This is a genomic window from Flavobacterium aestivum, assembly GCF_026870175.2.
GTDB classification, from domain to species: Bacteria; Bacteroidota; Bacteroidia; order Flavobacteriales; family Flavobacteriaceae; genus Flavobacterium; species Flavobacterium aestivum.
The window spans coordinates 1,556,637-1,614,307 of record NZ_CP113977.2 but is presented as its reverse complement, the minus strand read 5'-3'; the positions used below and the strand labels follow the sequence as shown (position 1 = coordinate 1,614,307).

Genomic DNA, 57,671 nt, shown 5'->3' with positions numbered 1-57,671 from the left:
GTTGGTATAAGCAACTTTAGGCAAAAGTTTGTAAGCATCAGCATCAGCTTTAGTTAATCCCCAATCAGTGAAAGAAGCTTCAATACCAGCATTGTAATAAACCTGAGCTTGAGCAGTACCACCTGGAACTAAATTTTTCTCTGCAGCTTCTGCCAACAAGAATTGTAATTCAGCAAAATCAAATAAAGTACCTGGGAAAACAGGGTTATTCAATGTAGTAGTGATGTGAGAATAAGTAGCAAAAACGTTAGCTTCTCCATAAGTACCTCCTATGTAAGTTCTTCCTGGAGGAAGAACTGGAGCTGGAGATGTTGCATTTGTGAAGAACTTCGCCATTCTCTTATCTCCTCCCATAGCATCCATAGCAGCTACAAATGGTTCAGCAGGAATAAAGTCATCTCTTTTACTTGTTACTAAATCAGCATATAATGCATTTTGGTTCCCAGCAGTTGTCAAATAAACTAATTTTGCGTTATCTGCATTACTAGCTAATGCTCCAGATGCAACAGCAGCTTGTACTTGAGTAGCAGCGTAAGCAGCATCTACATCAGACATATTTACTGCAAGTCTAATAATCATAGAGTTAGCAAACTTAGCCCATTTAGCGTTACTTGCTTTATCTCCACCATAGATAATATCTGCAGATCCAAAATTAGGATCAGTAGTATTAGCTTTCAATACAGCAGCATCTGCAGCTAATCTTGCAATAAGGTCTTTGTAGATTGTTTGAGCATCATCATAAGCTGGCAAAGGATATTTTTTGATATCTAATGACTCAGAATAAGGAACATTTCCAAAAGTATCTACTAATACGCTATATGTATAACACATAAACACATCAATCAAAGCTAACTTACTTTCTTTTGTAGCAACATCAGCAGGTGTTGCAGGAGTTTCAGTAGCAATTAAGTCCTTAGCTGCTTTTAAATCCATCAATACATCTCTGTATAACACTAGGAAATGTTGATCTGGAATTTTTCTTCCTGTGATGTCATATTGACTTTCATTAGGATAAGTAGTTTCTGTCCATTGTTGAGCAAATAATCTGAAAACATTATTATTCACAGAAGTACTCACCATTTGATCAGTAACCTTTTTCTGAGCATTTGTAAACAAGTATTCAGCCTTGGTAGTCGTTGGTCTTTTTGGATCAACGTTCATATCTGTAATATCACTACATGACGATGCAATTGTGATAAAAGATATTAAAAAAAGTATTTTTTTCATGATTTAGAATTTTAATGTTAGGTTACAACCAATGTTTCTTGTTGTTGGTAGAGAACCACTTGAATAACCTGCAGACAAGTTACCTGAGCTAAGTCCACTTTCTGGATCAGCATCTGGAAGATTTTTGTCGATAATCCATAAATTTGAACCTACAAGAGAAACACGTAAATCAGTTAAACTCATTTTAGAAACTAGTTTTGTTGGGAAAGTATAAGTAATGTTAACCTCTCTCAATTTTATGAAACCTGCATCATAAACAAAAGCTTTTTGTGGGTTTTTAGTGTATCCATAGATACTTCCTGCAACCTCTGGATGTGTTGTTCTGATAGTATTTGGTAAACCAGTAGTTTGGTCAATACCTGGAAGGATAACTCCACCACCATTAGCGATAGTATTTCTTACTGGGTTTCCTAACTCATTATTTCCAGCAGTAGATTTGTATAAACCTGAATCTTGTCCGTAATATTGGTCAAGAGAGAAGATATCTCCACCTTTTTGCATGTCAATTAAGAATCCTAATGAAACTTGTTTGTAAGTAAACTTGTTACGTAAACCACCGATCCAGTCTGGAGTAACGTTACCAATAACATTTGTAGTTGTAGTAGTCATTACATAAGAACCGTTGTTTGTCATTCTTTGTCCATCAGCAGTATAAACATAATCTTTTCCGATGATGTCACCATAAGGACGCCCTTCTTTAGCAATGATACTTACGTTTCCTTGGAAAGTACCTAATGTAAGAGTTTCGATTCCTGGAGCTAAAGCAACAACTTCGTTCTTATTTTTAGACCAGTTTACAAAAACATCCCATTGGAAATCGCTAGTTTTTATTGGAGTAGCATTGAATTGTACCTCAATTCCTTTGTTTTCTACAGATCCAGCATTGATGTATCTTTGAGAAAGTCCAGTTGAAGTAGAATAATCTACTGGGAATATTTGATCAGAACTTAAACTTCTATAAACACTTACATCAAATCCTACTCTTCTGTCGAAAAGTTGCATTTCTAAACCAACCTCTTCTGAAGCAGTTTTTACAGGACGTAAACCTGGATTAGCTCCTACGTTTGGAATAGAGTAAAGTTGAGCTGAACCAAATGGGTTAAATTTGGTAAATACACTTTGTAAAGAATACAAATCGATGTTTCCTTGTGGGTTTTCAGCATAACTTGCTCTCAATTTACCGAAAGATAACCATGGTTGGTCAACATGTTTTGTGAAAACATAACTTGCAGATGTAGAGAATGTATTTACTGAATTATCTCCTTTTGGTAAAGTAGAGAAAGCGTCATGACGGAAAGTTCCATCTAAATATAAAAAGTCTTTGTATCCTAAAGATGCAGATGCATATCCACTGTTTACACCAGAATTGTTTTCAACTTCAACTGGGAATGGGTTTGGAGACATTGAGTTAGACAATGAATAAATACCTGGGATAATAAGTCCACCCTCTGTAGATGAAAGAGTAGAAACACGTCTTGTTCTTAAAGCGTTAACTCCTAATAATCCAGTCAAAGAGAAATCCTCAGTAATGTTTTTCTTGAAGTTTAAAGTAAATTGATAGTTTTGCTCAGAGAACATTCCATCATACTTTTGGTATCCAGAAGGAACAGCTAATCTGTTGATTCCAAACACAGAGTTTAGAGATCCAGCAGCTTTTCTTTCTTCACGTAATTCTGCATAACTATCTGTACTAATTTTTCCAGAAGCAGATAACCAGTTGTTTACTTTATAATCTAATTGAGCATAACCAATAAAACGGTTTCTCTCATCAGATTGGTAGTTTTTGTATCTTGTAAAATATGGGTTATCCCAGTATTTAGCACTTGTGTTACCATTAGCTGGATCAGCCATGTTCCAAGAGATGTTTTGCCCTCCTGATCTTTCGAAAGCTTCTTGTTGTTCTTTTATATCAACATTAGTAGCCCACCATTGACGGAATTGTCCCATAATGTTATCTCCACCGTATCCAGTTGTATTTCTACCTACAGTTTTTTGAGCAGAGTAATTTGCAAATGCACTAGCTGATAACTTATCAGTAAATTTGTGGTTAAATTTAAGACTTACATTGTTCTTTTTCAATTCACTGTTTGGTAAAATACCATTTTCTTTGAAATTGTTGAAGTTCAATACAAAATTAGTCTTATCTGTACCATCTTCTAAAGAGACAGAATTGTTGAAAGTTTGAGCTGTTTGAAAGAACTTAATTGGTCCATTCTTTGCAGCTTGCCAAGTAGTTTTTTTACCATAGTTGTCAGTAAAAGGTGTATAAGCATTCCATTGGAAAACAGAAAGGTTCGGATCAAAAGCAACACCGTAAGAAGCGTCATCAACAGTAGTAGCTACTTGATTTCCGTTTTTATCGATTGTAAAGAATGCTCCTGTTGGTCCTACCGGAGTACCTTTTGGATTTCCTGCAGCATCATACGTTGGACCATATCCTTGTCCGTATTTATCTTGATATTCAGGGAAAGTTGATTTATCAACAGTACCAATAGTCATCTCACTAGAAATAGTAACTCCCATTCCTTTTTTAGATTTTCCTTTTTTGGTAGTAATCATGATTACACCATTACCAGCTTGCCATCCGTATAATGCAGATGCAGCAGCACCTTTCAAGATGTTTAAAGACTCGATATCATCAGGGTTAATATCCATACCGGCATTACCGTAATCATAAGTATTACGTGCACCTTGTGTTTGGCTACCTTGGCTTGAGTTAGTGTTAGTGTTATTAATTGGCATACCATCAATAACGATAAGCATTTGGTTATCACCAGTAAGGTTTTTAACACCTCTTGAAACTACGTTTGTAGATCCACCAAAGTTGGTATTTTTTCTGATGTTAACACCAGCAGCTTTACCTGAAAGTTCGTTCAGGAAGTTTGCACTTGAAGCTCCTGCTGACAAATCAGCTCCAGTAACTTCCTGCGTAGAATAACCAAGAGATTTTTTCTCTCTCTTAATACCTAATGCAGTTGTTACAACTACACTTTCAAGTTCTGTAGTACCACTAGATAATTTTACCTTAAGTGTAGTAGAACTTGCTGATACTTCTTGGGGTTTCATCCCCACGTAGCTAAAAACCAAGACTTCGTTTGGGTTAGCCTTGATAGAAAATTTTCCATCAAAATCTGATTGAGTTCCAGTTTTTGTTCCTTTCACTAATACACTTACACCTGGTAAAGGCATACCTGCATTATCAGAAACAATTCCTGAAACAGATCTCTCTTGCGCAAAAGTTAGTTGCGTCACTAGCACCACAAGTAGTGCTAAGAATCCATTGAACTTTAATCTCATTATTTAAACTTTTTGAAAATTAATATAAAGCAAACTTTAAAATTATTTCTTGCAGCAAAAAATGGGATACAAATTCTAAGCGTGTTTTTTTTGGCAAAAAAATAACATTCCATTTTTTTAAACTTAAAATTTTATAAAATTTATCACATTTTAACACAAAAACAATAATTTTTATCACACAATAACCCAATGAATAATTAAATTTTTAAAAATTAAAAAAAATAAAATATTATTCAACAAATAAGAAAAAAGAGACGAAAAGCACTTTTGAAAAATACATTTTTCAAAATTCCGTATTAAATTTTTATTAAATTTTTATTAAATTTAACAAAACATAAATCACAAAATAAGCTCACAATTAGTAGTTTCCTACAGCAAGACACCGCCCATTACCCCAGTAAATCCATATGGTTTAATCGATTTTAAACCAAAAAGTAAGCACTCTGAAATTTTATGATTAGCTGGGATAAGTTTAAAATATTGTTAAAATAAAAATTACCTTACAAACACAAATAACTGTTACAAACAAAAAAAGCTACCCTCAGGTAGCTTTCTGCTCTTGTTATAAAAAAGTGCACATACTAATTCAATATCATTAAAAATAACAAGAAATATAGATTCTAATTCTATTGCTAGGAATTATGATTTATTTGGGGTCAATACTAAAATTACCAACTTAGTTCTCTAGACACGCTTTTAGCTTTTTTATCCTCTTCGATAATCGCATTAAAAGCACCACTTTTTATAGATGTAATATAAGAATCACGCATCTCCTTCTCCTCAAACAACTCGCTTATAGCGATGACCTTTCCGTTAGATGACTTAATGTTAAAGTAAAACATGTTTCCGTTAGGCGATTTCTTCTTATTAAACTTCACACTGTCCTGCGAATTATATTTTACTGAGCATATCCCTTTTACACACATTGTTTTTCTTGTATAACACCCACTATAAAAGATTGTCCTTCCTTGTCTGTCTTTATAACTAAATTGAAACATACCATCTGCATTCCTAGTAATTACAAATCTTTCCATTTACAAAATGATTTTTTATTTTTAGATTATTTATTGGAGGTTACAAAATAAGAATTCTACAGTTTTACACTACTGCTTTAGACCTTGCCTCTACTCTATCTAATATTCAATTATTCATACCCATTTCACACTCTCCCTACTCGACTTTCTTTTATAATTGCATATAAGTTGATAGAATTATTCTTTTGAAAAACAATCCTCAGATTCCAGCTTAAATTTACAAGCCCAATTCTATCTGATAAAGGCAACACAACGCTTTTTGAAAGCAAAAAAAAACACAATATTAACTTTTTATTATACTAAAATTGCACGAAACAAAAATAACATTAAAAGATGATGTATTTATTGTTTCTATTTTTTTAACATTCAGTTTATAAATGCGAATGAAATAAAACAAAATCAAATAAACTAATAAAAAGTAAATTTAACAGACAAAATGCATGTTTTTGCGGTATTAAAAAGAATACTCCTATTTTTGATAGTCAGATAATAACTAATATTGGTTTTTTGTTATATCACTAACAAATATTTGCGCAAGAAGTTTTGGGGCATAATTAGCATACAGATTCAAAAGTAATCCATAAGAAAAATACTTATCGTATTTATCTAATTTCAAGCATTTTGAACAAAAAAAGAAAGCTTTACTGGTAAAAAAATTGAATCAATAACTGGTTGGAAATAACTCAGTTTTTATAAAATTGAAACAGATAAAAACAATCTATTTATGATTACTCAATAAAGAATGAATAGAAAATTGCTCAACTTTTCAAACAAGTTGGTGATGTAAAAATAAAACACCCATCAAACTTATTACAAACATTAACTCTTCATTAAAACACTTTGGGGTAGCTTTAAAAGAAAGTAAAAAATATCTTTTTGGATTTTTAAGACAATCACACAATCGTCTCAAAAAGGGATACTTATTAAGATTATACCAAACACACACAATCTCATATCGGTGCTATTTATTACAACAATAGGATTGCAATATCCTTTACATTAATATTGGTAGTTAGAATTTTTGCATTATGAAGCAATCTTAAGGTATTGTTTTGTGCTTCATTTTTAAATCCCAATCTATTTAGCTTCATTTTTATTGAGCCTAAGATCAATCAGCTTCTTTATTTTCTCAACAGCGGTTTCTCTGTCCAAATACTTTAAGAAAGCTTCATAACCAGGATCAATATTTCCATAAATCGGATTAGGTTCTTTTAAAGCATCAACCTCATTAGGGTTGATCTCAACATCACCCTTACCGGTTAATACCCAATTCACGTTTAAATTAGGGCAAGATTCCATAATCTTCTTTAAGATATTTATTCCTAGAGGTCTGGAATTCATCAATATCGGATGCAATGAAGTGTACAAAATATCATTATCCAAACAAAACTTCCTAATACTATCCCCCTTACTTTCAATGTAATATCTCAATCTTTCTCCCTCTGTTTGCATTTTTTTAAAATTTTTATATTATTTTTGATACAACATATTAATAAATGATATATCTTTGAGATGCAAGAAAAATAGCACCGCCGTAGTAAAGTTAAAATAAATATGTCACAAAAAACAGTACTTACCTATGATAACAATTACTGAGAGAAAAAAAATGAAGAAAGTCTTTAAAAACAGCTATTCAAAAGACGTACAAGCCATATTGAAAAGCAAAGGAATAGTTAGAAAAAACGGTATTCCTTACGGACAGTCCTATATAAATCATGTTTTTAACGGCAGAAACTCTAATGAAGATATTGAAGACGCACTCTTTGAATTATATCAAAAAAGATTATACGAAACCTCAAAAAAACATTTGCAACGCAAAGCTATTTTAAACAAAAAATAAACCGAAGCTGGAACTCCGGTTCATAAACAAATTTATTAACCTTAAAACAGATTAATGTTATGCACGACAAATCTACAATTAAAAGCATCAACCACCAAAAACCCTCAAAACCTGATTTAATGAGTAAAGCGTTTCACCAAAAAAACAATCTATAATGAAACTATTTAACTCAAAACACACGCTCTTAATTATTGATGTACTCATTGTAATTTGTGGGGCTGGTGTCCTTATTACTTTATTTCTTTTAATCACAAATATTTATCATTATGATTATTGAAATCCTACCCTAACAAAGCAAAAGGTTTGGACTTATAAAAATTGTCGCGAATAGCTACACATAATGAGAAACTATTTTCATCATAATCACAGCACCGTTCTATGATTAAAAAAAGTTTTATCTATACTGCCCACAAAAAAAAATCACTTTTAGGGGCAGTATAGAAATCTCATCAATAACATTCGGATTTTTTTTCAAATACATATTATCTATCAAACAGTTACATTTCAATTTCATAAAAACATCTTGCCCAAAGCATACCAAAAGCTCTCCAATACATAAATATTAAATTGAATGTATCTTTTTAAGGAGTAAGTAAAGTTTTTGTAATTTATAATTTACTGTAAGAAAAGTTGTTAGAGACTCCAAATCATTGAAAAAAATTAAAAATATCACTAAATGTGGGTATTGTATATGCCAATAATAGGGCATATCCTTGCGCCAAATTACAAACACCTAACCTTAGTGCGAAAAACAGCACTTTTTTTATAGTAATACCACTCAAAAATGAAGAAAAAATACTTATTACCCCTACTTTTTTTCCCCCTACTGATACACTCTCAGGACATACTTTGGGAAAAATCATATGGAGGCAAACATGCCGATTATCTTTTTGATGCACAACCCACAGCCGATTATGGTTTTATACTCGCTGGAAGCTCTCTCTCTGACAAAAGCGGAAATAAAACAGATAACAATCACGGAGATCTTGATTACTGGATTTGGAAAATGGATGAAAAAGGCGAACTCGACTGGCAAAAAAGCATCGGGGGCAGCGGATTCGATTTATTACAAAGCATAAAAAACACCACAGATGGTGGCTTTATTCTTGCTGGTACTTCCAGTTCATCAAAAGATTTTCAGAAAAAAGACTCTTGTAGAGGCGTAACGGATTTTTGGGTAGTTAAGCTTAATGCCAAAGGCGAAGAGCAATGGCAAAGAACCATAGGCGGCAGCAGTCAGGATGAACTGGTATGCGCTTTTCAGACCAAAGATGGCGGTTATATGCTAGGAGGTTCCTCCAGCTCAAGTCCGGCAGAAGAAAAAAATGCTCTTCATGCAGTACCATTAGACGCTAAACCTGATTTGTGTGCCAAATCCGAAAAAAGTCGTGGCAACATGGACTATTGGATTGTTAAACTCGACAAATCAGGAGTTGTTGAGTGGCAAAAAACGTATGGAGGTGAGTATGCCGATTTACTTAGAAGCATGGAACAAACCCAAGATAACGGATATATTATAGGAGGATATTCAAACTCAACTCGATCCGGAGACAAAACCGAGCCTAATAAAGGAATAGGAGATTATTGGGTTATAAAAATTGATAATGCCGGAATTATAGAGTGGCAAAAAACATACGGTAGTAATGGAGACGACCAATTGTATGCTATTCATCAGACTCAGGATAACGGTTATATACTGGGAGGAAATTCTAACAGTACACAACCACTTACCACTTTGGGAGGCAACGTAGGAAATGGAACCGATTACTGGGTACTCAAACTGGATGAAAAAGGCGAAGTTCTCTGGAGCAAAACCTACGATTTTGGGAAAGTCGATATTTTAACCTCATTGGTCGAGAATAAAGACCATACCTATCTCATTGGCGGATACGCCCAAAGCGAAAACAAACAACCTAGAGAAGGTCTGGTTGGAAAAGCAACTAATCTCATCAATAAAGACAGAGAAGGAATTAATGACTACATCGCCTTAAAAATAGATGAAAAAGGCGAAGAAACCTGGAAGAAAACAGTAGGAAGCGGCGGAGAAGACATACTACGCAAACTAATAGAAACAAGAGATGGCGGCTATCTTATGGCTGGAACCTCAAACTCTAACGCCTCTAAGGATAAAAACGGAAATATAGGCGGAAATGATTTTTGGGTAGTAAAACTCAAAGACAAAACCAAACTAGAAAAAGTAAAAACAAGCGTAGAGGCCATTCCTAATCCCGCACAGGCATTTACCAACATTATTATAGGCTATGATTTTGAAGACGGAACAGCTACAGTAGTAGATATAGCAGGTCGTATATTACAACGATTCCCTGTCAAAGAGCGAACCGTACCAATAGATTTAAGTCAATATCCCGAAGGAATATATGTGGTGAACATAAAAACCAATGTACAGAGTGATGGAGTGAAAATAATAAAAAAAGGAAAAAATTAAAAAACACAATGAGTACTATATATACTACCAACAACAGGAGTCAATATGTCTTTTTCCTGTTGTTCATTTTTGCATGTCTAAATGCAGTTGCGCAAGATACAGGTAAATTCCTTCCCAACATAACCCCACCCTCTCCTACTGCGGGAGAATTGGGCAAATATGGCAATGTCCCTGTCGGTACGTTTACAGGAGCAGCAAATATTTCGGTTCCGCTGATTACTTTTAAGACTAAAGATTTAGAATCACCTCTATCGCTTTTTTATGGTTCTAACGGAATAAAGGTAGATGAAGTTGCCTCGAATGTAGGATTGGGTTGGAACCTTAATTTTGGAGGGGTTATCACCAGAACGGTAAGGGATAAATCCGATGATACCCAAACTGGGGTTTATCCGCCTGATAATTTATCAACCGCAACCGATGCAGAAAAATTACAATTTTACAAAGCTGCTGGACAGGATAATGCCGATACGGAAAGGGATATCTATTCTTTTAATTTTAATGGCAATTCGGGGAAATTTGTATATGATAAAAACAATGTACCGGTTTTAGTAAACCATCAAAAAATAAAAATAGCGCGATGCGGAACGGATAATGCCGATTTTCTACTGACAACCACCAATGGCGTTAAATATTATTTTACGGAAAAAGAAATGACCACTTTTAGGAATATGGGTGCAGGACATTCAGTAATAAGTGGTTCCAACACAGCATGGTATTTAAGTAAAATAGTGCATCCCAACGGCTCGGAAATATATCTTAGCTATGAGGATGCCAATATGGATTACATCGCATCCAATTCCCAAACATTAAGTATGTCGTATCCTCAAATACAAAATGGTTGTGATGGGAGTACGTATACTAATGCTCCAACTCTTAGTGCCATTGTTTCTTTTAATATGAATGTTATCGGCAAAAGAGTGAATAAGATATACAGTAATAATAACAGTGATGGGTATGTTACTTTCGATTATACAGCTTCGGGAGTTAATGAAGAAGTCAATGGCAATAGCAAAATTAATACTATCACCCAATTCAACGCTAATGGCCTTGTGATTGAAAAAATAAACTTCAATTATTTAAAAACGCCCAATGCGCGTGTGTTTTTGCAAGACATTACATGTATTGACCCGACTAAAAAATATGCTTTTGAGTACATCAATCCGAACGGTTTTCCCAAGAGACTTGCAACAAGCCAAGATCATTGGGGATATTACAATGGGAAAAACAGTAATACCAATTTAGTACCCAAAAACATAAGGGAGTATGGTTTAAATGATATCGATTATAACGGAGCGGATAAAGAACCCAATGCCAATTTTGCCAAGATTGGTTTGCTCAGTAAAATCATTTATCCTACTAAAGGATTTACCGAATTTGATTATGAGAGTAATACCTACTGGGGGGAAAAAACAACTTATCCTGCAAAAACAGTAGAAAAAATTGATCTTCCCTTTGTAGATGAAGATAATGATGGTATAGATGATACTCCAAAAAAAGGTACCTTTACTTTTACCTCGCCTATTAATCAGAGAATTGAATTTTCGGGCTATGTTTATTATTCAAACGAAGAGGAGCCCAAATATGATGACAATGGTGTTCTAATTCCAGATCCGCGTGATACGGGACATTACAGTGCTTCCATGCAAATAAAGGATGAAAATTCTGGAAATTTTTTGGATTTCTATCAAATCTCTCAGTTTGGCACTCCCTATTATTATAAAGGCGCTTATACCGTTATAAAAAAAGTCACCAATACTGTTTATTTTGATGCTGAAGCAGGTAAATTGTATACAGTTAGTCTACTTAAAAGCGGACTTCGCGCTTCAGCATGGGTTGAGATGACCTATTATAAAACAGCACCAGAAAAGATATCTACAAATTTAGAAACGGGTGGTGTACGCATTAAATCAACCAAAGATTTTGCAGAGGCATCAGCTAGAGCGAACTATAAGCGCTATTATTATGCCTCAAAAAGTGATCTCACCCATTCATCTGGAGATAAAGGAAAAGCGCCTCTTTATATTGATATAGAACTTCTAAGAAGATTGTGCCAAAGTGGTCCTGGTAGCACTTTTATGTCAGATAACAGTAATCTTGTGGTTAGTTCCAGTAGTATAATTTCCTTGTTTGATACAGGAAGCAGTAATTGCTTTTATAAGTATGTAACGGTTAGTGAAGGTGGAGATGCTTTTGAGAATGGTGGAGAAATGAAAGAATTTATTGTGCACAGAGATAATTGGGAAGATGATTTGGATGCTAACGGTCAAAACAATGGCAGTAGTAGAATTTTAGGGACAGTTGATATTAAAAGTGCTCCGTTAACCAATTTTGGTTGGGATAATGGTCTGGAGATAAAATCACAGGTATTTCAGAAAAAAAATGGTACTGCTTCAATAGTGGTTGTAGCCGAGAATGAAAACAATTATAAGCTGGATCCTTCTTATAGCAAGGAAGTTAAGGACTATAATGTTCGAAAACATTTTAGTGATCTCTTCGCAGTTGTAGATGCTATCGATTATTTGAGTATAGTAGAATATGCAACAAAATCATATTGGTTTTATCTGCAATCGTCAGTATCCAAAAAATACGATCTTAACGGATTAAATCCCGTAGAAACAACAACAACCTACGGGTATACTAATCCATCGCATCTACAAATGACATCGCAAAGCACCAAATCCTCCTTAAAGGAAACATTAGAAACCAAATATTATTATCCTCTCGATTTAGCTATGGCATCAGAACCTTTTGTACTGGATATGAAAGAGAGTAATAGAATTGATACTCCATTAAAAACAGAAACTTACAGAGGAGGTGTCAAACTATCCGAGCAAAAAACAGAATTTGCAAAGGATGCCACGACAGCTAATTTGCTATTGCCAAAGTTTATTTATGCTGCCAAATTTCCTAATTCGTTGCCAACGGCAAATTCTCTGGAAAGAAAAATTACATACGACAAATACGATGACGTGGGTAATATTCTCCAATATACCTTAGAGAGCGGCACACCAGTGGCCATTATCTGGGGATACAATAAAACCAAGCCAATTGCCAAAGTTGAAAATGCAACTTACGATCAGGCGATCGCAGCATATGCGACTAATGAGGAAACATTTAGAAATAATTTACCAAACGCAATGATAACCACCTTTACCTATATACCATTAGTGGGAATAAGTACAGTAACTGATCCTAAAGGCCTAACAACATATTATGAATATGACCCATTTAATCGCCTGAAAGTGGTAAAAGACAGTCAGGGAAAAATTGTAACTGAGAACCAATACCATTATAAAAACTAAAAACAGAATTATGAAAAAAATTACATTTATCTTCTTTTTGCTGTTTTTAGCTACAATAGGATATTCCCAAAACAATCAAAAAGTATTAGCTGCGCCTATGCCAATGGCAGCACCACCTCCTGGTGGAGGAGGTGATCGTCCTGTTACATGGTATAGGGATAGTGATAAAGATGGATTTGGAGATCCCATAAGAACCAGACTGAGTGCAACCAAAATTGATGGGTATGTAGCTGAGGGGGATGATTTGGATGATACCAATAAATATATTACCAATGTAGCCCCTACCCAATATTTTTACCACGATTCAGATGGGGATACTTTTGGTAATCCCAACGTAAGGGTATTTTATAGTATAGCACCTCCTAACTATGTTACCAATAATTTAGATTGTAATGATAATAATGCAGCTATAAAACCAACTACTGTTTGGTATCGTGATGGGGATCACGATGGTTATGGGAATCGTTCAATTACTATAATCGGTTGTATACAACCTGCTGATTATGTAATAAATCCATGGGATTACGATGATGCCAATGGAGCGATTACTAATATTACTCCACAAACTTTTTACAGGGATTATGATACCGATACTTTTGGGAGTCCAACTGTAACGGTATACTGTAGTGTAAAACCTGATGGTTATGTAACTAATAATTTAGATTGTAATGACGGAAATGTCGCTATAAACCCCAATACAGTTTGGTACAGAGATGTAGATGGCGATAATTTCGGAGTTCGTGAGATAACAGTCTTAAGCTGTACCAGACCCGCAGGATATACAGACAATGGTGATGACTGTAATGATTCTGATTACGACTTAAATCCCAATACAGTTTGGTATATTGATAGCGATCATGATACTTTTGGTGCAGGTGCAGGTTCTCGTTTTGGATGCGCTCCTCCACTTAACCATGACTATGTTCTCAAGGGTGGGGATTGTAATGACAGTAATGTTAATGTGCATCCAGATGTAATGTGGTATCGCGATGTTGATGGCGATGGTTTTGGTGTAACCAACAATTTTGTTAAAAGTTGTACACAACCGGTAGGTTACGCTCGCGAGTCTGGAGATTGCGATGACGGAAATAGGTTCATAAAACCAAATACTATATGGTATTTTGATAATGATGGCGACGGACATGGAGCTGCATCACAAACTAAACAAAGCTGTACAAAACCTGATAGGTATGTAGATACAGCGGATGATTGTAATGACTACGATGTAACGGTATACACCGTTAGGGTATGGTATTATGATAATGATGGTGATACTTTTGGTGATCCGGCTGTCACAGTTTCAAGTTGTAACAAACCTTACAAATATGTACTCAATAATGCTGATTATGATGACAGAACGGGAAATATTACCAATATTCCCCCTCGAACTTTCTATGAGGATTATGATAAAGACACTTTTGGGAATCCCAACGTAAGTGTATACTATAGCAATCAGCCTACGGGCTATGTAACCAATGCCAGTGATTATGACGACAGAACGGGAAATATCATCAACATTCAACCCCGAAATTTTTATGAGGATTATGACAAAGATACTTTTGGGAATCCAAACGTGAGTTTGTACTATAGTCTTCAACCAACGGGCTATGTGACCAATGCCAGTGATTATAATGATAGAAATGAGTTTATTACCAATATCCCACCACAAACTTTTTATAAGGATTTTGATAAAGATACATTTGGGAATCCTAACATAACTCTTTACTATAGCATTCAACCTACGGGTTATGTGGCTAATAATACCGATTGTGATGATTCGAACGGCGATCTTAATCCTAATACCAAATGGTATGCAGACAATGAACAGGACGGACTGGGTGACCCATCAAATTTTGTACAACAATGTACACCACCAGCCGGAAAGTATGTTGCCAATTACTCGGATAATTGTCCAACAATAGCAGGAACAAGCCCAGATTGCAGTAGTTTGGCTTCCCCTTCATCAGACTACAATTATATTATAACGACTACTTATAAAGAGCCTACAAATACTATTTTACAGGGACCAACTCCTGAAAAAGCGCTAGTGAATATTACGTATTTCGACGGACTGGGAAGACCCGTGCAACAAATTGCCAATAAGCAATCTACAGCAGGAAAGGATATAATAACCTCTACCGGTTACGATGATTTTGGCAGACCAACCAAGGAATACCTGCCATATGCAGCAAATTCCAGTAATATGGCTTATGACGCAAATGCAGCAGAAAATGCCATTACTTTTTACAGTGCAGAGAAATATGAAAATACAGCCAATCCTTTTTCTGAAAAGAAATTAGAATTATCACCTCTAGGCAGAGTCATAAAACAAGCGGCTCCGGGTAATGATTGGGCTATGGATGGTGGTCACGAAATCAAGATGGATTATCAGACCAATACGGATACCGAAGTAAAACTCTATCGCGCTGCCGCAAACTGGAATGCCGGATCTGGATTGTTTGATATTGCCTTGTCTGAAGATGGAAATTATGCTGCCAGTGAACTAATCAAAACGGTTACGTATGATGAGAACAGTTCTGCCAATCCTACCGAAAACGGAGGAAGTACAGTTGAGTTTAAAAACAAAGAGGGCAAGGTAATCCTAAAGAGAACCTACGAATCCGGAACCAAACACGATACGCATTATGTATATGACACTTATGGCAATTTAACCTATGTAATTCCGCCAAAGGCTGACGGAACCATAAATCAGGAAGTACTAGACGGATTGTGTTACCAGTACAAATACGATTATCGCAACCGTTTGGTCGAGAAAAAAATACCGGGCAAACAATGGGAATTTATTGTATACGATAAACTGGACAGACCCGTTGCCACAGGTCCTGCAAATTCACCATTTAAGGATGATACTGCGGTGGGTTGGCTCATTACTAAATATGATGCTTTTGGCAGACCCGTTTACACTGGTTGGTCAAATTCTACTGCGGATGCTTTGAGCCGAACTACCCTGCAGAATGCTCAAAATAATGCCACAGTTTTGTTTGAGACCAAACAAACTTCGGGTGCTATAGATGGGATTCAGGCGTATTATAGCAATACTGTTGCCCCTACGAGCATTAAACTACTTACGGTTAATTATTATGACAATTACACATTCCCTAATGTACCCACTATTCCTACTACTATAGAAGGGCAAACGGTTTTGGCTAATGCCAAAGGTCTTGCAACTGGTAGTTGGACAAGGGTATTAACCACTGCTTCAACATCTTTAGGAGAAACCTCTACTACGTTCTATGATGCTAAGGCAAGACCTATACGCAGCTATGTCCAAAACTATTTAGATGGATATACTAGTACTGATAGCAAACTGGATTTTTCAGGGCAATTGCTGTACACTATAGCCAAGCATAAACGAACTACTGGCGATGTTGAACTTGTCACAAAAGAGGATTTCACCTATTCTCCGCAAGGACGTATACTCACACATACCCATCAGATAAATGGTGGTGCCATTCAGCTATTGGCTGCCAATACCTATGATGATTTGGGGCAACTAAGCAGTAAAAAAGTAGGGAACAACAGCGGTACTCCATTGCAAAAAATAGACTACACCTACAACATAAGAGGCTGGATGACAGGAATCAACAACGATTCCAGCAACAACTTGATTTTGAATACTACGGAAAAAGATTTGTTTGGATTCAAAATAAACTACAATGTTGTAGCAGGAAGTGTAGCAAATCTAAAGCCATTGTATAACGGCAATATAGCCGAAACATTCTGGCGATCTAACTCTGATGGCACACTCCGTTCCTATGGGTATCAATACGATGATCTTAATAGATTAAAAAAGGCCATTTACCAAAAACCTGGGGAGAATATTCCGGTTTCGGGTGCCTATAATGAGAGCTTGAGTTACGATAAAAATGGTAATATCACCTCTCTGCAAAGATTTGGTGGCAGCGATGCACCATCTATAATTTTTCAGATAGATGATTTAGCGTATGATTACAGCAATGCGAACTCTAACCAACTTACCAAAGTAACTGACAGCCCTGCGGGTAATGACAGTCAAGGTTTTATTGATGGTAACAAAACAGGTGATGATTATAGTTATGACTCGAATGGAAACATGATTACCGATAAAAACAAGAACATTACCAATATTGTGTACAACCATTTGAATCTTCCTGTTAAAATAACATTTGGAACTGGAAATACTATTGCCTATATTTACAACTCGGCTGGGCTAAAAGTACAGAAAACGGTTAATTCTTTGTTGCCAACACCAACTGTTACAACTACCAATTATTTGGGCGGGTTCCAGTACAAAGACAATGTGTTGCAATTTTTCCCAACGGCGGAAGGTTACGTAGAGCCTAACGGAAGTTCTTATAAATATGTGTTCCAGTACAAAGACCATTTAGGGAATGTTAGGTTGAGCTATGGAGATGCCAATGGAGATGGAGCTATTACCAATAGTGAGATTATCGAGGAGAGTCATTACTACCCTTTTGGCTTAAAACATCAAGGATATAATTCTACCGTAACTTCAACAAATCCCGCACAAAAGCGACTCTTTGGCGGTAAGGAATTACAAGATGAGCTTGGACTTAACATGTATGACTATGGGGCGAGACTTTATGACCCTGCAGATTGTACTTGGTGGGGTATTGACCCATTAGCAGAAAAGTTTTCTTCATTATCTCCTTATGCTTATGTAGCTAATAATCCAACAAATGCAATTGACCCCGACGGTAGAGATATAATATTTATTGTTACAAAAGGAGATCAAGCAAGAAATTTTCAATATCGCAAAGGAAATTTTTATGAATTAGATGCAAATGGAAAATACTCTAGAAGATATAATCCTGGAAAGGAAAGTGTTGACCCTACTATGTATAAAGTTTTGTCAACATATAGAAAAATTGAAAAATCAAATGATTCTAGACTAAAAGGAGTATTACATAAGCTTGAAACAAGTAAACTTCATCATTACGTAGAGACAGGTTATAAAAGTGCCGTCAGTGCATATGGTATACCAAGTACATCAGATAAGAATTCACCAGTGGGTACACGTACATCATATCATTTTTCTAAAGAGGATGACGCAGAGTATGAAAAAACTGAAGGAACTACTGATTCAGATGATGCAGCAGTTGCACACGAAATGAGACATCAATTCGATTATGATATAGGAAATATGGCTGATGACACAGAAAATAATGAAAAAGATCCATCGGAAATAAGAGCTGTATTTTTTGAAAATCTTATGAGAAAAACATTAAAACAACTTGAAAGGACACAATATGGTAAACCTATTGATCCTAAAGACTTAAAAGAACCGCCTAGTAATAAATTTAAATAGTTAAAAATGAAAAAGTGTATTTTTATTATATTTTTAGTATCAATTTTTTCTTCTTGTGTGGAAAAGAAAGAGATAATATCAAATGAAGTTATAAATAAACTATCAGAAGGAAGTTATAAAATCCCTTCTAAATTTGGAAATTTAGATCTATTTGTTCTGTCAAAAAACCAGCAAATAATTATAACGAATGCTGATTATCTAAATTATGTATACAATTATCATTATAAATCAATATTCAAGAGTTATAACGAATTTTTATCAGATGTTTTAAATCACAATATTCAGCTCAATACAACTGTTTTTGATAACATTCCGTATAAAATTTTTAAATTGAGTAAAACGATTGAGAATGAATATAAGGACCAAACGTTTGAAACTTTTTTTAAAAAATATAGTAAAAAAGAAGATTTTGAAAAAGGCTCTTATATCTTGAATATTTCAAAAGAAACATCTCCGAATGAAATTATGACTATATCGTACTATTTTTATTTAAATGGTTATCAAGTTGTAAGGAATGACTATTTACCAAAATATTTAGTAATTAAAAGAGAGGAAATTATGGGTATTGAATAAATCGGTAGTATTTCAAAGTTAGTAATATGCGGTTTTATATTTCTAACGTATTGAAAAATATCAATAATTTAAATAAAGGATAAAAAGAAGAAACCTCGCGAAATGCGAGGTTTTTTTATGGGCTTCGTTAAATTATTTTTCCCATCCACACAATTCTTTATAGCCAAGTTCGTTTGCCTCTTTCAAACTAACTTTTCTAACCTCATGTGTACATTGATTTAGACCTCTACAGTTAGTAGTAAGATGATATTTACTGGCTGTTTTACTAATACATATATAAACACTATCAGTATTATTCTTTGGAAGACTGGATAAAACAATAAAAATTGAAGTAAATAATACTTTCATAATGAATATAATTTTAGATAATTAAATTTAAGAACTTACATCGAAACTAAATATACAACTTACTAATAACAAAACCTTTAATTAAAGAAGTTTTAATTTTTAGAATAATATAAGAACAGTTCCTACTACGATAGAAGGACAAAACGTTTTGGCTAATGCCAAAGGTCTTGCTACGGGCAGTTGGACAAGAGTACTTACATCATCAACTGAAAATTTGGGTGAGACTACCTCTACCTTTTATGACAGCAAAGCCAAACCTATACGCAGTTATACCCAAAATCATTTGGGAGGTTATAGCTATACGGACAGTAAACTGGACTTTACCGGTAAACCGTTCTATACCATAACCAAACACAAACGTGCCACTGGTGATGCAGAACTTGTCGTAAAAGAAGATTTCACTTATTCTCCGCAAGGGCTTTTGCTCACACACACTCACCAGATAAATGGTGGAGCAATCCAGCTATTGGCAGCCAATACCTATGATGATTTGGGGCAACTAAGCAGTAAAAAAGTAGGGAACAACAGCGGCACGCCATTGCAAAAAGTAGATTACAGCTACAACATTAGAGGCTGGCTTACGGGGATAAACAAAATTATCAATTTGCAACAAGATACAGACCCTAAAGATTGGTTTGCTTTTGCGATAAACTATAACAAGCCTACCACTACTGCCGGTGCCAAATCGTTGTATAATGGTAATATAGCCGAAATATTCTGGCTATCTAACTCTGATGGCACATCACGTTCCTATGGGTATCAATACGATGATCTTAATAGATTGAAAAAGGCCATTTACCAAAAACCCGGGGAAAACATTCCGGTTTCGGGAGCTTATAATGAGAGCTTGAGTTATGACAAGAATGGTAATATCCTATCACTACAAAGATTTGGTGGCAGTGATGCACCTTCCATAATTTTCCAGATAGATGATTTAACCTATGATTACAGCAATGCGAACTCTAACCAACTTACCAAAGTAACTGACAGCCCTGCGGGCAATGATAGTCAGGGTTTTATTGATGGTAACAAAACGGGTGATGATTATAGTTATGACGCCAATGGGAACATGATTACGGATAAAAACAAGAACATTACCGCGATTGTGTACAATCATTTGAATCTTCCTGCTAAAATAACTTTTGGAAGTGGGAATTTTATTGCATATATTTACGACGCAACTGGGATAAAAGTAAAGAAAACAGTAACTGTATTATCACCTGCGAGCACAATAGTTACGGATTATTTAGGTGGTGGGTTCCAGTACGAAAACAATGTCTTGAAATTTTTCCCAACGGCGGAAGGTTATGTAGAACCTAACGGAAGTTCTTATAAATATGTGTTTCAGTACAAAGACCATTTAGGGAATGTTAGATTGAGTTATGGGGATGCTAATGGCGATGGGACTATTACCAATAATGAGATAATAGAGGAAAGTCACTACTACCCTTTTGGGTTAAAACATCAAGGATATAATTCTGTGGTTACTTCAACAAATCCAGCACAAAAAAGACTTTTTGGTGGAAAGGAATTGCAGGATGAATTGGACTTAAATGTTTATGATTATGGAGCGAGAATTTATACTCCTGATAGACCAGGATTTTGGCAAATTGATCCGAAAGCCGAAACCTCAAGACGTTTTTCTCCTTATGCATATGCAATGGATAATCCAGTTTATTTTATTGATCCTGATGGGATGGAAGCAACAGATTGGTATAAAGACTTGAAAGGTGTGATGCAGTTTGACCCAAAAGTACAATCACAAAAAGACCTCGGTAATAAAGGCACTTACGTTGGTGATACTGACAAACAAACTACTGCAAGTGGCGGTACTGCGGATTTTAGAAAAGACGGAAGCATAATGTATTCAAATGAAAAGGATGCTTATTCAAGAGTAATGAATAATACTAAAGCTACTGGTAGAGAACAACTAGCGGTGATTGGAGACAAAAGTGCTTTGGTATTGCCTGACTATAATAATTCACGTTCAGAAGGAAATGGTGGTGGAATGGGGTATTCATATAAAAATGGAAATCTACAGGACCCAGTAACAGGAAAAGAATTTAATACCATTGGAACCGTACATGCACACATGAGCGGTAATGGTCCTTCCGATTATACTGGAGATGGCTGGGGCGATTTGGATTTTGCACGTTCCTCCACACCCAACAAACCAGCGTTTGTAATGCAAAATGAAAAAGGAACGGACGGCTTGAGTGTTATTTTTGCTTCGCCATATGCAAAAGGAACTCCTGTAAATTATAGAGTTATGGATTTAACTCAATCAATGCCTAATATAAATGCAGATAACATCCAAAAAGGCAGCACAAGTTTGCGAAACTTTGCAAAATCTGTTGATTGGAAAGGAATGCTTAAAAAATAAACGATATATGAAACCAACTATTATTAATATTTTTATTATTGCAGTTATAATCTCTTGTAATAAGCATCAAGAGGATATTAAAACTTTTGCTTTAGAACCAAATAAAGCAATGTCCAAAGTATTAGACAGTTTCGTTAAAGTAAATCCTTGTGAAAATTGTTTTAATGAAATTTACATCGATAAACAAGACCCACACAATTACACAACAATTGTTTATTCGGGGAAACAGTCTTTGACGAGAGAAGAAAATTTAGACAATCAACAAGAGTCTTTGAATACAATTAAAACTTCAAATGGTACAATATTCAAAATTTACACAGGAATTGAGCATTATTTTAAAAATCCAACAACTGGTAAAAGTAAAATTTCCGATACAGCACAATACGACAATAGAAAAACTATTATTTGGGTAGTGAAAGACAGTTTTGGTAAATTAACCATCGCAAAGCGAAATTTTGCTTATCCATTTATGCCACTACCAAAAAAGGAAATCGATATTAGGGATTTTATAATAAATAAAGATACAATTAAGTAATCAGGTAGTATTTTAGAGTTAATGATATGCGATTTTATATTTTTAACACATTGAAAAAGAACAATAGTTCAAAGTAATTTAAATAAAGGATAAAAAGAAGAAACCTCGCGAAATGCGAGGTTTTTTGTAAAATGTTTAGTTATCTTTACGACTCGACGGGGATAAAAATACGGAAAACTGTCAATTCTTTGTTACCAACACCAACTGTTACTACTACCAATTATTTGGGAGGGTTCCAGTACTTAGACAATGTATTACAGTTTTTCCCAACGGCGGAGGGTTACGTAGAACCTAACGGAAGTTCTTACAAATATGTGTTCCAGTACAAAGACCATTTAGGTAATGTTAGATTGAGTTATGGGGATGCCAATGGTGATGGAACTATTACTAATAGTGAGATTATCGAGGAGAGTCACTACTACCCTTTTGGGCTCAAACATCAAGGGTATAATTCTGTGATTACTTCTACAAATCCTGCACAAAAGTATAAGTATAATGGGAAGGAGCTGCAAGACGAACTGGGGCTTGGGATGTACGATTATGGGGCAAGGCTTTATGACCCTGCGAGAGTAGGTTGGAGTAATATTGACCCATTAGCGGAAAAAATGAGAAGATATAGCCCATATAATTATTGTTTTGATAATCCATTACGTTTTACTGACCCGGATGGAATGAAACCAAATGATATTATTGTACTTAATGCTCCAAAAGGAGCAACTAATGTAAACGGTGTTTACGCAGGACACAATGCTGTTTTAATAGGAAATGATAAAAAGGGATGGACTTTTGTATCCAAAGAAGGTAGGGATAAATCCCCTTGGTATTCCAATGAAGTAACTGGGGGGCCATCAAAAACCAAAGAACTGCATTTTGATACAAAAGCAGATTATGACAAATGGCAAAAAGAAAAAGCTCCCGAATACACTCAAGAGGCTCGTTTTAAAACAGATGAAAAAGCATTAAATGCAGCACGAGATGAGTCAGAAAGTTGATATCAAGTCGCTTCAAGCAACTGTGCTGATGTACCGAGTGCCGCATTAGAGGCTGCTGGATTAGACCCTGGCACAGAGACAAAAACTCAAGGTAAAACAGAAATGGAATACAAAACAATGAGTCCACTTCCGAATGATAGATACAAGGCAACCGTTGCAAATAATAAAGACAAAATTGTTAATCAAAAAGTTGACGAAAATTTAAATAAGAAAAAAGATGAAAAAAAAATAGTTCAAAAATTTTATTGTTATTGGGGATTGTGTTACTCTTTTTCGCTATAAAATCACTTGATTATTTTTTTGATTTTGAAAAGAAAGTTTCTCATTTTTCTGAAAACATAAGTGAGTCAAAAAAAAATAATCTTTTTGTTAGTAACTTAAAATTATACCAGCAACATTCTTTTACGAATCCTCAACTTTTTAAAGTTTTAAACTTACAAGGTTGGATAGAAAAATCTGGTGATTATAGAGGTAGTAAATTGGAAAACATAAGTGATAAATATTTAAGTATTGTTTTTTGAAATTGATTTGCAAAACAATTACGAATTAAATAAAGATAGTTATGGAAAAACTTGGGCAATATATTATGAAGAACAAAATAGTATTGAAAATATAACATCAACTGCTGATACGAAACTAAGATGTCAATTTACAACCAGTAATAATTCTTTAGGTGAACAGATAGTTTTGAAAATCAAAAAAATTAAAAATAAAACTAATACAAAAGAGACTAATGTTGTAGGAACGCTAGTATTGGAAGGTAATTAATTATCAGAAAAACAATCTGTTTAGATATCGGCATTTAGTAAAGGGATGGGATGGGCGCACAAACAACGTGTCCATCCTTTTTCTTTTTCCATAAAATACAATTAACATTCCTATATTAGCAGTAAGTAAAAAAACACAAGTACGCCATTTAACTTTTATACAAATGAATAAAGAATTGATGTTTGCAAATGACCTTAGAACTTCGTATAGGTCTATGATACCGTTAGCAGGTAAGCCAGATTTAGAATGTGATATAAATACTATTACTATTCCAACCACAGATTCAGAATATAATATACCCGTACATTTGTATATCCCAAAAAATGTTGAAGTAGGATTATTACCCATAGTCGTTTTTGCTCATGGTGGGTGTTTTGTTTCGGGAGACTTGGAAACACATACAGTTTTAGTTCATACCATTGCAAGTAATACTCAAGCAATCGTAGCCTATGTTGATTATCGTCTAGCTCCTGAATACCCTTTTCCAACAGGATTAAACGATTTTTATACAGCATTAGAATGGATTTCAGCGAATGCCACTACAATTGGAGCTGACCTACATAAAATTGCGGTTTGCGGGGACAGTGCTGGGGCTAATCTTGCCACGGTGGCAACTATGATGACAAGAGATAAAAAAGGCCCACAAATTGTCGGACAATGGCTAATTTATTTATATGCGGCTAGTTTAGAAATGAATACTGAATCATGGAAAGAATTGGGAAATACCAATTTCCCAAGTAAAGATGTATTTGTCAGTAGTTTGAATTGCTATATACCTGAAGGAGTTCGTTCGGATTTACCGTATATAGCTCCTTTAATTGGTAATCATGAAAACCTTCCGCCAGCTTTTATTCAGGTAGGTGAATACGACCCATTGTTAGATGAAAATATAGATTATAATCAAGCATTATTACAAGCTGGTGTAAAATCAGAAGTTCGGGTATATGACAAACAGAATCATGGTTTTGTTCAGTTTTTTAAAAATAGTGAGCAAAATACTGAAGGCTTAAATGCATTGAATGATGGTGTTGAATTTTTAAAATCAATATTTAACAGGTAATTCTAGACAAAATAAAAGTAGTTTTCAAAATTGAAAACATTCCGTAAATGGATGGCATGGGCGCATTGCAACGTCTAAAACACTTTTATAAAAACGTGTTCCTTATAAGGTATTAACTATTATTTTTGATTATTTAATCTAATAATACATTTTTAAAAACCTGTTAGTAGTAAAAACTATTAACAGGTTTTTGTTTTAGTTTAATTTGCACATTTCTTACAGCGATTTAAGTTATTTTGAGTAATTCTTAGTTTTTTTGCTTACCAAAATGCATAGTATAATTAGAAGAATTGATAGGTTTTCCTGTATGCGTTTCAAAAGGAGTATTACCAAGTAAACTTCGTTGTGGACGAATAGTACAATAAATAAGTATGTCTTCTTTTAATGCTTTTTCTAATTGCATTCCATTTTCTAGATTTCGAGGCCGTAAAAATTGATTTTTAATCACTTTGTTAAAAGCCTCAATCATAGAATTAGATTCAGGAATATCTTTTTGGGCTATGGTATGAATTATTTTATGTCCAGAACTCAAAACAAAATTTCGCACCGTGTTGTTTACATTTTCTATGCCACCGTCAGTCACAAAATTTAAGAATTCTAAGTTAGGATGCTTTTCAAACGCACTTTGGAGAAGTGATTTTATAATTTTTGGTTGTGAACTGCTCGCCACTTGATACTCTAAAACCATTTTAGAATAATGGTCAATTAAAAAATGAATGTAGTGCTTAACCCCATCAGCAGTTTTAAAAATAGTGACATCGGCACACCAAATTTGATTTGGTTTTGTACTTATTAATGGACTGTATTTTGGTTTTCTATACAAATACCTTCCGTTTTTAAAACCCAGCAGTTTAGAATATTTGTAGAAAGTAGCTAATCCAAATGAAAAATCGTTGCTTCTAAGTCCTAAATAATACAAAGAAGCTTTTGACCAAAACTGATAGTTTCTATTTTCAAAATAATCTTTAATTTTAATTACTTCCGTTTTCAACAATTGATTTGGATGACGTTTTACACACCATTCAAAATAAGAAGCAGTGCATTTACTTAAAACTAATGTCTTGTAATTTTGATAAGTAGCTCTTGATATGTTGAATATTTTGAGTGCAACATTAACCGAAACAAAAGGTTTTAATTGTTCAATTGCTTCTACTTTTTTTTCTTTATTGCTTACAACCGTATTCCTAATTCCTTTTATTTTGCTAATAAAGGGATGATAGGTTTCAGACAACTTGAAATAGGTTTAAAGTATTTTTTTTGCATTTCTTGATTCACCAGTTTGTCTGATGAGCTCGAGTTCATCTTTAATGAATTTTGCAACTTCGCAGCCTAAATATTTATCGTCCGATTCATTCGACCATCTGTGGATATTGGTTTTTGGGATTTGATTTTGAATTTCTTTTGGCAAATTACTGTAAAGTCCGTATCTGACATAGTACTTCACACTGGTGTCCCATGAAATACGGATGTTTTTGTATGACATTGTTTTTTGCAAATATATTTTAATTTTTTTAAACTTAAAACAGACGAATAATTGTTTGACTTATAAAAAACAATCAAAATAATTGTAATTTATGAAATCAGAAATTGATTACCTTTGTGCTAATGAGTAAGAACCTTTATATAATCGCAGGTTGCAACGGAGCAGGAAAAACAACAGCTTCTTTCACGATCCTGCCAGAGATACTAGAATGTAAGGAATTTGTAAATGCTGATGAGATTGCCAAGGGCTTGTCGCCATTTCAACCCGAAAAAGTTTCATTTGAAGCGGGGCGTATAATGCTCCACAGGATTAATGAGCTTTTGGAAATTGACGAAAACTTTGCTTTTGAAACCACTCTAGCCACGAGAAGCTATAAATCAAAAATAATCGAAGCCCAGAAAAAAGGTTACAACGTTATGTTATTGTTCTTTTGGTTACAAAATGTGGATTTGGCTATTGAAAGGGTTAAGAGCCGAGTACAGGAAGGCGGGCATAATATTGAAACCGAAGTTATAAAACGCAGGTACATAAACGGAATAAGAAATTTATTTGATATATATTTGCCAATAGTTAATGAAACTATGATTTTTGACAACTCGGGTGGTAAGCCTGATTTATTAGCGGAAAAGACTTTAGAAACAGATATTGACGTTATCAACGAAATAAAATTTGATAAACTAAAAGCATATTACAATGAAAGCGTATAAAAGAACATCGACCCAGACCAAGATTTTGGAAAGCATGGATAAGGTTTACGAGAAGTTAGTCGAGTACAAAAGAAAAACGAATAGCGAGTTAGTTATCTTACAAGACGACAAAATCGTTAGGGTAAAACCATAAAAAATTACGCTTGGTCAAGCCTCTTTCCAAATGAAAACGTAACCAAGCTACAGAAAATACCAAAGCTCCCAATCAGGAGCTTTTTTTATGTCTATACGTAAGAATTTCTATTTACTATTTAGGAAAATAACCAAACTAAAGCTACTTTCGTAACGTAGAAAAGCTCTTTGAACAAGCTGATATTTGTAAATGTTTTGCTACTCATATGTGTATGAGTTAGATTTCCAGGAACGCACAAGTAATATTTCAATAGGTCAAACATATCAAGATAAAGGAGTTGCAAAAAGTGTAGACAATGATGCTGGAGGAGGAGTAACATTAAAAAAGACTTTAACATCAACTGACTCTAAGACAGGTGAAACAAAAGTAACTAAGGAAGCAGATGTTATAATATCAGGGAATCCAAATCCAAATTTACAAGACAAAAATGGAAATCCTCTAGCAGATAATCCTGCAGATATATTAGTACACGAATTAGTTGGGCATGCAATTCCTCACATTACGAAAACTGATACAGGAAATGCAGTGGACAATGAAAACAAAGTAAGAGCAGAACAGCAAACACCAGAAAGAAAACCGGAACCATTACACAAAGAATAGATATGAAAATAAAAATTATATTACTTAGCATACTAATAAATTTTAGTTGCTATAAGCAATCTGAAAAAGTTGAAAAAAACATTAAAGACAATGTTGTTAACCAAAACAAAACAGATAATAAAATAAGCGGTACATGGCAAATGTGCAAGTCTATTGACAAGGGGACAGAAATAGCATATAATGTTTGTCCTATCATCACATTTTTTTCAGATGGAACAGGAACTATTGAAACTGCTGATAAAAAAAAATCGCAATTTACGTATTCACAAAACGATAATAAGATTGATTTTACTTTTGCATCAAAAATAGATTTAGAAAGATTTTTTTCCAATATAACTAGATTTGAATATATTATTGAAAAGAAGAAATATATAGAAACACTTACATTAATCCATGGTGATTATCAATGGATTTTAAGTAGGGAAAATAGGTAGTGTTTCAGAGTTAGTGATATGCGGTTTTATATTCCTAACATACTGAAAAAGACAATAATGATAGTGTTTCAGAGTTAGTGATATCCGATTTTACATTTCTAACGTATTGAAAAGAACAATAATAAAAGTAATTTATTAATGAATGAGCAATAATACTCATTCATTTTTATGGTAGTGTTTCAGGTGGAAGTTTTTAAATTTAAAAAAAATGAAATCAAATAAACTTAGCTTTTTCATATTTCTGTTATTAATATTAGAAATTATTTTTCCCAACTATAGTGTATCACAAAATGTAGAGATTAGAGATAAAATAGATACTATGTCAGTATATGACTATGAAGCCATTTTATCAAGTAACGAGAAGAAAGTTTTAGAAGAAACAATTTTAAAATTTAAAAAACATACTCCAAAAGATATACTAATTGCTACAACTAATTCTATTGGGCCTATGAAAGACATACAAGAATATGCTACTTATCTTAGGGAAGTATATACTAAAGATACTAATAATGAAGAAATTGTAGTTATAGCCATTAGCAAGACATTAAGAAAGATAGGTATATCAACTAGTGATAAATCAAGACAAATTGTAAGTGATAAAATATGCGAAGAAATTATAAATCATAAAATGATACCAGAATTTGCAAAAGGAAACTTTTTTTAGGCACCAAAGATGGTTTATATGAGTTAATTACAAGATGGAAATAGTTACCTTTTTTGATAGTCTTTCAGAGTTAGTGATATGTGATTTTATATTTCAATCGTATTGAAAAAGAACAATAGTTCAAAGTAATTTAAATAAAGGATAAAAAGAAACCTCGCAAAACTGCGAGGTTTTTTGTGTTTTATTTTATCATGATTTACTTTTCTTTTTAGTATAAATAATCAGTTGTTAGGCAGTTTGCCAAATAGTAACTAGGTTTGCATAAACAAATCATACCACACCCTAAATGAAAAATAGTATAACCAATAATATTGACAAGCTTGGAACAAGTGGTCTTTTCATAACTGCTATTTTCTCTCCTTGCTGTTTTCCTCTTTTTGCATTCGGTGCTTCTGCCCTAGGACTTGGAAGCTTTGAACTTTTTGGCGGTTGGACAATGTGGGTTTTTCAAGCAATGGTTTTGATTTCGCTCGTTGGGCTTTTCATTTCTTACCGAAAGCATCGATCTGCTTATCCGTTCCTAGTTGGTGTTCCTAGTGCTTTTTTAATATTCTACGGGTACTATTTTGCCAATGATGGTGCTTATTTTATTTATGCAGGGATGTTTGGGTTATTTGTCAGCACGGCAATAAATTATTACCAAAACAAGCTTCACGGAGATTGTGATACATACACTATCTATAACGGTAAAGAAGTTGAATTGGAATCAACAATTACCTGCCCTACTTGTGGACATAAGAAAACGGAAATCATGCCAACAAATGCTTGTGAATTCTTTTATGAATGTGAGAACTGCAAAACAAGATTGCGACCATTAGATGGGGATTGTTGTGTATATTGCAGTTACGGAACAATAAAATGTCCGCCAATTCAGGTAGGAGAAAATTGCTGTTAGAGAGATGGTGCTGAATACATTAAGTAGTGTTTCAAAGTTAGTGATATGCAATTTTATAGTTCTAACGCATTGAAAAAGAATAACAATTAGAACTGGAAATTCTATTGTTTATATTACACGATTGGATGACTAAAAAATACTTTATCTACACTAATACAAACCCTCGTTTATAATTTTCGCTGTTAACTTCCCACTAAAATTCATTGGGCAGTGAAAGGCGTTTTTTTACACCTACACCAAAACTTAAGGCGTGAAGATTATGCAAAACTTACATAATTTTCACGCCTTAAATATTTTGCAATTACAACCTCCTTTGCACAAAATTTGGATATGAATCCTTTCATGCTATTTAGTTTTTCAAAACAGTAAATTTATGCTCTGCAGCTATTTAAAATAGGTACGGATTCATAAATCAGAACTTTAGCATGGCAAATAATACTAATATTTGCATGAAATTTAATTAAATAACCAAAATGCTATTGACAATCTTTAAAGAAAAATCCAAAACGCATAATCTCAATAGAGTTACAAAAAACAGGTTATTATATCTTTTAGCAACTATCATTTCTACCGTTTCCATAGTCTCTTGCTCCGGTGATGATAAAAAAGTTACTCCGGAATATTCAGGAACAGCTGTAGATCTGGGAACTCATAAACTCATAGCATACTCTTCATCTAAAAAATCAAAATATTTAGTTGTTTTTGAATCTGGTCATGGTAATGATCATACATGCTGGTATAGCACCGGAAAATCATCTAAAATCGCATCAATATCTAATTCTTTGGGTTCAGATATCTTATTATATGATAGAGCTGGTTATGGAAAGTCAGGAATTAATACTGAACCCAGAAATATAATTAAATTAAGGACAGAACTTGAAAAGGTGGTGAATAAATTTGCAAACGGCAGAAAAATTGTGCTTGTAGGACACTCTTTAGGAGGTTTGATCATTAGAGATTATGCTATAAAAAATCCTAAAAAAGTTGCAGGCTTAGTATTTGTTGATGCTTCACACGAAAAATACAATCATTTTTCACAATGCCAACTAAACTCGTTTTATAATTGCTATAAAAGTACTTATGGTGCAAATTCAGGCATAACCCAAGAAAGTCTGCAATTGATTGAAGACTTTAAATATATGGCAGAACTACCTAATTTACCTGACGTTCCGGTTGTTGCTATAACGAGTATAAAAACTGATGATGAACACAATATAGCCGATAGACAACTATGGTACGACTCCAAGGAATCTCTTAAGGCTGGAGTGACTGATTTCACACATATTACAACCGCAAAATCAGGACATTTTATACAACTTGATGAACCTAAACTCGTTTTAGAAAACATCAAACAATTGCTATCAAAACTTCCTTAAGATAAACGACTAACGTCAATTCCTTTACTATCGACAGATCTATTTAGTCAACAATAAAAAACAGCCAAAAAAAAGCCTGCAAAATTAATACTTTGCAGGCTTTCCAATTTTATAGTGACCGCGGAGGGGTTCGAACCCCCAACCCTCAGAGCCGAAATCTGATATTCTATCCAGTTGAACTACGCGGTCAGTATAATTGTAGATTTTTGAATTCAGATTTTAGATTGCTGATTTGAAATCTAAAATCCGAAGTCTAAAATCTTAAATTATTATACCAATAATTTCTTCACGATGGCAGAAATGGTTTTACCTTCAGCAGTTCCTCCTAATTGAGCCGTTGCCAATCCCATTACTTTACCCATTGAAGCGATTCCTGATGCACCAGTTTCTGCAATTATCTTTGCAACCACTGCTTCAACTTCAGCCTCACTTAATTGGGCTGGCAAGAATTTTTCGATTACAGCTACTTGCGCCAATTCTGGCTCAGCCAAATCCTGACGATTTTGCTCTGTAAATATTCTCGCGCTTTCCTTACGTGTTTTAACTAATCTTTGAAGTAATTTTATTTCATCATCAGCTGAGATTTCTTCTTTTGAACCTGAAGCTGTTTGTGCCAATAAAAGTTCTGATTTTATAGCTCTTAAAGCTTCTAATGCTACTGTATCTTTGGCTTTCATGGCACTTTTAATCTCGTCCATGATTTGTGCTGATAAACTCATATGTTTTAGATTTTAGATTGTTGAATTTCGATTTTAGATTTGCTTTCCTACATAAAGTTATCCTAATATAGGCAACTCCTGAAGCTATATAAATCCATTAAAAAATTAGCATTCCTCAAAAATCCTGCTATGTAAAGCGGGATAAGGCCTGCAAATTTAGAAAATTTTACTCGCATTAACAAGCGCCATATTTTATGCTTTTAACACAAAAAATAACCCGAAAATTAAATTGAATTTTCGGGCTATCTCAAAAATGGCTTGAGTTGTTGTTAATCTACATTATCATGCAAATAAGAATTATTGGAACGTAATTGTAAATCATTATTACTGTCTGTCCCAACAGATATTCTTGAATTTGCATTATTGTTTTGTGAACTCGATAAATCGATACCAAATCGCTTGTAAGCCGGCTCTTTTTCTAACTCATCGACTCTTGAAACATTATCATGAAACTTATAATTAAAATCTTTTAATTTTTTTCTTCTTTCTTCTGCTCTAAATCGTAAAGTCTCCTCTATTGTCATATCAACAGGAGAATTATTAGCCAATGCTGGTGCCTCTTCGATTGGAGTGACAACTTGTTTCATTGTAATGTTTAATTCTGCAGGAATCACTTCTTCCTCCACAACTTTTGCCGCTGGCTTACAATCTAACAAATCATTCTCTACCTCCATATATTCTTCAAGAGAATATTTTATTATTCCGTTATCAGACAACTCTGTTACCGGAACAAATTGTACTGGCTGTACCACTTTTATATCACGGGTTTCGTTTGTAAGTTCAAACAAAATCTCATTCTCTTGTCTTACTGGCGCTTGTGGCTGTAAAGGCTCTGATCTTTGTAAAGGCGTATCAAAACTAAAGATAGTTTGCTCTTGTTTCTCTTCAAAACGAATTGGTTCCGGTTGTTTTACCTCTCTTACTTGCTCAGCAGCAGGATTGGTTATAATAAAATCAATCTCTTTTATAGGAGAAACAATTTCGAAAGTCACATCTAGATTTTTAATAAATTCAGACATAACCATTAATTCATTTTCATCTATAGAAGCAATTACCGGTTCCGGAATTGCAACTTCGTCTTCCATTAAGTCGAAAACTATTCTTTCAGCAGTGGTATCACTAGCTGTTGTTACTTCGCTATTAAGGCTAAAACCAGCTACAGTATTATTTGACAAATCAAAAACCCCTCTTTGTTCATCTTCTAATGTGTGTATGATTTTTTTAGGCTCAACATTTACGATTTCATTTTGTTGTTCAACATCAAAACCAGTAGCAATAATCGTAACTGCAATAGCATCTCCAAGGGCTTCGTCTTCACCAACCCCCATGATGATATTAGCATTTGATCCTGCTTCTGACTGGATATGTTCGTTGATTTCAGCAATTTCATCAATAGTAATTTCATTAGTCCCAGAAACGATAAGCAACAATACGTTTTTGGCTCCAGTGATTTTATTATCATTCAAAAGCGGAGAATCTAAAGCCGCGATGATTCCTTCTTTGGCTCTATTTTCACCAGAAGAAACAGATGATCCCATAATAGCGGTTCCACTATTATACAATACAGTCTTAGCATCACGCAAATCTATATTTTGAGTATAGTGATGAGTTATTACTTCAGCAATACCTCTAGAGGCTGTTGCCAAAACTTCATCAGCTTTTGAAAATCCTGCTTTGAACCCAAGATTTCCATATACTTCTCTTAATTTATTATTATTGATTACAATTAATGAATCAACTTGCTTACGCAATTTTTCGATTCCAATAAGAGCTTGTTCTTGACGTACTTTCCCCTCAAACAAGAATGGTAAAGTAACAATCCCAACAGTAAGAATGTCTCTTTCTTTAGCTAATTGTGCAATAACTGGTGCAGCTCCGGTTCCGGTTCCTCCACCCATACCTGCGGTTATAAAAACCATTTTGGTATTGCGGTCCAATACTTTTTCAATTTCGGACACACTTTCTATAGCTGATTGATGACCTACATCTGGGTTTGCTCCAGCTCCAAGACCTTCTGTTAAATTAACACCTAGTTGAATTTTATTCGGCACGGCGCTATTATCCAGTGCTTGGGAATCGGTATTACAGACGATAAAATCTACGCCTTTAATCCCTTGTTTAAACATATGGTTGATGGCATTACTACCACCTCCACCTACTCCGATAACTTTTATTACATTTGATTGATTCTTTGGTAAATCAAATGAAATGCTTCCAAATTCTGAGTTGCTTGACATAATATGGGGTTTTGAAATTTAATTAATTTTAATTTTTACTACTCTTGGCTTGGGGCAAAAAGGAGAATCGATAACTTATTCTATTCTTGATAATACTTACTCTGCGTTATCCAAAAAATCTTTAATCTTATCCACATATTTATCAAAAAAGGATCTTCTTATTTTGTTTTCAGTCGATTCTTCTTTGGTATGACTTTGCTGGAACACTTTTTCAGGCTCCACGTATACTTCTTCTTTTACTTCCACAATCGCCTCGATCACTGGTTCTCTGTAAATCACTTTTTCAGGAACTATCGTCGCTTGCATTCTAACTGCACTTTGTGTTTTATTCTCTATACTATTCATTACTAACCCTACCGCTGTAGCATATAATGGGCTTGAAATCTCTACATCCGAATTGCCTGCCAAATGCTCATTTGGATAACCAATTCTTGTGTCCATTCCTGTAATATATTCTACCAACTGCTTAATATGCTTTAACTGTGCTCCTCCTCCGGTAAGTACAATTCCTGCAATTAATTTTTTGCGGGGATCCTCATGTCCATAAGCTCTTACTTCTGTAAAAACCTGCTCAATAATTTCTACTACTCTCGCATTAATTATTTTTGACAGATTCTTTAATGAAATCTCTTTTGGCTCTCTGCCTCTTAATCCCGGAATAGAAACAATCTCATTGTCTTTATTTTCTCCTGGCCAAGCTGAACCAAATTTCACTTTTAATAATTCGGCTTGCTTTTCTATGATTGAACATCCTTCTTTGATGTCATCAGTAATTACATTTCCTCCAAAAGGTATAACTGCTGTATGACGAATGATCCCATCTTTAAAAATAGCCAAATCGGTAGTTCCTCCTCCTATATCTATAAGTGCAACTCCCGCTTCTTTTTCTTCCTGACTTAAAACCGCATCCGATGATGCCAATGGCTCCAGTGTTAGTCCTGACAATTCTATCCCTGAACTTTGGATACATCTTCCAACATTTCTGATAGATGATGCTTGTCCTACAACAACATGAAAACTACTCTCTAGTCTTCCTCCATACATACCTATTGGTTCTTTTATATCAGACTGCCCATCTATTTTAAACTCTTGTGGCAATACATGAATAATTTCCTCTCCTGGTAGCATGGCTAATTTATGAACTTGATTAATCAATAAATCAATATCATTCCCGCCTATTACTTCTTCAGGATTACTTCTACTAATGTAATCACTATGTTGAATACTTCTGATGTGTTGTCCGGCAATACCAACGACTACATCTTTAATTTTATAACCCGAATTATTTTCGGCTTCAAGAATTGCCTGTTGTATTGATTGAATCGTTTGTGTAATATTATTCACTACGCCTCTTGCAACACCTAAACTTTTGGATTTTCCTACACCCAAAATTTCCAGCTTGCCATACTCGTTCTTCTTGCCAATCATGGCAACAATTTTAGTCGTCCCAATATCTAGACCTACCGCAATATTCTCTTTTTCCATTTTCTATTTATTTAGTGCAAACAACTTGTTCCGTAAATCTCAGATCAATCTTTTTATATTTATACAACGAACTATCTAAACTTACTTTTTGAAAAAAAGCTTTATAGTTTTTGAATTTTCGTTCAACATTTATCATATTTCCAAAATCAATTTGAAAATTATAGTTTCTATTCAGCATTAATAAGCTACTATTGGGCATAACTTTGATACCAATAATGTTTTTTTTCAGAAACTCATCATCATAAATTATCTTAAATAATTTAAATAAATCTTCGCTGTTTTTCTTGTTTATCTCACCGGAAACAAGCGGAACTCGAGCCGTAAAATTGGCTGACAACGGCATTTTATTACCCTCACTATCAATATAGAAGGAGCCCTCATCATTAAAAACTCTAGCTATAGGTGTCTTTTGTTTTACAACCGCCTTTAGAACTCCATCGATACTTACAAACACATCTGCTCTCTCGATCATGGCCTGAGCATTTAATACTTGCTCTAGCTTATTCAAATCTAACCTATCTTTTCTTACGGTTGTCGCGTTCGAATTATTTTCTATTAACAATTTATTAACCGACTCCTGCTTGATAAATAGAGAGTTTTCACCTACAAAAACAACTGTGGATTTTGTTAATTTTCTCTTCGAATTTCTTTTTGATGTGAAAGAAAAAAGAAAAATCACCAAGAAAAACATAAGAAATAACCTTATATTATTCCAATTAAAGATTTTCATATAATGCTTTTTTTATTGATGGTACCATTTCTCCTAAATCACCTGCTCCAATAGTTACAATAACACGAGCATCATTAGCCAAAATAGTAGGAATTAAATCCTCTTTTGAGATTAGCCTTTTATGTTCGTTTGTCATTTTATCCATTAGCCATTGTGAATTTACACCCTCCATCGGCAGTTCTCTTGCCGGATAAATTTCCATTAAAAGCACTTCATCAAAAGCCGATAAACTTTTGGCAAAATTATCAGCAAAATCTTTTGTTCTACTAAATAAATGGGGCTGGAAAATTGCCAGAACCTTTTGACCCGGATACAATTCCCTAACCGCTTGATGAACCGCATTTATCTCTGTAGGATGATGTGCATAATCATCTATATAAACTAAATTTTCTTCTTTTATTTGATAAGAGAAACGTCTTCTTATCCCCTTGAATGACAACAAAGCCTTAGCAACAACCTCGGTTGGGGTTCCGTAAGTTATTGCCATAGCCAGTGCCATTAAAGCATTCATTAAGTTATGTTTACCCGGTAGTCCAAAACGCAAATCTTTTATTAATCCGTTTGGAGTTTTTACATCAAAAACATAACTACCATTTTCTATCCTTACATTGAAAGCTTTATAGATTCCTTCCTCATTTACAGCACATACCTGCCCGTCAATAGGCAATTCATTAGTTATAAAGAGTTTTGTTTTATCCTCAATCTTATTAGCAAATTCTACAAAAGATGCCTCAATAGCGTCACTTGTTCCGTAAATATCCAAATGATCAGCATCCATCGATGTGACACAGGCAATATTGGGATACAAGTGCAAAAAGGAACGATCAAATTCATCGGCTTCAACTACGGTAACCGTCTTTCCGGTTCCTATTAAATTCGAATCATAATTCTCTACAATTCCTCCTATAAAAGCGGTAACATCAGCTCCACTTTCATGTAATATATGTCCTAAAATACTTGAAGTAGTTGTTTTCCCGTGGGTACCCGCTACTGCAAAACAAAAAGTATCTTTTGTTATTATCCCCAAAACTTCGGCTCTCTTCTTTACCTGAAAGTCTCTTTCTAAAAAGTAATTCCATTCAGAGTGTGAAATAGGCACTGCTGGTGTGATAATAACCAAAGTGTTTTCTACATAAAAATCATTTGGAATCAATGCAATACTATCTTCAAAGTGTATATCAATTCCACTTTCAATTAATTCACTGGTAAGAATAGAAGGCGTTTTATCATAACCCGAAACTTGTTTTCCGATTGTCTTGAAATAACGAGCCAAAGCACTCATTCCGATGCCTCCAATACCAATGAAATAGACGTTTTTTATTTGATTCAGGTTCATTATTATTTTTTTATAAGATTCTTTCTGTCTATTCTCTAAATTCTATTTTTCTTTACTTTTTTTCGATCAACTTCACAATTTCATCAACTATTTGTTCCGTTGCTTTTGGTCTAGCCAATTTTTTTATGTTTTGAGCTAACTGTTCCTGTTTTCCCGAATCTTTTACCAGTGATTCAAAAACAATACCAAAATCTTCATCTAATTGAGATTCTCTAAGTAAAATGGCTCCTTTTTTATCGACCATTGCCTGAGCATTTTTAGTTTGGTGATCTTCAGCCACATTAGGAGATGGAATAAAAATCACTGGTTTCCCAACTATGCACAATTCTGAAACCGAAGATGCTCCTGCTCTGGAAACAATAACATCTGCTGCTGCATAAACCAGATCCATTCGCTCTATAAAAGCCACCACCTGAACATTGGGCTTATTGTATTTTTTATATTCATCTAAATAAAATTTGCCACATTGCCAGATAACCTGAACATTAAGTGACAGAAATTTATCCAGTTCTTTTTCTATCAATTGATTTATTCTTCTTGCTCCAAGACTTCCTCCCAACACCAAAAGAGTTTTTTTATTTTTATCCAATTTAAAATGTTGGATCGCTTCTTCTCTTTTTCCGTCTATGTCTATTAAATCTTGGCGAACCGGATTTCCGGTTAATATCATTTTATCTTTAGGGAAAAACCTTTCCAGATTATCATACGCCACACAAATAATATTGGCTTTCTTGCTTAATAATTTATTGGTAATCCCCGGATAGGAATTTTGCTCCTGAATTACAGTCGGGATATTCGTTGAATTAGCCATTTTCAGCAATGGTCCACTTGCAAACCCTCCGGTTCCTATAACTACATCCGGCTTAAACTTTTTTATTATTTTTCTGGATTCCCATAAACTATTTAATAATTTAAATGGGAACATTGCATTCTGAATTGTTAATTTTCTTTGCAATCCTGCAATCCAAAGTCCTTTTATTTTGTAGCCTGCTTGAGGCACTTTTTGCATTTCCATTTTATCCTCGGCACCAACAAACAAAATTTCGGCGTCCGGAAAACGGAGTTTTAATTCGTTTGCAATAGCAATTGCAGGATAGATATGCCCTCCTGTTCCTCCTCCGCTTAATATGAATTTATGTTTTGCCATCTTATAAAATTTCTAAGTTGCTTATTTTTTGAACATCTGGATTTCACAAACTGATATCCAATTTCTAATTGCTTTATCCAATTATTTCAGCACTGCATCCATTGGATTTTTAGAATTATCCGTTATAGAATAATTATTTGAATCAAACTCTTCTTTATCTAACTCTTGGTCTGCATTAAGATCTGCTTCTAACTCCCTATCGATAAGTTTTTGGAGTGCTTCTTCTCTTCTTTCCTTTTCGAGTTTTTCCTGTGCAATTTCCTCTTCTTTTTTGGTAACGCTTAAAATAATTCCGAGTCCAAAACAGGTCATCCAGATAGAACTACCTCCACTACTTATTAATGGCAGCGTTTGCCCTGTAACCGGCAACAATTCTACCGCTACAGCCATATTAATCATGGCTTGAAATATCATTGGAAATCCTAGTCCTATGACCACTAATTTCCCAAAAAGAGTATTGGCTTTATGGGATGCTACTACAAAACGAAACAATAGAAGCAAATACAAAACCAAAACTCCTAATCCGCCAACCAATCCGTATTCCTCAACTATAATGGCATAAATAAAATCGGAAGAGGATTGGGGCAAAAAATTCTTCTGTACACTTTTACCAGGTCCAAGCCCATATATTTGGCCAGAAGCTATGGCTATTTTCGCTTTCTCAATTTGGTAATCATCCTCATCGGCTTTGTTGCTGGTAAAATTCTCTATACGACTACCCCATGTTCCTACCCTGCTAAAAAATTTAGAATCAGGAAAAGCTTTTGAAAGCAAAACGAAAAATGCCAGAAATACAATACCTGAGCCTATGATCGAAAAAATATACTTCAACGGATATTTACCAACAAAAGTCAACATGATTACCATTGCAAATATCAAAGCTGTGGTAGAAAAATTGGCTGGTAAAATTAGCGCTAATGTTATAAAAACCGGAGTCCAAAGTTCCCATAAAGAGGACTTGAACGTAATTGGGTTTTCTCTTGTTTTTGATAAATAACGAGCTACGAATATGAACAAAATGATCGCTGCCAACGCTGATGTCTGAAAAGACAATCCCACAAAAGGAATTTGAATCCATCTACTCGCATTAGCTCCGCCTATTGCCGTTCCTTTTGCCAATGTATACAATAACAAAAGCCAAACTACCGGTAATCCTGCTTTTGAGATAGCCCTAAAATAATGATACGGTATATTATGAATCCAATAAATAATCACAAAACCGATACAGATATGAGCCAAATGTTTTACCAAGTATCCCAAAGTATTTCCAGTTCCGTGACCTATGTATGCCAAATTACTACTCGCACTAAAAACAGGCATAAACGAAAACATAGCCAATAGTGCCACGAATGACCAAATGCCTTTATCTCCTTTTAATTTGTTAACTAGTTCTTTCATTCTTGTAAATCTAATGTATCAACTTGATAATTTAATAATTCGCTAATTGACCAATTGGCACATTATAAAATTGGCTAATTGACTAATTATAAATTTTTTACTGCTTGCTTGAATTGTCTTCCTCTATCTTCGTAATTTTCGAATAAATCAAAACTTGCACATGCTGGTGATAATAAAACCGTATCTCCTTTTTCGGTTAGACGCTGTGCCATACGAACAGCATCATTCATATTGTCTACTTCGACCATTATATCTACAACACCTCCAAAAACATCAATAATCTTTTTATTATCGATACCCAAACAAACGATAGCTTTTACCTTTTCACGAACCAAAGACATCAATTCATTATAATCATTCCCTTTGTCTACTCCCCCAACAATCCAAACCGTTGAAGTATTCATGCTATCTAAAGCAAAGAATGTTGCATTTACATTTGTAGCTTTTGAGTCATTGATGTATTGAACATTTTGAATTTTTAAAACTTTCTCTAAACGATGTTCAACCCCTTGAAAGTTGGACAAACTTTCACGGATAGTTGCATTTCTAATTTGTAAAATCTTTGCTACAGATGTTGCCGCCATTGCATTTTTTATATTATGTTTCCCTTCCAATGCAATATATTCTGTTTCCATTGTAAACTCTTCGTGGTTAATTTTTACGTCCATTTTATTGTTTTTTATATAAGCTCCTTCGTTGAAAGTATCTGTCAATGAAAAAGGAATTAATTTAGCTTTTGTCTTATTATTTTTTAGCCATTCCGAAATAGCCTCATCAGTATAATCATAAATCAAGAAGTCTTCTTCGGTTTGATTCATTGTTATCCTAAATTTTGAATCTATATAATTTTGATATTTATAATTATATCGATCTAAATGATCCGGACTAATATTCGTAATTACTGCTATATGTGGCTTGTAATTTATAATGCCGTCAAGCTGAAAACTGCTTAATTCCAGCACATAAACATCATACTTATTCTCTGCTACTTGCCAAGCAAAGCTTTTTCCGATATTGCCTGCCAGACCTACATTCAATCCTGCTGATTTCAGCAAATGATAGGTTAGCATTGTCGTGGTAGTTTTACCGTTACTTCCTGTTATTCCGACAGTCGTGGCTTCTGTAAATGGAGCTGCAAATTCAATTTCGGAAACGATAGAAACCCCTTTCTCTTTTAATTGCTTAATGATTGGAGATTTGTCAGGAATCCCAGGGCTTTTCATCACCACATCTGCATTCAATACCAGCTCTTCTGTGTGTTTACCCTCTTCCCAGGCAATTCCATTAATGATAAGAACTTCTTTGTAACTTCCTTGTATTTTTCCAAAGTCAGAAACAAAAACATCATAACCTTGCTTCTTCCCTAGTATAGCAGTTCCAACACCGCTTTCTCCAGCTCCTAATACTACTAGCCTCATACTATCTTAATTTTAGTGTAACAATAGACAATATGGCTAACATGATGGCTACAACCCAAAATCGGGTAACAATTTTGCTTTCATGATAACCCTTCTTCTGATAGTGATGATGCAACGGTGACATCAGAAAAATTCTTCGTCCCTCTCCAAAACGTTTTTTGGTGTATTTAAAATAACTTACTTGTAAGACTACAGAAAAATTTTCTACCAGAAAGATCCCGCATAATAATGGAATTAGCATTTCTTTTCGGACTGCAATAGCTAGAACCGCTATTATCCCTCCTATAGTTAAACTTCCTGTATCTCCCATAAAAACAGAAGCTGGATAGGAGTTGTACCAAAGAAATCCAATCAATGCCCCAAGAAATGACGCTATAAAAACTGTCATTTCTCCTGAATTGGGGATGTACATTATATTCAAATAATTAGAAAATATAATATTACCTGATACAAAAGTAAAAATCGCCAGTGCAAAGACCGACACTGCAGAAGTTCCTGCGGCCAGACCATCTATACCATCTGTTAAGTTGGCTCCGTTAGAAACTGCAGTAATGATAAAAATCACGATTGGTATAAAAACCAACCAAGCCCATTTTTCATAGCCCTCTCCGGTCCAAGCCAATAGTTCAGCATAATCAAATTCGTTATTTTTAAAAAACGGAATAGTCGTTGCTGTAGATTTCTCTTCTAATGATGCTTGATTTATTACTGTTTCTGTAGGATTTCTAAAAATATCACTATTCCCTGTATCAGTTCTTACAGTAACCGATGGGCTGAAATACAATACCGATCCCACGATCAATCCCAAACCAACTTGTCCAAAAACTTTGAAGATTCCCTTAAGTCCTTGTTTGTCTTTCTTGAAAATTTTAATATAATCGTCAATAAAACCGATAGTTCCCATCCATAATGTGGTTACTATCAATAAAACAATATAGATATTATGCAATTTTGCAAAAAGTATTACTGGAACCAATGTGGCAAATATGATAATAATTCCCCCCATAGTTGGTGTACCAGCCTTTTCATTTTGTCCTGCCAATCCTAATTCACGAACTGTTTCTCCAACTTGTTGTCTACTTAAAAAACCAATAATTCGTTTTCCGTAAATAGTAGACAATAGCAATGATAACATTAATGCCAAAGAAGATCTAAAAGTAATGTATTGAAAAACTCCTGTTCCAGGAACATCCATTACTTTGTCTAAATATTGAAATAAGTAGTATAGCATATTGTTTTATTTTAACAGTTGTTCTAAAATTTCTTTTACATTTTTCATGTCATCAAAATCATGACGTACCCCTTTGATTTCCTGATACGTTTCATGTCCTTTTCCGGCAATCAATATAATATCATTTGGTTGGGCCAATTGGCAAGCCGTTTTTATAGCTTGCAGTCTATCTGTAATTGTCAAAACTTTTTTAAAATTTTGAGCAGCTACTCCTTTTTCCATTTCTTGGATAATTGTTTCCGGTTCTTCATCTCTTGGATTATCTGATGTAAGAATCACTTTATCACTCAAATCTGAGGCTATACCTGCCATTATAGGCCTTTTGGTTTTATCTCTATTTCCTCCACAACCAACAACCGTAATTAGTTGTTCATTTTTTGTACGTACATCATTAATCGTATTCAAAACATTTTCCAGAGCATCTGGTGTGTGAGCATAATCTACAATTGCCGTTACATTTGAGCTGGAAACAATAAACTGGAATCGTCCGGATACACTTTCTAATTCAGACATTAATCGAAGTACTTCAAAGCTATCCAATCCTAATTCTATTGCCGTTCCGTAAATAGCCAAAAGATTATAGGCATTGAAAGTCCCTATTAATTTTACCCAAACTTCATTTCCGTTAATTTTCAGCAACAAACCAGATAATTGATTTTCTAGAATTTGAGCTTTATAATCAGAATATGTTTTTAAAGCGTAAGTACGTTTTCTTGCTGAAGTATTTTGCAGCATTACTTGCCCATTTTTATCATCTATATTTGACAATGCAAAAGCTGTGCTGGACAAATTATCAAAAAACGATTTTTTCACGTCTCTGTATTCAGCAAAAGTGGGATGATAATCTAAATGATCGTGTGATAAATTGGTAAAAATTCCGCCTACAAAATGCAATCCTTCAGTTCTTTTTTGATGAATTCCATGTGAACTCACCTCCATAAAACAATATGTTACTCCTGCCTCGATCATTTCTCTCAAAAAATGATTTATGGTTATAGAGTCTGGTGTCGTATGTGTTGCTTTATATTCTACATCATCAACCAAAATTTTGACTGTAGATAGTAACCCAACTTTAAAACCCGCTTTTTTAAACAATTGATACAATAAAGAAGCAATTGTTGTTTTACCATTTGTCCCAGTAATTCCCACTAATTTTAAACCATCAGAAGGATTTCCGTAATAATTGGCTGCCATATGGGCTAAAGCAAGATTAGTATCTTTCACACACACATAGGTAACTTCTTTTGCTAAAACCTTTGGCAAAGTATCACAAATAACTGCCGAAGCTCCTAGCTCTATAGCTTTCTCTATAAAATCATGCCCGTCTGAAACTGTTCCTCTAATCGCTATAAAAACATCATTTTTTTCAATTTTTCTAGAATCGAAATCCATTTTGTTAATAGCAATTTCTGTAGAACCACTTACCGATTCTATAGCTACTTTATATAATATATCTCTTAGTATACTCATGATAATTCCAATAGTATAGTTGATTTTTTTACAATATTTTGTCCTGCTTGTATTGACTGTTTTTTTACTTTACCAACTCCAACAGCCTTTACTTTCATACCCAAATTTTCTAGCAAAGCAACTGCATCCATCCCCGACATTCCTTTTACATTTGGAACATATAGATTCTTTTTCTGTGTTTGCGCAAAATACGAATTGTAATTACGGTCTTGTTTTGGAGTTGATCTTTCTAACTTTTTAATCACATTTGTAGAAGGTGCATCTGTAAATATTTTTTGGGCTATCCTTTTAAAAACCGGGCCAGCAACATCTGCTCCATAATAATCATTTTTGGCTGTATTGGGTTTATGAACCACTACAATGCAAGAATATTTTGGATTATCAGCTGGAAAATACCCCACAAATGAAGATGCATAGTGCTTATCTTGCCCGCCATTTTTAGCATAATTCACCTGAGCTGTTCCTGTTTTTCCTGCCATTGAAAAATCTTTAGAAAATAATTTTGAACCCGTTCCCTTTTTAACCACATTAGCCAAAACTGCTTTCAGTTTCAAGATTGTTTCTGGTGAACAAATCCTCGGATTCATTACTACTGTATTGTATTTTTTTATGGTTTTATTCCACTCTTTAATTTCTGTAACCAATTGTGGTTTTACCATTACTCCATTATTCGCTACAGCATTATAATAGGTTAGTGTTTGCAAAGGTGTTACCGAAACTCCATATCCAAATGCCATCCATGGAAGCGAAATATTAGACCAGTTTTTATCACCCGGTTGTGGTATAAATGGTTTTCCTTCACCTTGAAAAGCCAATCCCAATTTCTTATTTAAACCATAGAAATTGATGTGGTTCACAAATTTTGATGGATTGTTTTTGTAATTATTATAAACAGCTTGAACCATTACTGTATTAGAAGAAACCTCAAAACCACGAGCTAACGATATTTTACCATAACCTCCATCATGAGAATCTCTTACTTTTCGCCCTGAATAAACAACTACACCTCCATGACTGTCATAAACAGTACTTGTATCTGCCACTTTATCTTCCAATATTGCCATTAAATCAACCAATTTAAAGGTCGATCCTGGCTCATGAGATTCAGCATAAGCATAATTTGTAGTTTCATAATAACTACCATCATTGGCTCTTCCTAAATTAGAAATCGCTTTTATTTGCCCTGTTTTAGTCTCCATAACCACTACACAGCCGTGATCTGCCTCATATTCTTCCAATTGCTTTAACAAAGCATGATGTGCTATATCTTGAATATATACATCTATTGTTGATATAACATCATAACCATCCTGAGGTTCTACTTCATTTGCATCTCGTATGGGTTTCCATTGTCCTTTGGCAATTTTTTGCTTTAATATTTTACCGTCTTTACCATTAAGGTATTCGCTATATGCCCACTCGATTCCTTTTCCGTCTGAATAGCCTTCCGGCATTTTTCTTTCATAACCTATTGTTCGCTCAGCGATCTTTCCTATTGGATGTTCTCTTACTGTTTTTTGTTCAACAATTATCCCTCCTTTGTAAGCTCCCATATTAAATAACGGAAAACCTTTGATGCGCATATACTCTGTATAATTTAAATCTTTAGCGACTAAATAATACCTGTTTTTATTAACTCTAGCCCTTCTCAATTCGTTTTGGATTGTGCTACTTGATTTTCTCAGCATTTTCCCTAATGAATCCGACAAGAGTTTTATATTTTTTTCGAACGACTCCGTTTTTGGAGCAAGTGCATCAAAACGGATTATATAATTAGGTATTGATGTTGCCAAAAGACTTCCGTCTGCTGAGTAAATATTTCCTTTATTGGCAGGAATAACAAAATTCTTAACGGTTCTTTCTTTCGCTAATTCTCTGTAATGATCCCCATCAACCCATTGAATATTTGTCAATTTAACAGCAATCGCCATTGCCATCAACAAGATAACAATCGCGACCAGATAAGTTCTATAGGATATATGTTTATCTTCTACTGCCATATTCTTTCTAAGAAATTTTTCTCTTCTTCTTTTCTAACTTCAATTTTAACAGGCGGTACTGATGATGGAAAAATTTGTTTCCCGACCATTTTTTCCGAGACTGTAGATTCCATTTTGAGTTTCATTAGCTCCGAACGTTTATCTACAAATTCTGAACGTAATTCCTTGACTTTATTTGTTAATTCAATAATCTTAAACACTTTTTGCTCGTAACGTTGCGTATTGGCAATCATTATTATGGCCAGTAAAATCACATAAACTATAAAGCGCCAATTTTTGATAGCATTGTCGTCTATAAGAAACTGTGCTTTTAATATGTTATAAATTCCACCTTTCATTCTCTCCTATTATATTGTCTTCTTTAAGGCCTACTGTTATTTGCTATCTTTTCTCTGCAATTCTTAATTTTGCACTTCTAGCTCTATTATTTATTTTGATCTCTTCATTATCCGGAACTATTAGTTTACCAACGGTTTTAAAAGGAACCGAGAAATTTCCATAAAAATCACGTTCCGGTTCTCCTTCAAACATTCCGTTTTTAATAAATCGTTTTACCAATCTATCTTCTAATGAATGATATGAAATCACACTCAATCTTCCGCCTGGTTTTAAAATCTCAAGAGACTGTTCTAAAAATTCTTTCAAAACATCCATTTCCTGATTGACTTCAATACGAATCGCTTGGTAGATTTGGGCCAATATTTTATTACGGACTTTCTCTGGCAAATATTTCTTCAAAACCTCTTTCAATTCATCAGTGGTTTTGATTGAACGATGTTCTCTCGCCTCAATGATTGTTCTTGATAAAGCTGGTGCGTTTTTCAACTCTCCATAATCCAAGAATACTCTTCTCAAGTTGGCATCATCATATTCATTTACTACTCGATACGCATTCAAATCATTTTTTTGACTCATTCTCATATCAAGTCCAGCATCAAAACGAGTAGAAAATCCTCTTTCTGCCACATCAAACTGATGCGAAGAAACACCCAAATCTCCCAAAATCCCGTCAACCTCTTTTACGCCATAAAAACGCAAAAATCTTTTTATATATCTAAAATTCTCATTGATCAGTGTAAATCTTTCATCTTGCAAAGCATTCGCTAAAGCATCTTCATCCTGATCAAAAGCAAATAATTTTCCGTTAGGACCAAGCCTACTCAAAATTTCTTTTGAATGTCCTCCGCCTCCAAAAGTAACATCCACATAAATTCCATCCGGGTTTATATTCAACCCATCAACAGAAGCGTGAAGCAATACTGGATTATGATATTCCATTGTCGTCGTCATTTAAATTCCCCATTACCTCCTCGGCCAAATCTGCAAAATCAACATCTGCACCATCAATTGATTTTTCATATAAATCTTTATCCCAAATCTCTACAATATTAACCGCCGATGAAAAAACCACATCTTTATCTATACTGGCAAACGTCACTAAATCTTTAGGAACCAACAACCTACCCAAGGCGTCTATTTCTACCACTTTTACGCCAGCGGTAAAACGACGGATAAAATCATTGTTCTTTTTTACAAATCGGTTAAGTTTGTTGATTTTTTTCATCATCAAATCCCACTCTTCCATAGGATACAATTCTAAACAAGGCTGAAAAACGGAACGCTTCAAAACAAAACCATTTTGAAGTGAAGAAGCCAATTGCTTTTTCAAGGGAGAAGGTAATAATACCCTTCCTTTGGCATCAACTTTACATTCATATGTCCCTATTATTGCGCTCAAGTAAATTACATTAATTGTATTAAGCAAAAATATATAAAATTTTACCACATTTTACCACTATCCCCCACTTTGTTAATAAGTTTAACCACTTTGATCCCAAAATCCTTAGTATATGGACAATCAACATATTAGCTTTTTAATATATTATTTGTAAGAAAGATTGTGTTATGCAAAAAAGGAACGGATTTATTCAAAAAAGAAAAATCTTTTCTTACATTAAAATCTTAGTTTCACATAAGAAAAAACACATTTTTTGGATGAATTTTTATCACATTTTGTTAAAATAATAAAGGTTAAAAAATAGCTACTAAAATTCTTTTTAATTTTTTAAACCTTATATTTGTTGCAAATTGAAATTGTCATAAATAAAAATGGAAAAGTATTACAAAAAAGAAGGCAAATACAGCTATTACGAAGCAGGTGAAGGAATTCCTATTGTCATTTTACACGGTTTAATGGGAGGACTTAGTAATTTTGATGCTGTGGCTAGTTATTTTTCCAATAAAGGATACAGAATCATTATACCTGATTTGCCTATTTATACTCAAAATATTTTAAAAACGAATGTAAAAAGTTTTGCTGTTTATGTAAAAAACTTCATTACTTTCAAAAAACTAGACAGAGTCATACTTTTAGGAAATTCTCTAGGTGGACATATAGCTTTATATCATACCAAAATGTATCCGGAAAAAGTTTCTGGACTTGTAATAACAGGTAGTTCAGGCTTGTATGAAAGTGCTATGGGCGATAGTTATCCAAAAAGAGGTGACTACGAATATATCAAGAAAAAGGCCGAAGATGTTTTTTACGATCCAAAAATTGCCACTCCTGAACTTATTGATGAAGTATACGCAACTGTTAATGATCGAATCAAATTAATAAAAACTTTAACTATTGCCAAAAGTGCTATACGTCATAATATGGCCAAAGATCTACCAAAAATGCATGTACAAACTTGTGTTATTTGGGGAAAAAATGACAAAGTTACTCCACCAGATGTGGCTGAAGAATTCCACAAATTATTACCGAATTCTACTTTATACTGGATTGACAAATGCGGACATGCCGCTATGATGGAACAACCTGAAGAGTTCAACAAACATCTTGAGGATTGGCTAACACATACTCATTTAGCAGAGCACTAGACTAAAAGGCGAATTTTATACCCAGAAACATGAAAATTAATACTGCCGAATTTATAATAAGCAATTCAGACGCAAGCAAATGTCCTAAAGATTTTTTGCCCGAGTATGCTTTTATTGGTCGATCAAACGTTGGTAAGTCATCATTAATCAATATGCTGACCAATAACAAAAATTTGGCCAAAACTTCAGGAAAACCAGGTAAAACCCAACTAATCAATCATTTCTTAATCAACAACAATTGGTTTCTTGTTGACTTACCAGGTTATGGTTATGCCAAAGTTTCTAAAAAAACAAAATCTATTTTTCAAAAATTCATCACAGATTATTTTGAGACTAGAGAACAGTTGGTTTGCGCGTTTGTTTTAATAGACATACGTCATGAAGCACAAAATATTGATATTGAATTCATGTCGTATATGGGAGAAAGTGAAATCCCTTTTTGCATTATTTTTACAAAAGCCGATAAAATAAGCAAGACAAAAATTGATTCTCATATTGCGGCTTACAAGAAACAAATGTTTGCCAACAACTGGGCCGAAATGCCACATTATTTTGTAACTTCTTCAACAGAATCTACCGGAAAAGAAGAATTATTAAGTTATATAGACGAAGTAAACCAAGAGGTATTTAAGAATAATTCAGGGTTTTAAACCTCTTACTTTAAAACAAAAAATCCCAAAACTATCATTATTAGTTTTGGGATTTTTTATATTGGACTATTATCTAAATGATATCAATTTACATCATTGGATGCTGTTAGTTTTTCGAAATCACTCATTTTTAGATCGCCCTGAACATTCAAGAGAACCATTTGCGAATCATCTTCAATCTTCACAATAACTTCCTTTAGCTTATCACCTTTTTCAAAGGAATAAATATAAATTTTACCATCCGAAGTATTGGTATGAAAAATCTCTTCGAAATTATTATCCTTTAAAAAGTCAACAAAATTTGATTTTAAAAATTTAGGATTTTCTTTTGCGACCAACATATGGTATTTTTTGGCACCAGAATGTTTTGCAAAGTTTTTAAACTCCTTGTCACGAACAAGTGCATTTACAACAAATCCAGAAGCACCGAAAGACATAGCAACATCTTCTTTGTTTTCCTTTCTAAAAGCTTCATAAGGTGTTTTTACTCCACAAGAAACCAAAAAACACGCTAGCGATAACACAATTAATTTTCTCATAAATTCTGTTTATTTACGAAAGACGAATAAACGCCAAATGTGTAACAGAAATTTATAAAAAAAATAAGATTATTTTTTCAAATCTAATTTTTCGGCAAAATAATCACAGAAATCTAGCATTGTATCCGACATTTTCTCATCATTAGTCGCTCTTCTAAAAGTTTCTGCCATGGACACCAATGTTTGATGAAAGAAAATTTTCATTTCATCTACAGGCATATCTTTGGTCCATAAATCAATACGCATGCTTTCCTTTGCATTACTATCCCAAACATTAAGCATAATTGCTTTTGATTCTGAAAGCTCTATTCCACCGTCTTTTGCTGTCCAAAAAAGTTTTTCCGGAACACGGTTTTCATCTAATTCGACTTGAAATTTAATTTCTGAGGTATTTTTATTTGACATTATTTCTTGGGTTTGTATTTAGATTTTTCAAAAATTTCTTTGGCATCCATTTTCATTAACTGGGCTACCGTAACTTCATTATTTGCCATATAGGAACGAACCATTTGCCATCCTATCCATGCTCCAACTCTTCCTGGAGAATCATTATCTATTTCTAAATAAAATTTAGAAAAAGGCGCTGGATCAATAAAACGATTCGTTAATTTTTGTTCGTCACTAAAAAGCATTTGTCTCTCAATAAAGTAACGCCATATATAGCTTTCATTTTCCTGACACCAAACAATTTGTTCTTTGGTATACCCCATTTTATCTGCATCACTATAGTCTGGTAATAAAACATCTTTTAGATATAGTTCTTTACCAAAATAAATCATTTTCGATAGTAAATTTTTATCAGTAGGAGGCGCAATTTTTCTAGTAGAAAAACTAGACACTATGTCTGGCATGATCTGACTTTGCTCAAAATTTTGCTTAATATATTTAGGGAATTGATAAAATTTATGATCTTTCCCTAGATATAATTCCAAAGAAACAATCACTAATGAATCCGCATAAATAGCTTTATTGTTATAATCCATATCCGAAATCAATGTGATCAATTTTGGCTGTTTAGTTTCTGGAAAATAGTATTTCATATGCTTATACAAAGTCTCTAAATCATTTCGGACACTTTCTATATTCGAATATTTTTTTTCAACTTCAGTATATACTTCTCTCCAAATTGGAGCTTGCATTTTATTCAACCATACTGTATCATTGATCTGAGGAGAGAAAAAATATGGAAATTGCTTTTTTACTTTGGCAAGATCTTTTGGTGGAGTCTCAAAAAATATTTTATCAAAACGTTCAACCTTAATCTCTACTGGAGTCTCTTCTATAGCTTTTTCGACTTTACTTTTTTGATCACAAGACCAGAAAAGCAAACAAAAAACGACAGGTAATAGATATAATTTCATTTATTATATTTTATTTAAATTTGTTTCCAACAACTGCGAGGCAATTGCTTTATTTATTTTGCAAATATACATCCCTGCTTTTTAAAACTTAAACTATTATGACTAAAAAAAGTACACTTAAAATCGAAGAGATCAACCTACACATAGTAAATTGGTTAAAGACATATGCCGAAACTTCAAAAGTAAACGGATTTGTGATAGGCATATCAGGAGGAGTTGACTCTGCTGTAACCTCAGCATTATGTGCTCAAACCGGTTTTAAAGTATTGTGTGTTGAAATGCCAATTCACCAAGCCCATAGTCACGTTACGCGTGGACGTGAACATATTGAACAATTAAAAAAACAATTCCCGAATGTCTCTAGTGTTGAGGCAGACTTAACATCGGTTTTTCAAGATTTCATAAAACAGGTTCCAGAAACCAATGATATACACAAACTACATTTATCACTTGCCAACACACGTTCCCGACTAAGAATGACTACCTTATATTATTTTGCAGGTATTTACGGTTTATTGGTAGCCGGAACTGGAAACAAGGTAGAGGATTTTGGTGTTGGATTCTTTACCAAATACGGAGATGGCGGAGTTGATCTGAGTCCAATTGCAGATTTAATGAAATCCGAAGTATATGCTTTAGGTCGTTATTTGAAAATTCCAAATTCTATTTTAACAGCTGCTCCTACAGATGGATTATTTGGCGATGAAAGAACTGATGAAGATCAAATTGGGGCAACATACGACGAATTAGAATGGGCTATGGCCATAGAAGAGCAAAAAATAGCTTCAAATTCGTTCACTGCCAGAGAGCTAGAAGTGTTAAATATCTATAAAAAACTCAACAAAAATAACCAACACAAAATGATTCCTATACCTGTCTGCACTTTTTAATTACGAAAAAAATAATTTGTCCGAAAAATTAGACTTATTCATTTTTTTTTCATAATTTTATAGCTTCATAAACAATCCTAAAAATAAATACCATGATCAAAGTTTGTTTAGCAGATAATTATCCTGTAGTACATTTTGGAATCAAATCGTACTTTAAAGACCATGCGGACATTTCTATTGTTGCAAATGTAGGAAATTTTCCGATGGTGAAAGACATCCTTCTTACGAAGGAAATCGATGTTCTAGTTTTGGACTTAGAACTCGAAGGATTATCTAGCATTTTCGAAGTCAAATCGATTTTGAAAAATTTTCCAAAAACAAAAATTATTTTTTACAGCGGTCTTTCAGAACAGATTTACGCTCCAAATGCCATTAAGGCGGGAGTTTCTGGATTTGTTCACAAAACCGAAAAACTGGAAACTTTAGGTCAATCGATCATTAAAGTGAACCAAGGAAAAATAATCATGAATGAAGCAGTCATGAAAAACATTGCTTTAATCGCAAAACAAAGCAAAAGCGAACGTTTGTATAGAAAACTATCAAACCGCGAAGTCGAAGTTTTACGTTATTTAAGCGATGGTAAGAAGAACCATGAAATCGCTGAGATATTATCTCTCAACGAAAAAACAATTAGCACCTATAAGTTGCGATTGTTAACCAAATTAAACGTTACTAATCTAGTAGATTTAGTTAATAAAGCTAAAACTTTAGAGATCGTTTAACTGTAACGCGACATTACTCTCCCTAACTTTTTCGAAAACGAGTTAATTAGCTTGTAGTAATCCATCGCCATAGACATAGACTCTGTATTATCTGAACCTGGTTCATTTGATACAGAGTTTTTTAATTCATCTATAAGCTTATCGACTAAATACCAACGCATCGTAAGTATTGTTTCTGACACATACTGAGCTATAGTCTCACTTTTTGGTTTAGGAAAGATGTTCTGTCCTTCCCAATTATGCAAAGCCAACCTCTCATCTTCCATGAGGATATCTGTTACTTCTTGAGCAAAATCTGAATTTAGATGCATTAAATATTTCTCAATTTCCAAACTTTCATTTTGAAGAAAATATTGAATTAAATCATTAAAAATTCCCCTAAATAAAGGATTAGCCAATTCTACCTCATCTTCCTGCAAACTCAGATACACTCTTTGATATACTTTATAATCCTTTCTTTCGGTTACATTTTCAATCTCACCATCATTGTTGGTTCTCAAAAATACATCTTCAAATTCTTCTGTTTTATTTCCGTATAACAATAGAATTTCTATTATTTTTCGCTCCAGACGATAAAGCACATCCACTTTTGCTCCTTGAACCGGATTTTCGTTTTTTACAATTTCAAAAGCCTTTTGCTCTTGTTTTACTTTTTTCCCAACTTCTGCTACATCCTTTTGAACTAATTGGGCCAAAGTACTCGTCAAGACCTGCTCAGAAATATCCATAATTCTAGCACATTCCTGAATGTAAATCTCTCTTTGTATTCTATCCGGTATCCTAGAAATACTGGTAACCATATCCCGAATCAAATCTGCTTTTTTGACTGGATCGTTCTTAGCTTCATTCATCAAAAGCGAAGCTTTAAACTGTATAAAATCCTTAGCATTATTTTCCAGATATGCCACTAAATCTTCATAGGATGTTTTTCTGGCAAAACTATCAGGATCCTCTCCATCAGGGAAAGCACAAACTTTTACGTTCATTCCTTCTTCAAGAATCAAATCAATACCACGAATAGATGCACGAAGTCCTGCAGCATCTCCATCAAAAAGAACAGTAATATTCTTTGTAAGCCTATTGATTAATCGTATTTGATCCGGAGTAAGTGCGGTACCAGAAGAAGCTACTACATTCTCAATCCCTGCTTGATTGAACTGAATAACATCTGTATATCCTTCTACCAAAAAACAATTGTTTAATTTGGCTATAGATTGTTTGGCTTGAAAAATACCATACAACACTTTACTCTTATGGTAAATATCACTCTCTGGTGAATTTAAGTATTTAGCTGCTTTTTTATCATTGGTTAGAATTCGACCTCCAAAACCAAGTACTCTTCCCGACATACTTTGTATAGGAAACATAACCCTGCCTTTGAATCGATCAAAAGGACGATCTTCCCTTGCAATGGTCAAACCTGTACCTTCAAGAAATTCCATTTTATAGCCTTTACCCAATGCTTCCTTTGTAAAAGCATCCCAAGTTTCGGGCGAATAACCTAAACCAAATTTTTTGATGGTTTCATTACTAAAACCACGCTCTTTAAAATATGAAAGCCCTATTGCTTTACCTTCTTCAGAATTTAGAAGAACATCGTGAAAATATTTTTTTGCAAATTCAGAAACCAAATACATGCTTTCTCTCGCATCTGTATTTAGTTTTTCTTCATCAGACTGTACTGTTTCTTCGATCTCTATATTGTACTTTTTAGCCAGATACCGAATAGCTTCCGGATAGGTAAAATGTTCATGCTCCATTAGGAAAGCTACCGAGTTCCCTCCTTTTCCGGAACTAAAATCTTTCCAAATTTGTTTTACCGGCGAAACCATAAATGAAGGTGAGCGTTCATCCGAAAACGGACTTAACCCTTTAAAATTACTTCCTGCTCTCTTTAAATGAACAAAATCTCCAATTACCTCCTCTACTCGAGCAGTTTCAAAAACAGTATCTATGGTTGCTTGTGATATCAAAACTTATGAAAATATTTAATAGTAATCCCGTCGGAAACCCGAATGGCTACAAAAATACACAAATCAAACTTTATAATTAAAAATAAAAAAAAGTGCTTCAAAGACGAAGCACTTTTCCCAATAGACAACTTAACTAAATTAATTAAAATCAAAACGAAGTCCTAACGAAATATTGTTTTGATCAATTGGATTATTCTCGAATAGAGGTTGTAAATCGTATTTTAAATACAAGCTTGTTGCTTTATATCCAATGTATGCACTCAAGCCATAATTAAAATCATTTACATTATAATTCCCTTTTGTTTTTTGTTCTACATCATTCCCAACAGCATCATCAAAGCAAAGTATTTGTTTTGATTTCACTCTGAATCCGGCATAACCACCCAGACCAACACGCATACTTTTATGGGTTCTAAAATAATTCCCATTCTCATGAATTTCCTTCTTTGTAAAATCAAACTCTAAATGCAGAGGCACCATAACATACACATTTCTAAATCGAGATTCCTCTAAATGCACTGTACTACTAACCAAATCGGTTTGCGCACCGTTTTTCACAAAGTAACGATCATCTGTAGGTCGCAGATTGTTATACATCAAAGATAGTCCGTACTTAAAATGCAACAGATTATCTTCCTTCAAAATTCTAGTATTATAGGTCAATCCCCATTCATAAAAATGAGACTTCCAATATTTAAAATCCGAGTTAGCAACTTGCTTGTCTGTTATCAAATTATTTACCCCAAGTGCAAAGACAAACTGAGATGTTGTTCTTCTTTCACCATTAGTGCACTTCCTATGGTGGGAAAAATAATCTTTGCTAAAATGAATGGTAATTGTTTTTGATGTATCTACATCTTTTATCTTTCCGTCTACTTTTTCCTGAACCAACATATGTAGTTCCTCTTCCAATTTAGTGACTTTCTCCTCTATTATTTTGGCACGTTCTTCAGCCAAAACTTTTTTCTTTGCTTCAGCTTCTTCATTTGTAAGTTTGCCTTGAGCCAATTGTTCGTTTACAGCTTCAACCTCAACTTTTAATTCATTCTTTTCTTCTTTTACGATATCCTCTATCCTAGAAGCAATGTCTTTTGCCTTACCTTCAAATGATTCCTGTGCCAATACTTGGTTGACAAAAAGGCATACGAATACTATTAAGTAAATTTTAAAATTCCTCATGATTGTTTTTTTAATGTGATTGAATGATTTATTCTGAATTTCTACTGCTCAAAGCTAATTTTGCTGCTTTGAATTTTTGATTGACCGTTTTAATTGCTTTCTCTCTAAAACTAAGATCTAATTCACCATCAACCTGTGTCAGTAATTCATTCGAATTAACTTTGACATTGGATTTGACTTGTATAGGATTCTTTTTTTGAGAGGGATTATCTACTGATGCTAATAGTTCGTCAACATTAACATACTTAGATTTTTGCAACACGTTGGGCTGTTCCGTTTTTTGATTTTTTCCGCTTCGCTCCAAACAGTCGGCAAAGCCTCGGGTAATGATTGGTATTTGTTCTTCTTGAGTGACTGTTTTTTCTACAACTTGAATTTCTTTTTTGAGTAAAATGTTATTAGAATCTTCCTCGAATCTAATTTCTGTTGATACTAATTTCTCTTTAATACTTTTTGTTTCCTCAACTGTTTTTATCAAATTTGTTTTTGTTGATGTAGCTTTTATTTCTGGAACAACATTAGCCTCACTAACCACAACCGCATCTTTTGCAACAATTGTTTCCTTGTTATTTTGATTAAAATACAAAGTTCCCAATAGTAAAAACCCTAAAAGGCTTGCCGCGACATACATCCATCTAAAATCTAGTTTTGGCTTTTCGGCAACAGTAAGCATAGCATCCAAACGATCCCAAGAAGCTTTCGAGGGAGTTATTTCCCTAGCATTAATCTTTTCTTTAATTTGATTTTCCATAGCTGTCCTTTTCATTGTGCTTCTTTTTCCTGATTTGTAAATTTTGCTATTAACTTTTACTTAATAGTTCTTCTCCTTATCTTTCAAACTACTTATTTTACTTTTCAAAATTCTTCTGGCATGAGC

At 34.0% G+C, this 57,671-nt stretch carries 50 protein-coding genes, 1 tRNA gene and 1 pseudogene (2 of these 52 cut by a window edge); 22 read left to right on the top strand and 30 right to left on the bottom strand.

The window, feature by feature from the left end:
* The 5 genes from OZP08_RS07080 to OZP08_RS07060 form a co-directional block, all read right to left on the bottom strand.
* On the bottom strand, positions 1–1,227 hold the 5' portion of the coding sequence (locus tag OZP08_RS07080) for a SusD/RagB family nutrient-binding outer membrane lipoprotein (RefSeq protein WP_281323322.1). Its footprint begins 276 nt before the window's first position; the window shows 1,227 of its 1,503 coding nt (coding positions 1–1,227); the start codon lies at positions 1,225–1,227; the stop codon falls past the left edge of the window.
* Between the two features lie 3 nt (positions 1,228–1,230).
* Positions 1,231–4,524, bottom strand: coding sequence for a SusC/RagA family TonB-linked outer membrane protein (locus OZP08_RS07075; RefSeq protein ID WP_281323321.1), 3,294 nt, complete (start codon positions 4,522–4,524; stop codon positions 1,231–1,233).
* A 668-nt stretch (positions 4,525–5,192) separates the two neighbouring features.
* Positions 5,193–5,558 carry a YegP family protein gene (locus OZP08_RS07070; protein ID WP_268848934.1) on the bottom strand — a complete coding sequence of 122 codons (366 nt, stop codon included), beginning with the start codon at positions 5,556–5,558 and terminating at the stop codon, positions 5,193–5,195.
* A 968-nt stretch (positions 5,559–6,526) separates the two neighbouring features.
* Positions 6,527–6,649, bottom strand: coding sequence for a hypothetical protein (locus OZP08_RS07065; protein ID WP_281323320.1), 123 nt, complete (start codon positions 6,647–6,649; stop codon positions 6,527–6,529).
* Positions 6,636–7,010 carry a hypothetical protein gene (locus tag OZP08_RS07060; protein ID WP_268848933.1) on the bottom strand — a complete coding sequence of 125 codons (375 nt, stop codon included), beginning with the start codon at positions 7,008–7,010 and terminating at the stop codon, positions 6,636–6,638. The genes OZP08_RS07065 and OZP08_RS07060 overlap by 14 nt, the downstream gene beginning before the upstream one ends.
* Before the next feature lie 127 nt (positions 7,011–7,137).
* Here OZP08_RS07060 and OZP08_RS07055 point away from each other — a divergent pair, with 127 nt between their 5' ends.
* The 5 genes from OZP08_RS07055 (at position 7,138) to OZP08_RS07035 (ending at position 19,048) form a co-directional block, all read left to right on the top strand.
* Positions 7,138–7,398, top strand: a complete 261-nt coding sequence (locus OZP08_RS07055) for a hypothetical protein (RefSeq protein WP_281323319.1) — start codon at positions 7,138–7,140, stop codon at positions 7,396–7,398.
* Between the two features lie 784 nt (positions 7,399–8,182).
* Positions 8,183–9,844, top strand: a complete 1,662-nt coding sequence (locus OZP08_RS07050; protein ID WP_281323318.1) for a T9SS type A sorting domain-containing protein — start codon at positions 8,183–8,185, stop codon at positions 9,842–9,844.
* An 8-nt stretch (positions 9,845–9,852) separates the two neighbouring features.
* Entirely contained in the window at positions 9,853–13,146 is a 3,294-nt protein-coding gene (locus OZP08_RS07045) for a hypothetical protein (protein ID WP_281323317.1), read from the top strand.
* A 10-nt stretch (positions 13,147–13,156) separates the two neighbouring features.
* Positions 13,157–18,475 carry a DUF6443 domain-containing protein gene (locus OZP08_RS07040; RefSeq protein WP_281323316.1) on the top strand — a complete coding sequence of 1,773 codons (5,319 nt, stop codon included), beginning with the start codon at positions 13,157–13,159 and terminating at the stop codon, positions 18,473–18,475.
* A 6-nt stretch (positions 18,476–18,481) separates the two neighbouring features.
* Positions 18,482–19,048 carry a hypothetical protein gene (locus OZP08_RS07035; RefSeq protein ID WP_281323315.1) on the top strand — a complete coding sequence of 189 codons (567 nt, stop codon included), beginning with the start codon at positions 18,482–18,484 and terminating at the stop codon, positions 19,046–19,048.
* A gap of 132 nt (positions 19,049–19,180) precedes the next feature.
* Here the strand turns inward: OZP08_RS07035 and OZP08_RS07030 are convergent, their stop codons facing one another.
* Positions 19,181–19,396, bottom strand: a complete 216-nt coding sequence (locus tag OZP08_RS07030; protein WP_268848924.1) for a hypothetical protein — start codon at positions 19,394–19,396, stop codon at positions 19,181–19,183.
* A 148-nt stretch (positions 19,397–19,544) separates the two neighbouring features.
* On the opposite strand from OZP08_RS07030, the gene OZP08_RS07025 reads away from it, so the two are divergent.
* The 5 genes from OZP08_RS07025 to OZP08_RS07005 all read left to right on the top strand — a co-directional run bounded on the left by OZP08_RS07025 (position 19,545) and on the right by OZP08_RS07005 (position 25,134).
* The gene (locus OZP08_RS07025) at positions 19,545–21,779 is read left to right on the top strand and encodes an RHS repeat domain-containing protein (protein ID WP_281323314.1); all 2,235 of its coding nucleotides are present in this window, start codon (positions 19,545–19,547) and stop codon (positions 21,777–21,779) included.
* Positions 21,780–21,786: 7 nt separating this feature from the next.
* Entirely contained in the window at positions 21,787–22,314 is a 528-nt protein-coding gene (locus OZP08_RS07020) for a hypothetical protein (protein ID WP_268848921.1), read from the top strand.
* Between the two features lie 188 nt (positions 22,315–22,502).
* Positions 22,503–23,306 (top strand): RHS repeat domain-containing protein, encoded by an 804-nt coding sequence (locus tag OZP08_RS19700; RefSeq protein ID WP_349293465.1) that lies wholly within the window; start codon positions 22,503–22,505, stop codon positions 23,304–23,306.
* Between the two features lie 510 nt (positions 23,307–23,816).
* On the top strand, positions 23,817–24,074 hold the full coding sequence (locus OZP08_RS07010; protein ID WP_281323313.1) for a hypothetical protein: 258 nt from the start codon (positions 23,817–23,819) through the stop codon (positions 24,072–24,074).
* 163 nt (positions 24,075–24,237) lie between these two features.
* Positions 24,238–25,134 carry an alpha/beta hydrolase gene (locus OZP08_RS07005; RefSeq protein ID WP_281323312.1) on the top strand — a complete coding sequence of 299 codons (897 nt, stop codon included), beginning with the start codon at positions 24,238–24,240 and terminating at the stop codon, positions 25,132–25,134.
* A 247-nt stretch (positions 25,135–25,381) separates the two neighbouring features.
* On the opposite strand, the gene OZP08_RS07000 is transcribed toward OZP08_RS07005, so the two are convergent.
* Positions 25,382–26,365 carry a DDE-type integrase/transposase/recombinase gene (locus OZP08_RS07000; protein ID WP_281323311.1) on the bottom strand — a complete coding sequence of 328 codons (984 nt, stop codon included), beginning with the start codon at positions 26,363–26,365 and terminating at the stop codon, positions 25,382–25,384.
* Between the two features lie 12 nt (positions 26,366–26,377).
* Positions 26,378–26,617 (bottom strand): hypothetical protein, encoded by a 240-nt coding sequence (locus OZP08_RS06995; protein WP_268848915.1) that lies wholly within the window; start codon positions 26,615–26,617, stop codon positions 26,378–26,380.
* 122 nt (positions 26,618–26,739) lie between these two features.
* Between OZP08_RS06995 and OZP08_RS06990 the strand changes: the two genes are divergently transcribed.
* The 8 genes and pseudogenes from OZP08_RS06990 (at position 26,740) to OZP08_RS06955 (ending at position 31,426) form a co-directional block, all read left to right on the top strand.
* Complete coding sequence (locus OZP08_RS06990; protein WP_268848914.1) at positions 26,740–27,324, top strand: ATPase; 585 nt, start codon at positions 26,740–26,742, stop codon at positions 27,322–27,324.
* On the top strand, positions 27,311–27,457 hold the full coding sequence (locus tag OZP08_RS06985; protein ID WP_281323310.1) for a hypothetical protein: 147 nt from the start codon (positions 27,311–27,313) through the stop codon (positions 27,455–27,457). Before OZP08_RS06990 ends, OZP08_RS06985 begins: the two co-directional genes overlap by 14 nt.
* A 189-nt stretch (positions 27,458–27,646) precedes the next feature.
* Positions 27,647–28,057 carry a hypothetical protein gene (locus OZP08_RS06980; protein WP_268848913.1) on the top strand — a complete coding sequence of 137 codons (411 nt, stop codon included), beginning with the start codon at positions 27,647–27,649 and terminating at the stop codon, positions 28,055–28,057.
* Between the two features lie 2 nt (positions 28,058–28,059).
* Positions 28,060–28,491, top strand: a complete 432-nt coding sequence (locus tag OZP08_RS06975) for a hypothetical protein (protein WP_281323309.1) — start codon at positions 28,060–28,062, stop codon at positions 28,489–28,491.
* 208 nt (positions 28,492–28,699) lie between these two features.
* Positions 28,700–29,155 carry a TPM domain-containing protein gene (locus tag OZP08_RS06970; RefSeq protein ID WP_281323308.1) on the top strand — a complete coding sequence of 152 codons (456 nt, stop codon included), beginning with the start codon at positions 28,700–28,702 and terminating at the stop codon, positions 29,153–29,155.
* Between the two features lie 286 nt (positions 29,156–29,441).
* A pseudogene (locus OZP08_RS06965) lies at positions 29,442–29,732 on the top strand (MerC domain-containing protein); the annotation flags it as partial.
* Positions 29,733–29,831: 99 nt separating this feature from the next.
* The gene (locus tag OZP08_RS06960; RefSeq protein WP_268849453.1) at positions 29,832–30,050 is read left to right on the top strand and encodes a GDCCVxC domain-containing (seleno)protein; all 219 of its coding nucleotides are present in this window, start codon (positions 29,832–29,834) and stop codon (positions 30,048–30,050) included.
* Positions 30,051–30,523: 473 nt separating this feature from the next.
* On the top strand, positions 30,524–31,426 hold the full coding sequence (locus OZP08_RS06955) for an alpha/beta fold hydrolase (RefSeq protein ID WP_281323307.1): 903 nt from the start codon (positions 30,524–30,526) through the stop codon (positions 31,424–31,426).
* A gap of 115 nt (positions 31,427–31,541) precedes the next feature.
* Here OZP08_RS06955 and OZP08_RS06950 read toward each other — a convergent pair.
* The 15 genes from OZP08_RS06950 to OZP08_RS06880 all read right to left on the bottom strand — a co-directional run bounded on the left by OZP08_RS06950 (position 31,542) and on the right by OZP08_RS06880 (position 48,335).
* A tRNA-Arg gene (locus tag OZP08_RS06950) sits at positions 31,542–31,615 on the bottom strand.
* A gap of 80 nt (positions 31,616–31,695) precedes the next feature.
* Positions 31,696–32,145: a GatB/YqeY domain-containing protein gene (locus tag OZP08_RS06945; RefSeq protein WP_281323306.1), complete on the bottom strand. Its 450-nt coding sequence runs from the start codon at positions 32,143–32,145 to the stop codon at positions 31,696–31,698.
* Between the two features lie 269 nt (positions 32,146–32,414).
* Complete coding sequence (ftsZ, locus tag OZP08_RS06940; protein WP_281323305.1) at positions 32,415–34,382, bottom strand: cell division protein FtsZ; 1,968 nt, start codon at positions 34,380–34,382, stop codon at positions 32,415–32,417.
* 96 nt (positions 34,383–34,478) lie between these two features.
* Entirely contained in the window at positions 34,479–35,867 is a 1,389-nt protein-coding gene (gene ftsA / locus OZP08_RS06935; protein ID WP_268848909.1) for a cell division protein FtsA, read from the bottom strand.
* 7 nt (positions 35,868–35,874) lie between these two features.
* Positions 35,875–36,597, bottom strand: coding sequence for a cell division protein FtsQ/DivIB (locus OZP08_RS06930; RefSeq protein ID WP_281323304.1), 723 nt, complete (start codon positions 36,595–36,597; stop codon positions 35,875–35,877).
* A complete protein-coding gene (gene murC / locus OZP08_RS06925; protein ID WP_268848908.1) occupies positions 36,584–37,933 on the bottom strand; it encodes a UDP-N-acetylmuramate--L-alanine ligase in 1,350 nt (449 codons plus the stop codon). The genes OZP08_RS06930 and murC overlap by 14 nt, the downstream gene beginning before the upstream one ends.
* Before the next feature lie 52 nt (positions 37,934–37,985).
* Positions 37,986–39,080 (bottom strand): undecaprenyldiphospho-muramoylpentapeptide beta-N-acetylglucosaminyltransferase, encoded by a 1,095-nt coding sequence (murG, locus tag OZP08_RS06920; protein WP_281323303.1) that lies wholly within the window; start codon positions 39,078–39,080, stop codon positions 37,986–37,988.
* An 81-nt stretch (positions 39,081–39,161) separates the two neighbouring features.
* Complete coding sequence (locus OZP08_RS06915; protein ID WP_281323302.1) at positions 39,162–40,478, bottom strand: FtsW/RodA/SpoVE family cell cycle protein; 1,317 nt, start codon at positions 40,476–40,478, stop codon at positions 39,162–39,164.
* Between the two features lie 86 nt (positions 40,479–40,564).
* On the bottom strand, positions 40,565–41,896 hold the full coding sequence (gene murD / locus OZP08_RS06910; RefSeq protein ID WP_268848907.1) for a UDP-N-acetylmuramoyl-L-alanine--D-glutamate ligase: 1,332 nt from the start codon (positions 41,894–41,896) through the stop codon (positions 40,565–40,567).
* Position 41,897: 1 nt separating this feature from the next.
* Positions 41,898–43,127, bottom strand: a complete 1,230-nt coding sequence (gene mraY / locus OZP08_RS06905; RefSeq protein ID WP_281323301.1) for a phospho-N-acetylmuramoyl-pentapeptide-transferase — start codon at positions 43,125–43,127, stop codon at positions 41,898–41,900.
* A 6-nt stretch (positions 43,128–43,133) separates the two neighbouring features.
* Complete coding sequence (locus OZP08_RS06900) at positions 43,134–44,597, bottom strand: UDP-N-acetylmuramoyl-L-alanyl-D-glutamate--2,6-diaminopimelate ligase (protein WP_268848906.1); 1,464 nt, start codon at positions 44,595–44,597, stop codon at positions 43,134–43,136.
* Positions 44,594–46,597 carry a penicillin-binding protein gene (locus OZP08_RS06895; protein WP_281323300.1) on the bottom strand — a complete coding sequence of 668 codons (2,004 nt, stop codon included), beginning with the start codon at positions 46,595–46,597 and terminating at the stop codon, positions 44,594–44,596. The genes OZP08_RS06900 and OZP08_RS06895 overlap by 4 nt, the downstream gene beginning before the upstream one ends.
* Positions 46,588–46,935, bottom strand: coding sequence for an FtsL-like putative cell division protein (locus tag OZP08_RS06890; protein ID WP_281323299.1), 348 nt, complete (start codon positions 46,933–46,935; stop codon positions 46,588–46,590). The genes OZP08_RS06895 and OZP08_RS06890 overlap by 10 nt, the downstream gene beginning before the upstream one ends.
* Before the next feature lie 43 nt (positions 46,936–46,978).
* Positions 46,979–47,887, bottom strand: coding sequence for a 16S rRNA (cytosine(1402)-N(4))-methyltransferase RsmH (gene rsmH / locus OZP08_RS06885; protein WP_268848904.1), 909 nt, complete (start codon positions 47,885–47,887; stop codon positions 46,979–46,981).
* Positions 47,862–48,335: a division/cell wall cluster transcriptional repressor MraZ gene (locus tag OZP08_RS06880; protein WP_268848903.1), complete on the bottom strand. Its 474-nt coding sequence runs from the start codon at positions 48,333–48,335 to the stop codon at positions 47,862–47,864. Before OZP08_RS06880 ends, rsmH begins: the two co-directional genes overlap by 26 nt.
* A 371-nt stretch (positions 48,336–48,706) precedes the next feature.
* Here OZP08_RS06880 and OZP08_RS06875 point away from each other — a divergent pair, with 371 nt between their 5' ends.
* Positions 48,707–49,480 (top strand): alpha/beta fold hydrolase, encoded by a 774-nt coding sequence (locus OZP08_RS06875; RefSeq protein ID WP_281323298.1) that lies wholly within the window; start codon positions 48,707–48,709, stop codon positions 49,478–49,480.
* A gap of 29 nt (positions 49,481–49,509) precedes the next feature.
* Positions 49,510–50,130, top strand: coding sequence for a ribosome biogenesis GTP-binding protein YihA/YsxC (yihA, locus tag OZP08_RS06870; protein WP_268848902.1), 621 nt, complete (start codon positions 49,510–49,512; stop codon positions 50,128–50,130).
* Positions 50,131–50,213: 83 nt separating this feature from the next.
* On the opposite strand, the gene OZP08_RS06865 is transcribed toward yihA, so the two are convergent.
* The 3 genes from OZP08_RS06865 to gldB form a co-directional block, all read right to left on the bottom strand.
* Complete coding sequence (locus OZP08_RS06865; protein ID WP_268848901.1) at positions 50,214–50,669, bottom strand: DUF4252 domain-containing protein; 456 nt, start codon at positions 50,667–50,669, stop codon at positions 50,214–50,216.
* A gap of 69 nt (positions 50,670–50,738) precedes the next feature.
* On the bottom strand, positions 50,739–51,074 hold the full coding sequence (gldC, locus tag OZP08_RS06860) for a gliding motility protein GldC (protein WP_281323297.1): 336 nt from the start codon (positions 51,072–51,074) through the stop codon (positions 50,739–50,741).
* On the bottom strand, positions 51,074–52,030 hold the full coding sequence (gene gldB, locus OZP08_RS06855) for a gliding motility lipoprotein GldB (RefSeq protein WP_268848900.1): 957 nt from the start codon (positions 52,028–52,030) through the stop codon (positions 51,074–51,076). The genes gldC and gldB overlap by 1 nt, the downstream gene beginning before the upstream one ends.
* Positions 52,031–52,128: 98 nt before the next feature.
* Between gldB and nadE the strand changes: the two genes are divergently transcribed.
* A complete protein-coding gene (gene nadE / locus OZP08_RS06850) occupies positions 52,129–52,920 on the top strand; it encodes an NAD(+) synthase (RefSeq protein WP_268848899.1) in 792 nt (263 codons plus the stop codon).
* 92 nt (positions 52,921–53,012) lie between these two features.
* Positions 53,013–53,642, top strand: a complete 630-nt coding sequence (locus OZP08_RS06845) for a response regulator transcription factor (RefSeq protein WP_268848898.1) — start codon at positions 53,013–53,015, stop codon at positions 53,640–53,642.
* Here OZP08_RS06845 and dnaG read toward each other — a convergent pair.
* From dnaG to OZP08_RS06825, 4 genes are all read right to left on the bottom strand, one after another.
* Positions 53,639–55,615 carry a DNA primase gene (gene dnaG, locus OZP08_RS06840; RefSeq protein ID WP_281323296.1) on the bottom strand — a complete coding sequence of 659 codons (1,977 nt, stop codon included), beginning with the start codon at positions 55,613–55,615 and terminating at the stop codon, positions 53,639–53,641. The genes OZP08_RS06845 and dnaG overlap by 4 nt on opposite strands.
* A gap of 138 nt (positions 55,616–55,753) precedes the next feature.
* Positions 55,754–56,794: a hypothetical protein gene (locus tag OZP08_RS06835; RefSeq protein ID WP_268848897.1), complete on the bottom strand. Its 1,041-nt coding sequence runs from the start codon at positions 56,792–56,794 to the stop codon at positions 55,754–55,756.
* A gap of 28 nt (positions 56,795–56,822) precedes the next feature.
* Entirely contained in the window at positions 56,823–57,545 is a 723-nt protein-coding gene (locus tag OZP08_RS06830; RefSeq protein WP_268848896.1) for a hypothetical protein, read from the bottom strand.
* A gap of 60 nt (positions 57,546–57,605) precedes the next feature.
* Positions 57,606–57,671, bottom strand: the final stretch of a protein-coding gene (locus OZP08_RS06825; protein WP_268848895.1) for an RNA polymerase sigma factor. Its footprint extends 492 nt past the window's final position; 66 of the gene's 558 nt are visible here — the last part of the coding sequence; its start codon lies off the right edge, out of view; the stop codon is at positions 57,606–57,608.

Bases quoted from the DNA above. Each gene is read 5' to 3' on its own strand.
- OZP08_RS07075 (WP_281323321.1), bottom strand. From the start codon at position 4,524: ATGAGATTAAAGTTCAATGGATTCTTAGCACTACTTGTGGTGCTAGTG.
- OZP08_RS07070 (WP_268848934.1), bottom strand. From the start codon at position 5,558: ATGGAAAGATTTGTAATTACTAGGAATGCAGATGGTATGTTTCAATTT.
- OZP08_RS07065 (WP_281323320.1), bottom strand. From the start codon at position 6,649: ATGAAGCTAAATAGATTGGGATTTAAAAATGAAGCACAAAACAATACC.
- OZP08_RS07060 (WP_268848933.1), bottom strand. From the start codon at position 7,010: ATGCAAACAGAGGGAGAAAGATTGAGATATTACATTGAAAGTAAGGGG.
- OZP08_RS07055 (WP_281323319.1), top strand. From the start codon at position 7,138: ATGATAACAATTACTGAGAGAAAAAAAATGAAGAAAGTCTTTAAAAAC.
- OZP08_RS07050 (WP_281323318.1), top strand. From the start codon at position 8,183: ATGAAGAAAAAATACTTATTACCCCTACTTTTTTTCCCCCTACTGATA.
- OZP08_RS07045 (WP_281323317.1), top strand. From the start codon at position 9,853: ATGAGTACTATATATACTACCAACAACAGGAGTCAATATGTCTTTTTC.
- OZP08_RS07040 (WP_281323316.1), top strand. From the start codon at position 13,157: ATGAAAAAAATTACATTTATCTTCTTTTTGCTGTTTTTAGCTACAATA.
- OZP08_RS07035 (WP_281323315.1), top strand. From the start codon at position 18,482: ATGAAAAAGTGTATTTTTATTATATTTTTAGTATCAATTTTTTCTTCT.
- OZP08_RS07030 (WP_268848924.1), bottom strand. From the start codon at position 19,396: ATGAAAGTATTATTTACTTCAATTTTTATTGTTTTATCCAGTCTTCCA.
- OZP08_RS07020 (WP_268848921.1), top strand. From the start codon at position 21,787: ATGAAACCAACTATTATTAATATTTTTATTATTGCAGTTATAATCTCT.
- OZP08_RS07005 (WP_281323312.1), top strand. From the start codon at position 24,238: ATGAATAAAGAATTGATGTTTGCAAATGACCTTAGAACTTCGTATAGG.
- OZP08_RS06995 (WP_268848915.1), bottom strand. From the start codon at position 26,617: ATGTCATACAAAAACATCCGTATTTCATGGGACACCAGTGTGAAGTAC.
- OZP08_RS06990 (WP_268848914.1), top strand. From the start codon at position 26,740: ATGAGTAAGAACCTTTATATAATCGCAGGTTGCAACGGAGCAGGAAAA.
- OZP08_RS06985 (WP_281323310.1), top strand. From the start codon at position 27,311: ATGAAAGCGTATAAAAGAACATCGACCCAGACCAAGATTTTGGAAAGC.
- OZP08_RS06980 (WP_268848913.1), top strand. From the start codon at position 27,647: ATGTTTTGCTACTCATATGTGTATGAGTTAGATTTCCAGGAACGCACA.
- OZP08_RS06975 (WP_281323309.1), top strand. From the start codon at position 28,060: ATGAAAATAAAAATTATATTACTTAGCATACTAATAAATTTTAGTTGC.
- OZP08_RS06970 (WP_281323308.1), top strand. From the start codon at position 28,700: ATGAAATCAAATAAACTTAGCTTTTTCATATTTCTGTTATTAATATTA.
- OZP08_RS06955 (WP_281323307.1), top strand. From the start codon at position 30,524: ATGCTATTGACAATCTTTAAAGAAAAATCCAAAACGCATAATCTCAAT.
- OZP08_RS06945 (WP_281323306.1), bottom strand. From the start codon at position 32,145: ATGAGTTTATCAGCACAAATCATGGACGAGATTAAAAGTGCCATGAAA.
- ftsZ (WP_281323305.1), bottom strand. From the start codon at position 34,382: ATGTCAAGCAACTCAGAATTTGGAAGCATTTCATTTGATTTACCAAAG.
- ftsA (WP_268848909.1), bottom strand. From the start codon at position 35,867: ATGGAAAAAGAGAATATTGCGGTAGGTCTAGATATTGGGACGACTAAA.
- OZP08_RS06930 (WP_281323304.1), bottom strand. From the start codon at position 36,597: ATGAAAATCTTTAATTGGAATAATATAAGGTTATTTCTTATGTTTTTC.
- murC (WP_268848908.1), bottom strand. From the start codon at position 37,933: ATGAACCTGAATCAAATAAAAAACGTCTATTTCATTGGTATTGGAGGC.
- murG (WP_281323303.1), bottom strand. From the start codon at position 39,080: ATGGCAAAACATAAATTCATATTAAGCGGAGGAGGAACAGGAGGGCAT.
- OZP08_RS06915 (WP_281323302.1), bottom strand. From the start codon at position 40,478: ATGAAAGAACTAGTTAACAAATTAAAAGGAGATAAAGGCATTTGGTCA.
- murD (WP_268848907.1), bottom strand. From the start codon at position 41,896: ATGAGGCTAGTAGTATTAGGAGCTGGAGAAAGCGGTGTTGGAACTGCT.
- mraY (WP_281323301.1), bottom strand. From the start codon at position 43,127: ATGCTATACTACTTATTTCAATATTTAGACAAAGTAATGGATGTTCCT.
- OZP08_RS06900 (WP_268848906.1), bottom strand. From the start codon at position 44,597: ATGAGTATACTAAGAGATATATTATATAAAGTAGCTATAGAATCGGTA.
- OZP08_RS06895 (WP_281323300.1), bottom strand. From the start codon at position 46,597: ATGGCAGTAGAAGATAAACATATATCCTATAGAACTTATCTGGTCGCG.
- OZP08_RS06890 (WP_281323299.1), bottom strand. From the start codon at position 46,935: ATGAAAGGTGGAATTTATAACATATTAAAAGCACAGTTTCTTATAGAC.
- rsmH (WP_268848904.1), bottom strand. From the start codon at position 47,887: ATGACGACGACAATGGAATATCATAATCCAGTATTGCTTCACGCTTCT.
- OZP08_RS06875 (WP_281323298.1), top strand. From the start codon at position 48,707: ATGGAAAAGTATTACAAAAAAGAAGGCAAATACAGCTATTACGAAGCA.
- yihA (WP_268848902.1), top strand. From the start codon at position 49,510: ATGAAAATTAATACTGCCGAATTTATAATAAGCAATTCAGACGCAAGC.
- OZP08_RS06865 (WP_268848901.1), bottom strand. From the start codon at position 50,669: ATGAGAAAATTAATTGTGTTATCGCTAGCGTGTTTTTTGGTTTCTTGT.
- gldC (WP_281323297.1), bottom strand. From the start codon at position 51,074: ATGTCAAATAAAAATACCTCAGAAATTAAATTTCAAGTCGAATTAGAT.
- gldB (WP_268848900.1), bottom strand. From the start codon at position 52,030: ATGAAATTATATCTATTACCTGTCGTTTTTTGTTTGCTTTTCTGGTCT.
- nadE (WP_268848899.1), top strand. From the start codon at position 52,129: ATGACTAAAAAAAGTACACTTAAAATCGAAGAGATCAACCTACACATA.
- OZP08_RS06845 (WP_268848898.1), top strand. From the start codon at position 53,013: ATGATCAAAGTTTGTTTAGCAGATAATTATCCTGTAGTACATTTTGGA.
- OZP08_RS06835 (WP_268848897.1), bottom strand. From the start codon at position 56,794: ATGAGGAATTTTAAAATTTACTTAATAGTATTCGTATGCCTTTTTGTC.
- OZP08_RS06830 (WP_268848896.1), bottom strand. From the start codon at position 57,545: ATGGAAAATCAAATTAAAGAAAAGATTAATGCTAGGGAAATAACTCCC.